Source organism: Methylocapsa aurea (assembly GCF_000746085.1).
Taxonomy (GTDB): Bacteria; Pseudomonadota; Alphaproteobacteria; order Rhizobiales; family Beijerinckiaceae; genus Methylocapsa; species Methylocapsa aurea.
Map to the genome: position 1 here is coordinate 1 of NZ_JQKO01000005.1, position 56,175 is coordinate 56,175.

The 56,175-nt window shown below is 62.2% G+C and carries 55 protein-coding genes and 1 pseudogene (1 of these 56 only partly in view); 32 read left to right on the forward strand and 24 right to left on the reverse strand.

The features are described from left to right. Positions 1–110: 110 nt before the first annotated feature. Positions 111–638, forward strand: coding sequence for a DUF1269 domain-containing protein (locus DL86_RS04445; protein ID WP_036258713.1), 528 nt, complete (start codon positions 111–113; stop codon positions 636–638). A gap of 60 nt (positions 639–698) precedes the next feature. Here DL86_RS04445 and DL86_RS19650 read toward each other — a convergent pair. Continuing rightward, positions 699–845 (reverse strand): annotated as a pseudogene (locus DL86_RS19650) (IS481 family transposase); the annotation flags it as partial. 101 nt (positions 846–946) lie between these two features. Between DL86_RS19650 and ku (DL86_RS04450) the strand changes: the two are divergent. Both ku (DL86_RS04450) and ligD read left to right on the forward strand, forming a co-directional pair. Continuing rightward, a complete protein-coding gene (gene ku / locus DL86_RS04450) occupies positions 947–1,813 on the forward strand; it encodes a non-homologous end joining protein Ku (protein ID WP_036258716.1) in 867 nt (288 codons plus the stop codon). Between the two features lie 3 nt (positions 1,814–1,816). Then, entirely contained in the window at positions 1,817–4,372 is a 2,556-nt protein-coding gene (gene ligD, locus DL86_RS04455; RefSeq protein WP_036258719.1) for a DNA ligase D, read from the forward strand. A 111-nt stretch (positions 4,373–4,483) separates the two neighbouring features. Here the strand turns inward: ligD and ku (DL86_RS04460) are convergent, their stop codons facing one another. Then, positions 4,484–5,293: a non-homologous end joining protein Ku gene (gene ku, locus DL86_RS04460; protein ID WP_036258722.1), complete on the reverse strand. Its 810-nt coding sequence runs from the start codon at positions 5,291–5,293 to the stop codon at positions 4,484–4,486. Between the two features lie 98 nt (positions 5,294–5,391). After that, positions 5,392–5,703 carry a hypothetical protein gene (locus DL86_RS04465; protein WP_036258723.1) on the reverse strand — a complete coding sequence of 104 codons (312 nt, stop codon included), beginning with the start codon at positions 5,701–5,703 and terminating at the stop codon, positions 5,392–5,394. 422 nt (positions 5,704–6,125) lie between these two features. On the opposite strand from DL86_RS04465, the gene DL86_RS04470 reads away from it, so the two are divergent. Together DL86_RS04470 and DL86_RS19125 are read left to right on the forward strand one after the other, a co-directional pair. After that, positions 6,126–6,692: a putative 2OG-Fe(II) oxygenase gene (locus DL86_RS04470; protein ID WP_245276238.1), complete on the forward strand. Its 567-nt coding sequence runs from the start codon at positions 6,126–6,128 to the stop codon at positions 6,690–6,692. A gap of 66 nt (positions 6,693–6,758) precedes the next feature. Then, a complete protein-coding gene (locus tag DL86_RS19125; RefSeq protein ID WP_036258728.1) occupies positions 6,759–7,253 on the forward strand; it encodes a copper resistance CopC family protein in 495 nt (164 codons plus the stop codon). Here the strand turns inward: DL86_RS19125 and DL86_RS04480 are convergent. Both DL86_RS04480 and DL86_RS20085 read right to left on the reverse strand, forming a co-directional pair. Continuing rightward, positions 7,150–9,774, reverse strand: a complete 2,625-nt coding sequence (locus tag DL86_RS04480) for a spermine/spermidine synthase domain-containing protein (protein WP_051952693.1) — start codon at positions 9,772–9,774, stop codon at positions 7,150–7,152. The two genes, DL86_RS19125 and DL86_RS04480, sit on opposite strands and share 104 nt — an antisense overlap. Before the next feature lie 107 nt (positions 9,775–9,881). Then, a complete protein-coding gene (locus tag DL86_RS20085; RefSeq protein ID WP_036259049.1) occupies positions 9,882–11,795 on the reverse strand; it encodes a hypothetical protein in 1,914 nt (637 codons plus the stop codon). Between the two features lie 272 nt (positions 11,796–12,067). Between DL86_RS20085 and DL86_RS04490 the strand changes: the two genes are divergently transcribed. The 5 genes from DL86_RS04490 (at position 12,068) to DL86_RS04515 (ending at position 16,021) form a co-directional block, all read left to right on the forward strand. Next, the gene (locus DL86_RS04490; RefSeq protein WP_084572699.1) at positions 12,068–12,943 is read left to right on the forward strand and encodes a peptidyl-prolyl cis-trans isomerase; all 876 of its coding nucleotides are present in this window, start codon (positions 12,068–12,070) and stop codon (positions 12,941–12,943) included. After that, a complete protein-coding gene (locus tag DL86_RS04495; RefSeq protein WP_245276240.1) occupies positions 12,940–13,926 on the forward strand; it encodes a HupE/UreJ family protein in 987 nt (328 codons plus the stop codon). Before DL86_RS04490 ends, DL86_RS04495 begins: the two co-directional genes overlap by 4 nt. Positions 13,927–13,955: 29 nt before the next feature. After that, the gene (locus tag DL86_RS04500) at positions 13,956–14,561 is read left to right on the forward strand and encodes a HupE/UreJ family protein (protein WP_084572725.1); all 606 of its coding nucleotides are present in this window, start codon (positions 13,956–13,958) and stop codon (positions 14,559–14,561) included. Continuing rightward, positions 14,558–15,175, forward strand: a complete 618-nt coding sequence (locus DL86_RS04505) for a HupE/UreJ family protein (RefSeq protein WP_036258731.1) — start codon at positions 14,558–14,560, stop codon at positions 15,173–15,175. The genes DL86_RS04500 and DL86_RS04505 overlap by 4 nt, the downstream gene beginning before the upstream one ends. 297 nt (positions 15,176–15,472) lie before the next feature. After that, positions 15,473–16,021, forward strand: coding sequence for a hypothetical protein (locus tag DL86_RS04515; RefSeq protein ID WP_036258735.1), 549 nt, complete (start codon positions 15,473–15,475; stop codon positions 16,019–16,021). A gap of 22 nt (positions 16,022–16,043) precedes the next feature. Here the strand turns inward: DL86_RS04515 and DL86_RS04520 are convergent, their stop codons facing one another. The 3 genes from DL86_RS04520 to DL86_RS04530 form a co-directional block, all read right to left on the reverse strand. Then, positions 16,044–17,645, reverse strand: coding sequence for a DUF1254 domain-containing protein (locus tag DL86_RS04520; protein ID WP_084572700.1), 1,602 nt, complete (start codon positions 17,643–17,645; stop codon positions 16,044–16,046). 294 nt (positions 17,646–17,939) lie between these two features. Continuing rightward, a complete protein-coding gene (locus DL86_RS04525; RefSeq protein WP_036258737.1) occupies positions 17,940–18,833 on the reverse strand; it encodes a SphA family protein in 894 nt (297 codons plus the stop codon). A gap of 458 nt (positions 18,834–19,291) precedes the next feature. Beyond that, positions 19,292–19,648, reverse strand: coding sequence for an HdeA/HdeB family chaperone (locus DL86_RS04530; RefSeq protein ID WP_036258739.1), 357 nt, complete (start codon positions 19,646–19,648; stop codon positions 19,292–19,294). 383 nt (positions 19,649–20,031) lie between these two features. On the opposite strand from DL86_RS04530, the gene gshB reads away from it, so the two are divergent. From gshB to grpE, 3 genes are all read left to right on the forward strand, one after another. Continuing rightward, the gene (gene gshB, locus DL86_RS04535) at positions 20,032–21,075 is read left to right on the forward strand and encodes a glutathione synthase (protein ID WP_084572702.1); all 1,044 of its coding nucleotides are present in this window, start codon (positions 20,032–20,034) and stop codon (positions 21,073–21,075) included. Between the two features lie 5 nt (positions 21,076–21,080). Next, complete coding sequence (locus DL86_RS04540; protein WP_036259058.1) at positions 21,081–23,891, forward strand: [protein-PII] uridylyltransferase; 2,811 nt, start codon at positions 21,081–21,083, stop codon at positions 23,889–23,891. Between the two features lie 234 nt (positions 23,892–24,125). Further along, the gene (grpE, locus tag DL86_RS04545; RefSeq protein ID WP_036258741.1) at positions 24,126–24,725 is read left to right on the forward strand and encodes a nucleotide exchange factor GrpE; all 600 of its coding nucleotides are present in this window, start codon (positions 24,126–24,128) and stop codon (positions 24,723–24,725) included. A 201-nt stretch (positions 24,726–24,926) separates the two neighbouring features. On the opposite strand, the gene DL86_RS04550 is transcribed toward grpE, so the two are convergent. Continuing rightward, the gene (locus DL86_RS04550) at positions 24,927–25,649 is read right to left on the reverse strand and encodes an OmpW/AlkL family protein (protein ID WP_084572703.1); all 723 of its coding nucleotides are present in this window, start codon (positions 25,647–25,649) and stop codon (positions 24,927–24,929) included. A gap of 331 nt (positions 25,650–25,980) precedes the next feature. Between DL86_RS04550 and DL86_RS04555 the strand changes: the two genes are divergently transcribed. Next, entirely contained in the window at positions 25,981–26,454 is a 474-nt protein-coding gene (locus tag DL86_RS04555) for a copper resistance CopC family protein (protein ID WP_162180392.1), read from the forward strand. Positions 26,455–26,466: 12 nt separating this feature from the next. Then, positions 26,467–28,530 (forward strand): CopD family protein, encoded by a 2,064-nt coding sequence (locus DL86_RS04560; protein ID WP_036258742.1) that lies wholly within the window; start codon positions 26,467–26,469, stop codon positions 28,528–28,530. 355 nt (positions 28,531–28,885) lie between these two features. On the opposite strand, the gene DL86_RS04565 is transcribed toward DL86_RS04560, so the two are convergent. Next, positions 28,886–29,326, reverse strand: a complete 441-nt coding sequence (locus tag DL86_RS04565; protein ID WP_084572705.1) for an AprI/Inh family metalloprotease inhibitor — start codon at positions 29,324–29,326, stop codon at positions 28,886–28,888. A 580-nt stretch (positions 29,327–29,906) separates the two neighbouring features. Between DL86_RS04565 and DL86_RS04575 the strand changes: the two genes are divergently transcribed. Further along, positions 29,907–30,755, forward strand: coding sequence for a DUF3108 domain-containing protein (locus tag DL86_RS04575; RefSeq protein WP_245276241.1), 849 nt, complete (start codon positions 29,907–29,909; stop codon positions 30,753–30,755). Positions 30,756–30,885: 130 nt separating this feature from the next. Beyond that, positions 30,886–31,590, forward strand: coding sequence for a glutathione S-transferase family protein (locus DL86_RS04580; RefSeq protein ID WP_036258744.1), 705 nt, complete (start codon positions 30,886–30,888; stop codon positions 31,588–31,590). 31 nt (positions 31,591–31,621) lie between these two features. Here DL86_RS04580 and DL86_RS04585 read toward each other — a convergent pair whose 3' ends face one another. Beyond that, complete coding sequence (locus tag DL86_RS04585) at positions 31,622–32,332, reverse strand: GyrI-like domain-containing protein (RefSeq protein WP_036259072.1); 711 nt, start codon at positions 32,330–32,332, stop codon at positions 31,622–31,624. Positions 32,333–32,557: 225 nt separating this feature from the next. Between DL86_RS04585 and dapF the strand changes: the two genes are divergently transcribed. From dapF to DL86_RS04605, 4 genes are all read left to right on the forward strand, one after another. Then, complete coding sequence (gene dapF, locus DL86_RS04590; protein ID WP_036258745.1) at positions 32,558–33,430, forward strand: diaminopimelate epimerase; 873 nt, start codon at positions 32,558–32,560, stop codon at positions 33,428–33,430. Beyond that, on the forward strand, positions 33,427–34,689 hold the full coding sequence (gene mtaB / locus DL86_RS04595) for a tRNA (N(6)-L-threonylcarbamoyladenosine(37)-C(2))-methylthiotransferase MtaB (RefSeq protein WP_036258747.1): 1,263 nt from the start codon (positions 33,427–33,429) through the stop codon (positions 34,687–34,689). The genes dapF and mtaB overlap by 4 nt, the downstream gene beginning before the upstream one ends. 290 nt (positions 34,690–34,979) lie before the next feature. Beyond that, positions 34,980–35,123 (forward strand): hypothetical protein, encoded by a 144-nt coding sequence (locus DL86_RS04600; protein ID WP_036258748.1) that lies wholly within the window; start codon positions 34,980–34,982, stop codon positions 35,121–35,123. An 8-nt stretch (positions 35,124–35,131) separates the two neighbouring features. Continuing rightward, positions 35,132–36,076: a site-specific tyrosine recombinase XerD gene (locus DL86_RS04605; RefSeq protein WP_036258750.1), complete on the forward strand. Its 945-nt coding sequence runs from the start codon at positions 35,132–35,134 to the stop codon at positions 36,074–36,076. A gap of 44 nt (positions 36,077–36,120) precedes the next feature. On the opposite strand, the gene DL86_RS04610 is transcribed toward DL86_RS04605, so the two are convergent. The 7 genes from DL86_RS04610 to DL86_RS04640 form a co-directional block, all read right to left on the reverse strand. Then, positions 36,121–37,272 carry a helix-turn-helix transcriptional regulator gene (locus tag DL86_RS04610; protein ID WP_036258752.1) on the reverse strand — a complete coding sequence of 384 codons (1,152 nt, stop codon included), beginning with the start codon at positions 37,270–37,272 and terminating at the stop codon, positions 36,121–36,123. Between the two features lie 51 nt (positions 37,273–37,323). Continuing rightward, complete coding sequence (locus tag DL86_RS19655; RefSeq protein ID WP_156964474.1) at positions 37,324–37,500, reverse strand: hypothetical protein; 177 nt, start codon at positions 37,498–37,500, stop codon at positions 37,324–37,326. 239 nt (positions 37,501–37,739) lie between these two features. Then, the gene (locus DL86_RS04620) at positions 37,740–38,507 is read right to left on the reverse strand and encodes a glutamine amidotransferase (RefSeq protein ID WP_036258755.1); all 768 of its coding nucleotides are present in this window, start codon (positions 38,505–38,507) and stop codon (positions 37,740–37,742) included. Positions 38,508–38,541: 34 nt separating this feature from the next. After that, the gene (locus DL86_RS04625) at positions 38,542–39,351 is read right to left on the reverse strand and encodes an SDR family NAD(P)-dependent oxidoreductase (protein ID WP_084572706.1); all 810 of its coding nucleotides are present in this window, start codon (positions 39,349–39,351) and stop codon (positions 38,542–38,544) included. After that, entirely contained in the window at positions 39,348–39,869 is a 522-nt protein-coding gene (locus tag DL86_RS04630; protein ID WP_036259076.1) for a tellurite resistance TerB family protein, read from the reverse strand. Before DL86_RS04630 ends, DL86_RS04625 begins: the two co-directional genes overlap by 4 nt. A 68-nt stretch (positions 39,870–39,937) precedes the next feature. Then, positions 39,938–40,351, reverse strand: coding sequence for a hypothetical protein (locus DL86_RS04635; RefSeq protein WP_036258757.1), 414 nt, complete (start codon positions 40,349–40,351; stop codon positions 39,938–39,940). Positions 40,352–40,522: 171 nt separating this feature from the next. Further along, positions 40,523–41,113 carry an NAD(P)H-dependent oxidoreductase gene (locus DL86_RS04640; protein WP_036258760.1) on the reverse strand — a complete coding sequence of 197 codons (591 nt, stop codon included), beginning with the start codon at positions 41,111–41,113 and terminating at the stop codon, positions 40,523–40,525. Between the two features lie 293 nt (positions 41,114–41,406). Here DL86_RS04640 and pheT point away from each other — a divergent pair, with 293 nt between their 5' ends. Together pheT and DL86_RS04650 are read left to right on the forward strand one after the other, a co-directional pair. Beyond that, complete coding sequence (pheT, locus tag DL86_RS04645) at positions 41,407–43,839, forward strand: phenylalanine--tRNA ligase subunit beta (RefSeq protein WP_036258762.1); 2,433 nt, start codon at positions 41,407–41,409, stop codon at positions 43,837–43,839. A 4-nt stretch (positions 43,840–43,843) separates the two neighbouring features. Next, positions 43,844–44,290 carry a hypothetical protein gene (locus tag DL86_RS04650; protein WP_156964475.1) on the forward strand — a complete coding sequence of 149 codons (447 nt, stop codon included), beginning with the start codon at positions 43,844–43,846 and terminating at the stop codon, positions 44,288–44,290. Between the two features lie 64 nt (positions 44,291–44,354). On the opposite strand, the gene rplT is transcribed toward DL86_RS04650, so the two are convergent. Further along, a complete protein-coding gene (gene rplT / locus DL86_RS04655; protein ID WP_036258767.1) occupies positions 44,355–44,720 on the reverse strand; it encodes a 50S ribosomal protein L20 in 366 nt (121 codons plus the stop codon). A 51-nt stretch (positions 44,721–44,771) separates the two neighbouring features. Continuing rightward, positions 44,772–44,972 carry a 50S ribosomal protein L35 gene (gene rpmI / locus DL86_RS04660; RefSeq protein WP_036258770.1) on the reverse strand — a complete coding sequence of 67 codons (201 nt, stop codon included), beginning with the start codon at positions 44,970–44,972 and terminating at the stop codon, positions 44,772–44,774. A gap of 282 nt (positions 44,973–45,254) precedes the next feature. Between rpmI and DL86_RS04665 the strand changes: the two genes are divergently transcribed. The 4 genes from DL86_RS04665 to DL86_RS04680 all read left to right on the forward strand — a co-directional run bounded on the left by DL86_RS04665 (position 45,255) and on the right by DL86_RS04680 (position 48,336). Next, positions 45,255–45,629 (forward strand): hypothetical protein, encoded by a 375-nt coding sequence (locus DL86_RS04665; RefSeq protein WP_036258773.1) that lies wholly within the window; start codon positions 45,255–45,257, stop codon positions 45,627–45,629. Between the two features lie 88 nt (positions 45,630–45,717). After that, on the forward strand, positions 45,718–47,097 hold the full coding sequence (locus tag DL86_RS04670; RefSeq protein ID WP_036258775.1) for an ethanolamine ammonia-lyase subunit EutB: 1,380 nt from the start codon (positions 45,718–45,720) through the stop codon (positions 47,095–47,097). Beyond that, entirely contained in the window at positions 47,097–47,867 is a 771-nt protein-coding gene (gene eutC / locus DL86_RS04675) for an ethanolamine ammonia-lyase subunit EutC (protein ID WP_051952706.1), read from the forward strand. The genes DL86_RS04670 and eutC overlap by 1 nt, the downstream gene beginning before the upstream one ends. 193 nt (positions 47,868–48,060) lie before the next feature. Beyond that, positions 48,061–48,336, forward strand: coding sequence for a DUF3253 domain-containing protein (locus DL86_RS04680; RefSeq protein WP_036258778.1), 276 nt, complete (start codon positions 48,061–48,063; stop codon positions 48,334–48,336). A 12-nt stretch (positions 48,337–48,348) separates the two neighbouring features. Here the strand turns inward: DL86_RS04680 and DL86_RS04685 are convergent, their stop codons facing one another. From DL86_RS04685 to DL86_RS04710, 4 genes are all read right to left on the reverse strand, one after another. Then, positions 48,349–49,296 carry an aldo/keto reductase family protein gene (locus tag DL86_RS04685; RefSeq protein WP_036258781.1) on the reverse strand — a complete coding sequence of 316 codons (948 nt, stop codon included), beginning with the start codon at positions 49,294–49,296 and terminating at the stop codon, positions 48,349–48,351. Between the two features lie 64 nt (positions 49,297–49,360). Continuing rightward, entirely contained in the window at positions 49,361–49,930 is a 570-nt protein-coding gene (locus DL86_RS18585) for a hypothetical protein (protein ID WP_156964476.1), read from the reverse strand. 225 nt (positions 49,931–50,155) lie between these two features. Then, on the reverse strand, positions 50,156–50,506 hold the full coding sequence (locus tag DL86_RS04695; RefSeq protein ID WP_036259085.1) for an SWIB/MDM2 domain-containing protein: 351 nt from the start codon (positions 50,504–50,506) through the stop codon (positions 50,156–50,158). Positions 50,507–51,187: 681 nt separating this feature from the next. Continuing rightward, a complete protein-coding gene (locus DL86_RS04710) occupies positions 51,188–52,063 on the reverse strand; it encodes an RNA polymerase factor sigma-32 (protein WP_036259088.1) in 876 nt (291 codons plus the stop codon). A 434-nt stretch (positions 52,064–52,497) separates the two neighbouring features. Between DL86_RS04710 and DL86_RS04715 the strand changes: the two genes are divergently transcribed. The 5 genes from DL86_RS04715 to DL86_RS04735 form a co-directional block, all read left to right on the forward strand. Beyond that, entirely contained in the window at positions 52,498–53,061 is a 564-nt protein-coding gene (locus tag DL86_RS04715; RefSeq protein WP_036258788.1) for a NifU family protein, read from the forward strand. Positions 53,062–53,225: 164 nt separating this feature from the next. Next, positions 53,226–53,915, forward strand: a complete 690-nt coding sequence (gene tsaB, locus DL86_RS04720) for a tRNA (adenosine(37)-N6)-threonylcarbamoyltransferase complex dimerization subunit type 1 TsaB (protein ID WP_036259091.1) — start codon at positions 53,226–53,228, stop codon at positions 53,913–53,915. Between the two features lie 7 nt (positions 53,916–53,922). Continuing rightward, complete coding sequence (gene rimI, locus DL86_RS04725; protein WP_036258791.1) at positions 53,923–54,405, forward strand: ribosomal protein S18-alanine N-acetyltransferase; 483 nt, start codon at positions 53,923–53,925, stop codon at positions 54,403–54,405. A gap of 261 nt (positions 54,406–54,666) precedes the next feature. After that, entirely contained in the window at positions 54,667–56,013 is a 1,347-nt protein-coding gene (miaB, locus tag DL86_RS04730; protein ID WP_036259093.1) for a tRNA (N6-isopentenyl adenosine(37)-C2)-methylthiotransferase MiaB, read from the forward strand. Positions 56,014–56,036: 23 nt separating this feature from the next. Beyond that, positions 56,037–56,175: the start of a PhoH family protein gene (locus DL86_RS04735; RefSeq protein ID WP_051952756.1), read on the forward strand. Its footprint extends 890 nt past the window's final position; only the first 139 of its 1,029 coding nucleotides appear in the window; its start codon is at positions 56,037–56,039; its stop codon lies off the right edge, out of view.

Consider the following 56,175-nt stretch of genomic DNA (forward strand, 5'->3'; position numbering starts at 1 on the left):
ATATTGCTTGCCTTTCGGACCCGCTGCGCTGATCGGCGGCTTGAAAAAGCGCGGCGGGCAGCGCATTCTACATTGCCGATAAGGCTCATTTGCAAGCGGGGTAACCTACAATGTCCGATCTCATCGTCATTGTCTATCCGTCCCAGGAAAAAGCAGAGGAGGTGCGAAACCGCCTGTTTGATTTGCAGAAGGAATATCTGATCAAACTCTCGGACGCTGTCGTCGCCACCAAATCAGCAGATGACCGGATCCAACTGCACCAGGTCGTCAACACAACGGCGGCCGGCGCCGCCTCGGGCAGTTTCTGGGGCTTGTTGGTCGGCGTGATTTTCCTCAATCCGATTCTCGGCGTGGCTTTAGGGGCGGCGGGCGGCGCATTGGGCGGCGCGCTGACGGACTTCGGCATCAATGACAAGTTCATGAAAGACATCGCCGAAAGCATCCAGCCCGGCAATGCCGCCTTGTTCGTGCTCATCAAGGAAATGACGGCGGATAAGGTGCTCGATCAGATCAAGGACTATGGCGGCGTCGTGCTCAAGACGTCCCTCGACGACGCCAAGGAACAAGCGCTTCGCAATGCTCTCGCCGGCGCCGTGGCCGCCAATGCGCCGCAGCCCCCGCCCGCAGCCAGCGCCTGATCCCACCAAAGGGAGCGTCAAGAGGTCAAGGCGGAGCGTTGGGTGGCGCCGCCCTACCGCCTAGGTGTTTGGTCCCGGAATGAGGTGACGCGGGCTAATCTTGAAGATAGTCGGGTTGGGTGTCCCGGCATGAGCGATTGCCTCGAATGGCGTTTTCCATCTCAAGGCCTTCAGATGCTTGGCAAAATTGTAGGTCTTCACGAAGGCGGAACAAAGCCGGCTGCGACGCGTTGGTTTTCCTCGATCTCCTGCTGCGACACGCCCGGCGCTGTTCCTTTCGCGACGGGCACTGAGAGCGAGGCTGTGCATTGGCGCCGAGAGCGAATTGGAAGGGGTTCCTAAAGATCGCCGAGGCGGCCTGTCCGGTGGCGCTCTATGCGGCCGCTTCGACATCCGAGCGCATCGCGTTTCATACGATCAATCGGGCGACGGGACATCGCGTCCGCCGCCAGTTCATCGACAGCGAGACGGGAAAAGCGGTCGAAAAAGACGATCAGGTCAAGGGCTACGAAGTCGACAAAGGCGATTATGTCGTGCTCGAGCCCGATGAAGTCGCCGCGGCGGCTCCCCAGAGCGACAAGACGCTTTCCGTCTCGGCATTCATCAGCTGCGCCGACATCGACGACGTCTATTTCGACAAGCCCTATTACCTCGCCCCATCGGACAAATCCGCCGAGGAGGCGTTCGCCCTCATCCGGGAGGGCATGCGCAAGAAGCAGGTCGCGGCGATCGCGCGGACGGTGCTGTTCCGGCACATTCGCACATTGCTCATCCGCGTTTACGGCCAGGGCCTCGTCGCCACGACGCTCAATTTTGATTATCAGGTTCGCCCCGCGAGGGAGGCCTTCGACGCCGTTCCCTCGATAAAAATTAAGGGTGAGATGCTTGAGCTCGCCGAGCACATCATCAAGACCAAGACCGGCGCGTTCGACCCATCCAAATTCGAGGACCGCTATGAGGCGGCGGTTGCGGAACTGGTCAAGACCAAGCTCGCGGGCAATAAGATCGAAGTCCGAAAGGAGCCACGGCGCGAGAAGGTCGTCGACCTTATGGGCGCATTGCGCGCGAGCGCCGGCATCAGCGGGAAAAAAGCCGCCGCGAAGGCGCCGACGAAATCTAGGGCGGCGCGCGCTGTGAAGGCGACGACAGCCGCGCCGCGCCGGAAGGCCGGGTGAGCGATGGCGCTCGAGGCCTATCGCAAGAAGCGTAATTTTTCTGCGACTGCGGAGCCGAGGGGCGACCGAACGCCCAAGACCAGCGACAGCTTCGTGATCCAGAAGCACGACGCGAGGCGGCTGCATTATGATTTCCGGCTGGAGATGGACGGCGTCCTGAAGAGCTGGGCTGTCGCCAAGGGGCCAAGTCTTGTCCCCGGCGAGAAGCGGCTCGCGGTCCATGTCGAGGATCATCCCCTCGAATATCGCGACTTCGAAGGCGCGATCCCGAAAGGCGAGTATGGCGGCGGCGCCGTGATCATTTGGGACCGCGGAACATGGTCGCCGATCGGCGACGCTCATAAAGGCTATGCCAAAGGCCATCTCGACTTCGAACTGCGCGGCGAGAAGCTCGGCGGCCGCTGGCATCTTGTGAGGATGCAGGGCAAGCCGCGCGAGAAGCGCGAGAATTGGCTGCTGATCAAGGGCGATGACCAATACGCCCGGCCCGAAGGCGGACCCGACATTCTGGACGAACATCCAGAATCGGCGAAGACCGGCCGCGTGATCGCCGACGTCGCCGGCGAGGCGCCTAGCTGGTCCTCAAGGACGGGAAAGAGCGAGGAGAAGCGCAAGGCGCGCCCAAGCGCCACGCCGGCCTCTCCTTCGGGAGAGTGCCGAGCTCGTTGGATTCCAGACCCGGCGGCGATCAAAGGCGTCAAAAAGGCGCCGCTGCCGGATTTTGTCGAGCCGACGCTGGCCACGCTCGTCTCATGCCCGCCAGACGGCGAGCGCTGGCTTCACGAGATCAAATTCGACGGCTACCGCCTGCAGGCCCGCATCGAGGCGGGCCGCGTAAAGCTGTTGACGCGGAGCGGCCTCGACTGGACCGAGACATTCGGCGGGGAGGTCGTCGCGGCGCTGCGGGCCCTGCCCATCGGCGCGGCTTTGATCGACGGCGAGCTCGTAGTCGAATCCCACTCGGGCGCGTCCGATTTCGCTGCTTTGCAGGCCGATCTCAGCGTCGGGCGCAACGACCGTTTCATCTTCTACGTTTTCGACCTTCTCTACCTCAACGGTTATGATCTGCGCCGCCTATCACTGATCGCCCGCAAGGATCTGCTCGAAAAAGTTGTCGGCGACAGTTCCGGACTCATCCGCTACAGCAGCCATTTCGAGGAGAATGGCGCTTTGGTGCTGCGCCATGCCTGCCGACTGAGCCTCGAGGGCGTGGTCTCCAAGCTGCGCGATGCGCCCTATCGATCTGGTCGCAACAAGAGCTGGGTCAAAGCCAAATGCTCGGCGCGACAGGAATTCGTCATCGGTGGCTATGCGCGCTCAACGACCTCCCGTCGGGCGATCGGGTCTTTGGTCCTCGGCGTGTATGAAGGCGATGCGCTGCGCCATGTCGGGCGCGTCGGAACCGGCTTTACGGCGGCGGTCGCGGAGGATCTGTTTAAGAAGCTCGACAAGATGAGGGTCCAGGCGAGTCCTTTCGCAGAGCGACTGACCGCGGAGGAGGCGCGCGGGGTGCGCTATGTGCGGCCGGAACTCGCGGCGGAGGTCGAGTTCCGAGCCTGGACCGCCGATGGCAACCTGCGTCACGCGTCTTTCCGCGGCCTGCGCGAGGACAAATTGCCGCGCGAGATCGTCCGCGAGACCCCGCCATCGGCCGCGCCGGCGACAAAGCCGCAACGCCGAACTGTGAAGCTCACCCATCCCGATCGCCTATACTGGCCCGACGATGGCGTGACCAAGGAAGGGCTCGCCGACTATTATGCCGAGGTCTGGCGTTTCATTGCCCCCTTCATCGTCGGACGCCCCCTGGCGCTGCTGCGCTGCCCCAGCGGCATCGCCGGCGAAAAATTCTTCCAAAAGCACGCCTGGAAAGGGCTCAGCCCCAACATCGTCCTGGTGAAGGATCCCAAGGAGCCGTCCGCGGAGCCGCTGATCAGCATCGGCAATCTCGACGGACTGATTGGGCTCGTGCAGTCGGCGGCGCTCGAGATTCATCCTTGGGGATCGACGGCGGCCGATTGGGAGCATCCGGACATGATCATCATGGATCTCGATCCGGGCGAAGATGCGCCATGGGAAGCGGTGATCGCGGCGGCTGAGGAAACCCGGCAAAGACTGAAGGATGCTGGTCTCGCCGCCTTCGTGAAGACGTCTGGCGGCAAGGGACTCCACGTCGCATCGCCGCTCAAGGCCAAGGCCGAATGGCCGACGGTGAAGGCGTTCACAAAGGCGATCGCCGACGCGATGGCCGCCGATAGTCCGGGCCGCTTCGTGTCGAAGATCACAAAGGCGAAGCGGCGCGGCAAGATTTTTGTCGACTATCTGCGCAACCAGCGCGGGGCGACCGCCGTCGCCCCCTTTTCGACGCGCGCCCGGCCGGGAGCGGCGGTCTCCATGCCGCTTGCCTGGGACGAGCTGACTTCGGGGATAGGGCCGGCCTATTTCACGGTAGGAAACACGCCGACGCGGCTCGCCGCCTTGTCGGCGGATCCTTGGGAGGGCTTCCGCGCGGCGGCCGCGCCACTCGAAGAGCGGAAGCCGCGCAGAAAAAAGGTCGCCTAGGGCATATTCCGAACAGATTGATTCAATCTGTTCAACGAGAATATGCTTAGATTCTTTAACACGGGAGCGATTTCTGATTGATCGAATGATTCCGTCTGATCGAGAAGCGCTCTAGCCGCCTTTCGCCGGTTTGCCATCGGATGAAATGCTCTTGCGCAGCGCCTCCATGATGTTGATGACATTGCTCGGCGCCGCCTCAAGTTCGGTCTTTGCTTTCGCTGGTCGCTTCCCGCCTTTCTTCTTTGCGGCGATGATCTCGAGAAGACGCGCCTGCACGGGATCGCTGACCATGTTCGGGCTCCACCGCTTGCTGCGCTCATCAATCAAAGCGGCGATAAGGCTCATCAGCTTCGGATCGATCTCGCCCTCTCCAATCTTTCCGAAATAATGGTTCGGATCGCGCACCTCATCGCCGTAGCGCAGGGTCCAAAGCACGATCCCCTTATCGCGCGGCTCCAGCATCACCGCGCGCTCGCGGCGGTAGAGCACGAGGCGAGACACGCCAACCATGCCGGTCGATTCCATCGCGTCGCGGATGACCGAGAAAGCCTCCTCGCCGACGGGATCGTCGGGGGTCAGATAATGGGGCTTGTCGCACCAGATCCAATCGATGCTGCCGACGGGAACGAACATCTCGATGTCGATCGTGCGGGCGCTTTCGAGCGCCACCGCATCAAGCTCATCCTCCTCCAAAAGAACGTAATCATCCTCGCCGCGAGGATAGCCCTTCGCCTCATCGTCCTTGTCGACAGGCTTGCCGCTCGCTGCATCGACAAATTGACTGACGACCCGGCGCCCGGTCTTCCGGTTGAGGGTAAGGAAGCGCACCTTTTCAGCGTCAGTGGTCGCGGGCGCCATCGCGACCGGGCAGGTCACAAGGGAAAGCTTCAGGTAGCCTTTCCAAAATGCGCGCGACGCCATGTAACGCTCCAAAAGATGCGATTTGAGCTTGCCTGTCCCCCAGCAGAGCTCGACGGATACTCAGGCGCAATGCCGCCGCTCGACCGGCGCGCTTGAGATTACTCCCGCACGAGGCGGTTCGTGTAATTCGGAATCCTGATCGACAAGTCCTGCGGAAGCGTTTCGATGACGCGGGTCCGCTTGCTCGGCCGCTCGCCTTCAAAAGCGATGACATAAAGCGGCGCGCTGATCTCGCGCCCTGTCGCGGGGTCGCGCGCGTAAAGCAGGTCCGACGCCGCCACAAGGAAAGACTCGGCCTCGCCATGACAGGAAACGACAAGATCGAAGAACCGCAGGTTCCGCTTTGCTGGCCGCAGGCTCCACTCCGCCGCAATGGCGCAATGATCGCAAAAGCAAATAAGTTTCCGCATGCGCAAACGCTCCCTGTGCTCACGCCTGATCGCGTCCCCTGTGAACGCCCCCGCCGTAGAGGCGTTCCACCATGAGCCATGCATGAGCCATGGACCTCGCCGACGTCCAATGATCAGGAACAGCGCCCCAAGCCCGAGCGTCACTGTCATCTATAATTCATGTGCAACCTGCAAGATCGGCGGCGAATGAGTCTCTCCCATCTCCCAGTCGCGGCTCAGGCCGGGACGCTAGAGCATTTTCAAGCGAAGTGGAAACCGGTTCGCGTTAAGAAAATGCGACAAAACAAAGAGCTAGAGCTGCTTTCTGATTCCATCGGATCTGAAAGCACTCTAGAATTGGGAAATGAAGGGGCAATGGCGGATCATTTATGAATCAAGTTGTGGGACTATTTCCGACCCCGATAATGCGCGTAGAGCGCCTGTTGGGGGAAGATTTAATCCGCCATTTGGTCCCTGAGGTCACCGCCTCCCGCACCATCGCCAACGCAAAATCCGACAGGCTTTCCCATACCGAGATCATGAGCCCGCGGTCGAAAGCCTCGTTTGTCGAAGCGAGCGCGTTGATCAATCCCAAGCTCGTTGAATTCGGGGCGCTGCTCTTCGGCGAGAACCTCGACTGGTCGATCAAGGAGATCTGGGTCAACTTTCTGGAGACCGGCGGGAGCCAGTCGATCCACAACCACGCCAATAGTTTCGTCTCGGGCGTGCTCTACCTGACGCCGTCACACCCCTCGGCGAACATTGTCTTCCACAAGAGCCTCGGCGGCGCAGATTTCGCCTTTAAGAACCAGAACGAGAATGTGCGGTTCGGGCCGTATAATGGCGGCAAATGGGCGATGCCGACGATCGCTGCGGGCGATCTTGTCCTCTTTCCCAGCTACCTGTTGCACGAGGTCCCGACAAATCGCGGCAATCAGCGCATCTCGGTCGCCTTCAATGCAATTCCCGCTCGGCTTGATTCGTTCGGCTACGCCATCAACCTTTCCTGAAAGCGCGATCGCGACGGACCAGCGCCAACCGTCGGCTGTCCCGCTCAACGAAGATACGAGGAAAAAATGAAGACGAGGAAGCAAGCATCGGCGGCTGTCCTGCTGCTCGGCGGGGTGCTGCTCGGCGCGCCGCAAGCGCTGGCGCAGGAAATGTATGACACATCCGTTCCGTTCCAGGGAGACGTCTTGAAAGAGGCGCCCGCGCCGATGGTCATCAGCTTCGCTGAGGCGATCTATCTAACGAATCTTCGCCTTGTCGGCGCGGATGGCGAGGCGTGGCCGCTCGACTGGCGGAAGACCGAGGACGACGTCTTCAAAGTCGAATTTCACGTTGCGAAGCCGCTGCCGCCGGGCAGCTACCAGATCGAGTGGACAGCTTATGTCCGCCAGCACTACCACCCTGACGGCGGCGTGATCGCCTTCACCATCGATCCGCAGGCCGCCCCTGGAGGCGCTCTCACGCCGGCGGCAACGCAGCCAACAGTCTCCGCGCCTCAGGCCGCGCCGGATTCGCCCGATCCAGCGCTTCGAGCAGTCTCCGCGCCGCCGACGGATCGCTGAGACCGAGCTGCCGGGCCATAGCGAGCACCGGGAGATAGGCCGCATCGAAATTGGCGCTCATCCGCACCACCTCGACGAGCTGCGGCCCGACGTCAGCGATGAAGCCCTGTGCATTGCCTGCAATCCGGGTCCGCACGCCGATCTCGAGGAAGCGGTCGCGGGCGCGCCAGTAGTCAGCGAGCCTTCGGAACGCGCCGGCATCCTCGCCCCGCAAGAGGGCGCTGGGTTGTGGATGAAAGGCGTCAAGCAGCGCCATCAGGCGGGCGCCGGGCGTGTCGCTTGCGACATAGGCGGCGCGCGGCGCCTGGGTCGTAACAAGCGGCCGGTCATCGCTGTTGAGCGGACCTGGCCCGGCGAACAAGCGCAATTCATCCGCGCTCGCGAGGTAGAGTCCAAATAGAGCCGTGTCGTCCCTCAAATCAAGCGCCGCCAGCCGGGCGCCCAGCGAACCGTCCTGGACGCGGCGGCTGAGCCAATCGACCGGGTAGGATTTCGGCGAGAGGCGGCCAACCAAAGCAACGAGCGGCGTCTCGATGCTGAATTGCGCGAGATATGCGCTAGAGTTGGGGAAGACCGCGAGGAAGGTTCGCAGGATGACGCGCAGCGTGTCAAGATCGAGCTGGTGGAGCGGGAGCCACTGACAAAACAGCCCATCTTCCGCGAGCCGATCGCGGATCGCCGCGAAATGCTCTTGCGTGTAGAGCGCGCCTGAGCCATCGAGCGACGGATGGAAAAGGTCGGCCACGACGACGTCGTAGCGATCGCCGGCGGCGCGAACGAAGCGGCGCGCATCGGCGACATGGACGCGCAGGTTCGCGTCGCGACCGAGATTGGGAGCCGACTGTCTGAACCACGGGAAGGACTCAACGACCTCAGGCACAAGCTCGACGCCATCCGCAATCACCCCAGGATGATCCCCCACAGCCGACAAAGTCGTGCCGGTGCCAAGCCCGAGGAAAAGCGCCCGCTTTGGGTTGGGATGGAGAAGCAGCGGAATGTGAGCCTCGCGAGCGTCGGACCGGATCGATGCGTCGCCGCCCATGCGGAAGTGGTTGTTGACCTGGAGATGATTCGCTCCGGCCTGATCCCGCACGACGCTGACGGCCGCCATCACGCCGTCGCGATGCCATAGGAGCGCGCCGCCCGGCGGCGTCTGGATAAAGCGCAGCGAGAGGGGCGAGAGCTGCAGCGCGATCGCCGCCGCAGCCGCTAAGGCGGCCAAAGCGCGCGTCCGCCCGCGGAAATTCGGCAGCGCCAGAAGATAGAACAGGGCGACCAAGGTGAAGCCGAATTTGGCGCCGATCAAGGGGAGCAGGAGCGGGCCAAAGAGGATTGGCGCGAGCGCGGCGCCTAATGTGTTGACCGCGAGCGCAGCGCCGAGCGCGCCAGCGCGATCGCGGACGCCTTGCGCCAGCTGGGCGAAGAGCGCGCCCATCGCAATGGTGGGCAGCAGGAAGGCGGCGCCAGCGACGCCGAATTCAGCGCCGAGCCGGCTGGCCATCGTCGGTGGCGCAAATCCCTGAAGCGCGGTCAGGATCGTCTCAGAGGAGGCGAGCGCCACGGCGCCGCCGACGCAGCAAAGCGAAGTCAGAAGGACCAAGCGAACCGTCAGCGCGTCACGATCATAGCGCTTGGCGAGCCGGCTCTGGAGCGCGCCGCCGCACGCCGTCCCGAGGAGGTAGACAGCTAACAGGATGGCGAAGGTGTAGATCGTGTTCTCAAGGATTTGGCTGACAACGCGAATCGTCAATACTTCGTAGCCGATGCCAAGGAGCCCCGTGAGGAAAAGCGGCGCCAACTGAGCCCGACCGGCAGCGGACCGCGGGTCTGCGGGGCGAGCCGCCGCCGACCCGCTGTGCGCCTGTCCCCCGCAAAGCCACATGGTTATGGCGCAGACCAGGTTGACGGCCGCGCACGCCATCAGCGTCGCTGTGAGCCCCAGGGCGGGAATGAGCAGAAAGATCGTTGCGAGCGCGCCAGCGACGGCGCCGAGCGTATTGGCGGCATAGACGATGCCGACCGCGCCGCCTCCGCACAGACGCGGGGCCAACACCGCCTCCAGCGTCGGCAAGGTCCCGCCCATCGCCAATGTGGCCGGCAACAGCAAAGCAAATGGCAAAGCGAAGGCGACAAGCCATTGCCGCGCCGGCGAAGCGTCGACCGGCGCGAGCGCGAGGGCAAGGTCGCCAGCAAGCGGCGCGAGGGGAATGAGGAGAACGGCCCAGGCGCCGATTGCGAGTTCCAGCCCAGCATACCAATACGCGGGCCGCGCCTTCATGTTGAACCACGGGGCGCCCAACGCCAGAGCGCCCAGCGCGAGCCCGGCGAAAAGGGCGGTCATGACGCCAAGCGCGGCGACGATCTCGTGTCCGAGCGAGACCGCAAGCAACCGAGTCCAGATGATCTCATACGCCAATCCGGCGAAACCAGACAGACCCGCGATGCCCATGATCGATAGCGCGCCAAAGCGGTGCGCTTTTCGATCGACTCTGGCCATCGGCTCCGCAGCGACTTCAGTCATAATTGCGTCAAACAGTTTTTGCAGCCCATAACTGGAGGCGCATTCGCTTCCGGGGTGCGGAGAAAGAACAGGGGTGGGACCGCAATCGGCGCGGTCCCACCCATCGACTATTTGGTGGCAAGTTGGTTGGCGAGGTCCTTGTTGGTCTCCACCAGCAGCTTCGGCTGATCGGACACCCGAATAAAGATCGGGTTGGTGTAGAACCACAGGTCCGCCCAAGCGGCGACGTCGAAGCTCGAAAGCTTGGCGCCCCCACCCGTCGTCTGCATGTGCGCCGGGCAAGCAGGGTCCGTGCAGAGAATGACCGACGTCGCAGGATCGCTCAACGGATTCCCCAATGCATCCGTCTCGTTGGGCGTCGCCACCGGAAGATTGGTGCCACGCGCGCGGATGTACTGGTTGCCCTGGATATTGGGGATAACGAAGCTCATCGTCCGCTTGTTGCCCGAAACCGTCCATTTCGCCGCGTTGAACGTCGCGTAGATCAAGGCCGACGGATTGGTTCCGTTGGTGTAGTTCGCGTTGTTCGGCGAAATGACGCCCGTGATATTACCGCGGATGAAGTCGACGTGGTCGAGCACCGGCTTGTTGAGCGGCTGCTGGATGCCGAGCTGCAACAGCGACGGGTTGTTGAACGCGTAGGGCGAGTTGTTCGGCTTGGACGGCGTCGTGACGGTGAGCGTGATCCGAACCGACTTCCCACGCGGCACCACCAGCGTCTCGCCCATGCGGACCTGAGCGGTCTGTCCTTCGATCGCGGCAGTGAAGCCGAGGTCGCCCGTGATCAGATCGCCGGAGACCGAGAACGAGTTGCCGCTGCGGACCGCGTTGACGATCACCTGCGGCCGAAATAGCCCGTTCGTCGGCCGCAGTATGTACAGCTTTTGATATTCGCCCGGATAGAAGTCTTGAGTCGATTCGCGGACATAGGGGCTGAATGCGCCGCGGTTATGCCAATCCGAGCTAGCAAAGAAGAACCAATTGCGGCCTTCGCCGAGCAACGCATCCCATACCCCGCCGATCTTCGCGCCATAGATGCCCGTGCCGCCATAGGTCGTCACCCCGACCGAGTCAATGCCGGGTCCGCCAAAGTCCTTTCGGTACTCGCCGCGGTTGTTGCTTGCCTGATGGCCCGGCATCGTTTCGAATCCGACGGCGACAGTCGGACCTGCGTTGTTGAAGTCGCGGAAATGCTCGACGTTGAAGCCTCTATTGGCGTTAGGATCGAAAACGCCGGCGCGTTCGACATGCGCTGGCACATAATAGCTCTGCAAAGGGTAGTTCGCCTGCATCCAGGCGACGCTTGGCACCGCTTTGTTCTGGTGGTTCGCAAGGCCCAAGCCGGGCCCGGTCGCATTCGCAACCTTGCCCTTCCAGATGCCGCTATTAGCAACGCCTGGCGTGCCGCCGCTGCCGCTCGTGTCGGTATCGCTGCGGTCAAAGCGGAATTCGAATTGAGCGAGAGCGTCGTTATTGCCTATGTCGCCACGCAAGTAGTTCCATGGCCGCTGGGCTCCAAGGACCGTGGTGCTGGTGTGCTCATGGCCAGGCACGTTTGTCTCGAGCCCGACATAAAGCATTGGGTTTTGGAGTTGCTTAACCAGCGACGCCACCTCGGGATAGACAAATTCCTGAAGCATTTGCCAGCGCCACATCGCCCGATGCGGCAGCCCGTCCGGCGAGAACGATGTCGACGTGACGACGTCTCCCTTAAGGGCCGCGGCGCCGATCGTCTGTTCCCATAGCTTGCCGGAGCCGGTCTTCGAGCTGTCGCCCTCTGGATCGTCGAACCGGCAATCGCGCGTGCCGGTGCCGCCGTGGCCCGCCTGCGCCATCCACTCCAGGCCAAACGTATTGATCGACTTCGTAATCAAGGTCGAGACCGACACGGTGCCATCGGTGCAGGTCGTGTGGTTGTGGAAGTCGCCTGCCATGTAGCGGTCTGTGGCGTCGAGCGCCTTCGCCGGCGTCAACATCCCGATCGTCAATGCCAAAGTCGACGCATAGGTCAACAATCGCATGGATAAAGCCGTGTTTGGCATTACTTTAGTCTCCCCTCCTGTAGAACCGAGGCCGCGACCTTAGTTGCCAATCGTGACAGGAAATACAACCACAGGTGATAGTTTAGCGACCCTTTTATGACATTCAGGCGCGACTGACGTTTGATTTTGCTTCCATGAATGACATGCGCTGTCATGAATGTGACATCGTCAATCTATTACTAGGTGCGCAACCGAGACGTGCGGGCTGCATGATCGCGTCGACGCTTAGTAAAGTTGGCTAGGAATTTTTGATGTCGCTGGGAGAAATGATCTCGTTTGCGGAAGGGGGGAGGACAGCGTCGATGCTGGCCGGAGCGCGCGGGCTGCTGCGGGCCGGGCTTCTAAAAGAGCCGCTGCTTCACTTCCTTTTGCTTGGATCGCTGATTTTCGCAATCCATGCGGCCGTATCTCCGTCTGTGAGCAAGGACAAGCTCATCGAGGTCCCACCGGAGGTCCGCCAGTCGACCATCGAGCTTTTCGAGAGCACAAATCAGCGTAAGCCGACGTCGGAGGAACTGGCCCGCCTGCTTGATGTTTGGATCCTCAACGAGATCACTTACCGCGAGGCGCTCGCCCAGGGGCTGGACAAAGGCGACGAAATGATTCGGGAGCGCATCATGCAGAAGATGCGCCTTCTGGTCTTCGGCAACGTCACCGTGAACGAGCCCACCGAGGCCGAGCTCCGGCAATGGTTCGAGGCGCGGCGCGAAGGCTATGACATTCCCGATATCTTGAGCTTTTTTGAGCTTCCCATCGGCGGTCCAGAGGGCGAAGCCGAGGCAAAATCGATCCTGCGACAGATCGAGGCCGGCGACGAGCCGGAGGAGGTTCGGCTTCGGGCACATATCTTTGCAAATCGACCCCGCAAGAGTCTCGAAGCGGCTTTTGGCAAGCCTTTCGTCGAGCAGCTCACGGCTTTGCCAATTGGGCGTTGGCATATGCTGCAATCTCCAGCCGGCTGGCACATCGTTCGCTTCGATTCAATCGTGCCTGGACGAGCGGTCCCATTGCATGAAGTCGAGACGCAGGTCATCAGCGATTGGAAGGACGATCGTGGGCGCGCCCTCGGCACGGCCATCATTCGCGATATGGGAAAATCCTACGTGATCCGGCGCAACGAATCATGATCGGGTTCCTTCAAGGCCTCGGCGGGGGCCGCCGGCGGTTCATGCTGTTCGCCATGGCGGCGCTATCGGCCGCCTTCCTCGTCCCGGCGCGGCCGACATCGGCGCATGAGGCGAGTATGGCCGTGATGGTCCTGCGGGAAGTAGGTCCCGGCCGCTATCTCGGACAGTGGTCGATGCCGCCGATCGACGAGCGGCTGCGTCCGATCTTTCCCGAGCACTGCGCATGGGACCCGCCCGAACTCGATTGCGGCGAACGCGGATTCGTCGGAACCCTCAGTTTCATGGGGCTCGGCAGCAAGCAGTCGGTCGCGATGTTTCGCGTGTTTCCCCTGGAGGGGCCCGCCCAGGCCTATACGGTCAGCGCCGCCAATCCCATCGTGACGGCGGCGCGCGACCCCGGTCGCGACATCGGGGCCTGGCTCAATCTTGCCGATACCTATGTCAATCTCGGCATCGACCACATCCTGCGCGGGATCGACCATTTGCTTTTCGTGCTCGGCCTTATTTGGCTGGTGCGCGACCGGTGGATGCTGGTGCGCACCATCACCGCGTTCACCGTCGCGCACAGCCTGTCGCTCGCGGCGGCGACATTCGGCTGGGTCGGCGTTCCGGAAAGGCCGCTCAATGCTACAATTGCGCTCAGCATCGTCTTTGTCGGCGTTGAGATCGTGAAGTTGCAGCGCGGCCAGGTCGGTCTCGCGGCGCGCTACCCATGGGTGGTCGCATTCGCTTTCGGCCTTCTGCACGGTTTAGGCTTTGCGACCGCGCTGACCACTCTCGGGATCCCACAAACGACGCTGCCCTTCGCTTTGCTGTTCTTCAATATCGGGGTCGAGATCGGGCAACTCGCCTTCGTGTTCGTGGTGCTCGCGCTGATCTGGGCGCATCATCGGGTTGAGGCGACGCTGCCGCGCTGGGGCGCTGTGCTGCCGGCCTATGCGATCGGCAGCATCGCGGCCTTCTGGTTCCTGGTGCGGGTTTGAGACTTAGGGTCCGATTGGTGGGAGATATGATGAAGGACGCTCGGTTGAAGGCGACCGCCGCGCTTGGCGCGTTGCTCGCTCTGTTGACGCCGGCGCCAGCGCTCGCACATATTGGCGTGGCGCTTGGCCTGCAAAGCGGCATCCTCCACCCGATTACCGGGCTCGATCATGTCGCGGCCATGGTGGCGGTCGGCCTCTGGGGCGCCCAACTCGGCAATCCGGCGATCTGGGTGCTGCCTATTGCGTTTCCGCTGGTGATGGCGCTGGGCGGGCTCTTGGGCATGAGCGGCGTTGTTCTGGCGTTGCCTGAGGAGGCAGTCGCCCTCTCGGGCATCGTCCTCGGCGTCCTCGTCGCGTTGCACGCCCGGCCACAGCTCTGGATCGCCGCGGTGATTGTCAGCGTCTTTGCAGTTTTTCACGGCTATGCCCATGGCCGCGAATTGCCCTATGCCGCCGATCCGCTCGCCTTCGGCGTAGGCTTCGTTGTCGCCACAGGGCTTCTTCATCTCTGCGGCATTCTCATTGGCCTCCTGGTGCGCATGCCGCTCGGCGAGCGCGTTATTCGCGCCTGCGGCGCCGCGGTCGGCTGCGTTGGCGCCTATTTCCTTCTCGCCGCGTTGGGAGCAATCGGATGAGAGCCATCGTCCGTCGCCTCGCGGCGACGTTCGCGCTCGTCGGCGCCCCGGCAAATGCGCATGCGCATCTCGTCAATACCCGGCTCGGTGATTTCTATGGCGGCATGCTCCATCCGCTCACCGGGTTCCAGGACCCCCTGCCCTGGCTGGCCCTCGCGATCCTTGCGGCCCTCCAAGGCCCGCGACGGGCGCGATGGCTGCTCGTGGCCTTCCCGGTCGGCCTGCTCGTCGGCGGCGGACTGTCGCTCATCGCTCCGGGCGTTTCTTTCATTCCTCTCCTCGACGTGGCGCTCATCGCACTCATCGGCATGGCCGTTGCCGCCGCCGTTGTCATGCCCCTGCCAGCGGTGATTGGTCTTGGCGTCGTCATCGGGCTGGCGCACGGATACCAGAACGGACAGGCGATGACGGAATCGACGGATCACCTGCTGTTCATTTCCGGGGTGACCGCAATCGGATATGCGTCGATAACTATGGCGACCGCATGCGCCACCGCATTCCTACAGGGCAGCGGAAGCTGGCGCCTCTTGGCGTTGCGCGCGAGCGGCAGCTGGGTGGCGGCGGTGGGAATCATGGCGTTCGGACTGCAGTTCGTCGCGCCAGCAACGCATTAGAGCATGATGCCGAAAAGTGGAAACTGGTTTTCGGCATCATGCTCTAACTCTTCGATGAGAGGCGAATTTAAGACTTTGGACGAGATCGCGTTGCGATTCCGTCCAAAGTCATCCGGCTCTAGACAATTCGTTCGCGGAAGCCTCTCCCCCCATGCGCGGCGCCCGCCGACGCAAGACGCGGGATCATTGTTTCCGAGCGGCGCCTGCGGCCGAACCGCCAACTCGGCGAGATAAAGCGGAGCTGTGAAGCGACCGCGTCCTCTTGACGTTGGCGCTCCGATTTCCTTAAGCTCCGCCATGCCGAGCAACGAAAAGGCCCTCGCCGCCCTCGCCGCTAACCCGTTTCCGCCGAGCCCCTGGGTGCAGGTTACCGATGACGGCGTCGTCATCAGAGCCGGCTTCAGCGATCAACTCCTGGCGCTGCTCCGCTGGGTGCCGAAAGTGCGTTGGCGGCCTGAAAAGCGCGACTGGATCGTTCCCTTGTCAGGCGCCGAAGCGGTCCGCGCGCTTCTGCCTGAGATTTTGCGGCTGGCTGAGGCGACCCAGCCGGGCGCGCGCGGAGCCTCCCCGCCAAATCCGAACTCGGAACCATCGCCGGCCGATCTCTTCCGGACATCCGCGCGGTTGATTTTCGGGGGAGACTGGCAGCGCGACACGGCGCGCGCCTTGAACCTGGACGAAACCGCGCTCGTCCGCTGGCTCGCCGGGGAGAGCGGCCTCGAAGATCCCGAGGCGCTCCTCGACGAGATGCTGGCCCTGATGCGCCGGCGCGCCGCCGATATTGCGACCGAGGCGGACCGGCTCGCCGCCGCGATCGAGAAGGCGCGGCGGCGCGACCGCCCCTGACGGGTTTCGATCGGGCGGCCTCTTACTGGTCCGAAGGACGTTCAGCCTCCGGCTCTTTTGCCGGCTCCGAAGGGCTCCCCCCCTCCGAGTCTATTGCCGGTTCGGATGGCCTCAAAAGGTCGGGCTCCTTTGTCGGCTCCGGCTGGCTCGCGGCCTCTGGCGTTTTCGCCGCCTCGGGCGCCTTGGCGATGTCCTGCATCACCGGCGGCGGATTCCAGGCCCCAGTCAGCGCATCGCCCTTAGGGGCATAGAGCCGCATGGTCAGGTTGAACGGCCCTTTCGGCGCAGGCAGCCAGTTGGCCTCCTTGTCGGCGCCCGGACTTTCGTTCTGGAAATAAAGATCGAGCGATCCGTCGAGATTGGCCTTGAACGGCATCCAGCTGCTGAGGGCAAAGCGGTTGAGCGCATTTTCAACCTGGAAGCCCGCCTCATCATAGAGCGTGATCGACCAGAAGGCCTCCGCCGGCGGCGTCGCTCCCTTATCGAAATGGAGCGTGTATTTATGGGCGCCGTCGAGCGGTTTGCCGGTCTGGTCCGCCAGATTGATCGGGTAGATCGCATCCTCCGGCACATTCGCGCCGAGGCCCATCTGGGAGACGATCGCGCGCTTCAAATAGTAATTGCCGTAGACCCCCATCGTATCGGTGTTCATCGACCAGCCATTCGCAACCCTGGCAAGGGTCGCCATTTTCCACGCCATCAGTTTTTGCGCGTCCTGCGGCGCGCGGTCGAGGGCCTCGCGGATCGCAGGATCGAGCTTGCCGATGTCGAAGCTCTTGCCAGGCTCGATTCCGATGCGCTTCATCCGAGCGATGATCGGCTCATCCGTGATATGTGGCGGCTGCAGCTTCAGGAGTTCCGCCGCATAGGCGAAATACCGGCCAGCCGGCATCACATCGACCTGCAGCTTGGGCGGGGTCTTCATGTCGACGTTCGGATCGATTTTGACGACGGAGGGCAGCGGAGCCTTGCCCCAGCGCGACAGCGGCGTGACCTTGAATCCGGCCTGGATCTTGTGGACCGCGTCATAATCCTGCGGCCCATCCGTCTTGGTGCGGCCGATGATCCAAACATAGGGCGTCGGCGCATCGATGCGTTGCGTCTCTTTCGGAAGCTTGAACCTCTCGATCAGCTTGTCGCGGAGATCCGGACGCCAGCCCGGCGGCGTAATGATGAAGTGGCCGGCCTGGGTTCCCGTCGTGCGCCAGCCCGGCGAAGCAAAGACGTCCGTCCACATGTCGAGCATGGGCAAAAGATAATAGCGACCGCCGGTGTCCGGGACTGAGACGATCAAAGGCTCCTTGGTCAAGTCGAGCCAGGCGATGGAATAGAGCGTATCGAAATTGGGCCGCACCACCGATCTGAACTCGGCAGGCGGAAACTCGGGGACATTCACGAATGAATTCATCGGTCCGCGGCCCATTTCCTTGCCCGGCTCGATATTGGTGAGCTGCTTGCGGGTCAGATCCATCGTCACCAATGGATAGAAATAGACATAGGCCTCGACGCCGATGGCGCGCGCCTCCTCTGCCGTCACAGGCGCCGCCAGCGGCGCCTCCGCCCTTGCGGCAGGCGCAAGGCTCAGGAGCAGGGTCATTGTCACCGCAATTGCTTTATAGGTCATCGCAGACTCCAGAAGTCCAATGCATCGGATGAATCGCCGAGTTCATATCCAAAATTGCGGCGCATTTGTCGAATGCAAAGCGCCGGCGCCGCTCAGTTGCTGTCCCGACTTGAGATCAAGCAACGCCCGCCGCCCAGCTTAAGCGCCATTTTTGAAAATTGGTCGCTGGCTTCAGAAGAAAAGTCTCGCGCCGCTCGGGGCTTCCGGGGAAAATCGTTGGGCGACCGTCCCTTCCGTGCTGCATTAGAGGGACGACGAGCATGGTCCCCCAAACATCGCGGCGAGATCAAAGATTTAGAGCCGAAAACTGAGAGACGCGAAGATCGCGTCCCCTTGCACCCGCTTTTCGGCGGCGAACTCATGAAACCACCGGCCGCTCAGCGTAAGTTCTTGGGCGTCCGCCTTGAAGGTATAGGAGAGCAATGGACCGATGGCCGCCACGCGCCCCCTATAAGGGCCGAGTGTGGCGGTGGGGCCGCCATCGTCGGTCACTTGCTGATAAAAATAACCGCCGACGCCAGCAGCGAGGCCAAATGGGAAGTGCTGATTGAGAGCCCACTCGAAGTGCAGCTCAGCGCCGCTCTGATAGTTCGTCGCCGCGTTGACCGTGTTGATCGTCAAGCCGAGCGCGGCGGAGGCCTCGAAGCCGGTCTGGAGGCTGAGGAAGGTATATGCCCCTTTGATGTCGATCGCGGGCCGATTCAAGCTCGTGAACGCGATTCTGTTGGGGTCATACGCGCCGCTCGGAATGAAGCCTATCAGGACCGCATTCCAATGATGCTCGCGCTCTTGCCAACCAATATAGGTGGCGACTTCGACATTTCCGATTGCGTTGACGGAGTCCGCCAAGGCCTGTTGGCGGAAACCCGATGGCCCCACGGTCGGAACCAAAGCTGTATTTCTAACCCCGCCAAAGGGCACGTTCACTCCGAACCCAAGCGAACCGCCCAGCACATCGAGGTCCGTAACCCAATTGACGATAGCGCCGTTCGCGACAAAGTTGTAATTGACTTTCGTGGTGTCCTTATACCAGACGCCCGAGTATAGATAGAATATATCAGTGAAATAGACGCCGGGCGGCGGCGTATACCCAGCCATCGGAATCGCGAGACCGAGAACATATTCGCTGAGCCCATACTCCACCGCCTGCGCGGGTTGGACGGCGGCGGCGCTCGCAAGCCATAGCATGGCGGCTGCGCTCCGGGACTTACGCCAAACCGACTTGCGCCAATGCCCCATGGCCTCACCTCAGAAGCGAAAACTAGGCTCTAGGCATGACCACAACAGCTGCCTATCGAATGAACAAATATCATAATTCTTTCCGGCCAGCCTTCCTTTGAGCGACTTTCCAGCATCAGCGAGCAGATTGCTCCCGCGCGTTACAATTTCGCTACACAATGCCTCAAAACGGCAGACGGATCGGCGAAAGCCGCGCCGATTTGCAGCGAAATCCGATTGTCGTGGATCTTAGGATGGGCGGCGCGGCATACGCCGCCTACGGGCGAAGCCGCGCCGCCTTCTCCTAGAACTCTTTTAAGTCCATAGAAAATCGGAAAGCAGCTCCGACACTTTGCGTTATCGTATTTTTAACGCGAAACGGCGTCCGCTTTATTCGAAAAATGCCGCTGTCAGCAAACCAATTTTGATTACTTGCTGAGTTCGATGCCGCGCTTGGCTCTCATTTCGTCGAAGACGAGGCCGATCGCTTCGATCACCTTTTTCTCGGGATGCGCCTTGCAATAAACAATCGTTTCGTGCTCGGCTTCCTTCGAGCGCGGCACATTGATGTAATGTTTCTTCGCCAATCCATTGTACCAGCCGCTGTACCATGTGGTCAGCATGTCCGCGTCTTCCTGGAAAGTGTTGGCCAGCTCCGCGCAGGTCAGAGCCTGGACATTGAGATAGCCCTCTTTGTCCGCATAGGTTTGCAGTTCAACTTGAGCGTTCGCGCTGGACGCAAGGCACGCCATGATGGCCGCGGTGGCAAGCAATATCTGTCGCATTCTTCGTTCTCCCTGCTTGGGTCTTACGCCGGCATCCGGAGCCCAGTGTTGCATCACCGGCGAATCGCCGCCGCGTCAGCGCTAACCTTGTACTGTGACGGACGAAGGACAAACAAGCCGCGCCCGGAGTTTGCGCCGCCCGTTGAGCCCTGGGCCAGGGGCCTGGGCCACGCGCGAGGCGCGGCGCTATCGCTCCACCGCCGGGTGGGGTAAAGAGCAACTCGAACGAAACCGACCATCGTCGCGCCATTGGCGCGGGCCGGAGGGGCCTTGGGCCGGAAAAACGCCAAAAACCCCTCAGCGGCGGGCCTGGACGAAGCTCCAGCCCCCTCCATCTGGGGCGGCGGCTCAACCGGGGCGCGCCGAGCTAAGGAAAGAATTCCATGTCGCTGACAGTCGCTGTCCAGATGGACCCGATCGAGAAAGTCAATATCGCCGGCGATTCAACCTTCGCCCTCATGCTCGAGGCCGCCCGGCGCGGGCATCGCCTCTTTTACTATACGCCCGACAAGCTGTCCCTCTGGGAAGGCCGCGTCGTCGCACAGGCGGCGCCGATCGAGGTGCGCGACGTGGAGGGCGATCATTTCACCTTGGGCGAGCCAAAGCTGCTCGGTCTCGCAGGCGTCGACGTCGTTCTGCTTCGCCAGGATCCGCCTTTCGACCTCGCCTACATCACCTCGACGCATCTCCTGGAATTGCTGCCGCCAGAGACGCTCGTCGTCAACGATCCGGCGAATGTGCGCAACGCGCCGGAAAAGCTGTTCGTGATGCGATTTCCACAGTTAATGCCGCCGACGCTGATCACCCGCGACAAAGCCCTGATCGAGGGATTCCGCGAAGCGCATGGCGAGGTGGTGATGAAGCCCCTGCACGGGCATGGCGGCGCGGCCGTTTTCAAGCTCGCCCGCAAGGACCCCAATTTCGGCTCGCTCTTCGATCTGTTCGCGACGACATTTCGTGAACCCTGGGTTGTGCAACGCTTCCTCCCGCAAGTCAGCGAAGGCGACAAGCGCATCATCCTCATCGACGGCGTCGCCGCCGGAGCGGTGAACCGAGTGCCGGCGGAAAACGACATCCGCTCCAACATGGTGCGAGGCGGCGCCGCCGCTGCAACGCAATTCACCGAGCGCGAACAGGAAATTTGCCGCACGATCGGCCCGGAATTGAAACGGCGCGGCCTCCTTCTCGTCGGCATTGACGTCATCGACGGACATCTGACCGAAATCAATGTCACCTCGCCAACTGGGATCAGGGCGATCAAGCGGCTCGGCGGTCCCGATCTGGCGGTCGCCGCCTGGGATGCGATCGAGGCGAAAAGAATGGCCCCCGACGCCTTGCCATCGGTCAATGCCGAGCCCAAATCCAATTGGATCTTGCGGAGGATGCGCGGCGTTCGGCGTCCAGCCCACAACGGTCGGAACCCATGAGCGCCATGCTCGACACACTTTCACCGGCGCGGCGCCGGCGCAGCGGGGTGGTTTTGCCCCATGCGGCCTTGTTCGATCGGGCCGGACTTCGCGCCAGGATCGCGGCGTTGCACGCCAGCGATAAGCCTAGCCTCGACGTGCGCCGGGAGGTGATCGCGCTTTTTAACGCCGCCCTCGGCCATGGCCGGGCCATGGCCCGCAAGACGCTTGAAGCCAACGGCGGCGGTCTCGCCTGCGCCGGTCAGCTCGCGCATATCGAAGACGAATTGATCCAGGCGATTCATCATTATGTCGTCAATCATGTCATCGTTGGCGGTTGGCCGGAGGATGGCGACGCGGAGGCCAATCCCTGTACGATCGCCGCGGTGGGCGGATATGGCCGCGCCACCCTGGCTCCAGGGTCCGACATCGATCTCCTGTTTCTGCTTCCCGCCGCCAAGCGCGAGCGCGGCGAACGCGTCGTCGAAGCCATCCTCTATGTCCTCTGGGACCTCGGCCAGAAGGTCGGGCATTCGACCCGCACGATCGAGGAATGCCTGATCGAGGCGCGCGCGGACATGACCGTTCGCACTGCGCTGCTCGAGGCGCGCTTTCTTCTCGGCGACAAGGCGCTTTTCAAAACCATGCGGAGCCGGTTCGAGCGGGAGATCGTGCATGGCGAGGCGGCCGAATTCGTCGCAGCGAAGCTGGCCGAACGCGACGCAAGGGTCGCTCGAACCGGCCGTTCGCGCTATCTCGTCGAGCCCAATGTCAAAGAAGGAAAAGGCGGGCTGCGCGATCTCAATACGTTGTTTTGGATCGCCAAATATGTCTACCGGGTGCGTGAGGCCGCCGATCTCGTCGGAGCCGGACTGTTTTCGCGCTCCGAATATCAACTCTTTCGCCGTTGCGAGGAATTCCTCTGGCGGGTGCGCTGCCATCTCCATTTCCTGACCGGCAGGGCGGAGGAGCGGCTGACCTTCGATCATCAGCGCCAGATCGCGAGCCGGCTCGGCTATTCGACCCGCGGCGGCCTCGCCAGCGTCGAGCGTTTCATGAAACATTACTTCCTGATCGCGAAGGATGTCGGCGATCTGACCGCTATCGTCTGCGCCGCGATGGAGGAAAAACAAGCCAAGCCCTATGCCGCGCTGGATCGATTCTTCGGGCCGCTGCTCTATGACAGGACCCTCGTCGCCACCGGCGACTTCGCCATCGGAAGCGGCCGCGTCACGGTCGCCGCCGCGGATGTTTTCGCCCGCGATCCGGTCAATCTCATCCGCCTGTTCTGGGTCGCCGATCGCAACGGCCTCGCCATCCATCCCGATGCAACGCGGCTCGTCACCTTGTCGCTGAAGCGCATCGACGCGAAATTGCGCGCCAATGCCGAGGCGAACCGGCTGTTTCTCGACATTCTGACATCGCGCAACACCCCGGAGATCGTGCTGCGGCTGATGAACGAAGCCGGCGTTCTCGGACGCTTCATTCCAGACTTCGGCCGCATCGTCGCGCTGATGCAATTCAACATGTACCATCATTACACGGTGGACGAGCATCTTTTGCGCGCGGTCGGCAATCTCACCGACCTTGAAAAGCACAGGCTCTCCGGCGAGCACCCGTTGGCGAGCGAGATCCTGCCCTCGATCGGCAATCGGACCGCCGTCATTCTCGCGCTGTTTCTGCATGACATCGCCAAGGGACGGATGGAGGATCACTCCCTGGCTGGAACGCAGGTCGCCCGCGCCATCTGTCCGCGCCTGGGGCTGTCGGACGCCGAGACCGAGACGGTCGCCTGGCTGGTCGAAAACCATTTGATCATGTCCGACACGGCGCAGCGGCGCGATCTCGGCGATCGCAAAACCATCGCGACCTTCGCGAACCGGGTGCAGACGCTCGAGCGGCTCAAAATGCTCTTCATCGTGACAATTTGCGACATCCGCGCGGTTGGGCCCGGGGTCTGGAACAATTGGAAAGGCGAGTTGCTGCGCACGCTCTATTGGGAGACCGAGGTGGTGCTCGCCGGCGGCCACTCGACGATCGACCGCAAACGGCGCGTCGCCGAAGCGCGGGCGGAGTTGCGGCGCGCCTTGCCCAACTGGTCGGACCTCGATTTCGAAGCCTACGCGGCGCGCCACCCGCAAGCCTATTGGCTGAAGGCCGATCTCGACCAGAAGATCCTGCACGCCAAGCTTTTGAACATGACTGAAGTCGAAATGCCCGCGCCGGTGACCAATATCGTCGCCGATTCCGCCCGCGGCGTCACCGAGCTCACCGTGATCCCGCCGGACCATCCGCGGCTCTTGTCGATCATCGCCGGCGCCTGCGCCGCGTCCGCAGCGAATATCGTCGACGCCCAAGCCTTCACGACGACGGATGGAATGGCGCTCGACACGATTTTCATTTCGCGCGCCTTCGACTATGATGAAGATGAATTGCGGCGCGCCGGCAGGATCACTTTCGCCATCGAGCGCGCCCTGAAGGGCGAAATCGAGCTGCGCGAAATGGTCGCCGCGAGGACCAGCCAGGCAGGCGCGATCCACAATACATTCCGGCTGCATCCTGAAGTATCAATCGACAATTCGCTTTCCAATCGTTTCACCGTGGTCGAGGTTTCCGGCCTCGATCGTCCGGGCCTGCTTTACGATTTGACGACCTGCCTCTCCCGGCTTGGCCTCAACATCGGGTCGGCGCATATCGCGACATTTGGCGAGAAAGCGGCGGACGTGTTCTACGTGACCGATCTGGACGGCGGCAAAATCACATCGACGGAGCAGGGGGAATCGATCCGGCGCATGCTTTTGAAAACCTTCGCCCAATCAGCGGAGGCCGAGCGCTGACGGACATTGAGGCCAAAATAGCCCGGAGCGCCGCCTCCCAAGAGCATTTTTGAGCGAAGGGGATACCGGTTCGCGCTAAGAAAATGCGACAAAACAAAGACCTAGAGCGCTTTCTGATTCCGCCGAAACTGAAAGCGCTCTAGCGAGCCATTCGCTTGGCCTCAGAGGAAGAGCTTGATTTTTGCCGCTGAAAAACTGATATCCCGACACAGCGCGTCTTTCAGCGGATTGATCATGAACGATACAAAAAAGCCGACGAATGAGACTTCCGATGCCCCCGCCGACGCTCTCGCTTCGGCATATGCCGATCTCGCGGGGCAAGGCGCCGCCGGTCAACCTGACCCATTCGCGGTGCTCGAAAATCTTCAGCTCGAAAACGCCGGCTTGAAAGACAAGTTGTTGCGCACGCTGGCGGATATGGAAAATCTGCGTCGGCGCACGGAGCGCGAGGTGGCCGACGCAAAAGCCTATGGCGTCTCCTCCTTCGCGCGCGACATGCTGACTTTCGCCGACAATCTGCGCCGCGCCGTCGAAAGCGTCCCCGCCGAAGTTCGCCAGCAGGCCGACGGGCCGGTGCGAACATTGATCGACGGGCTCGAACTGACCGAGCGCGACTTCGCCTCGCGGCTTGAAAAATACGGCGTCAAGAAGCTCGAGCCGCTCGGCGCCAAGTTCGATCCAAATATGCAGGAGGCCTTGTTCGAGGTCCCCGACGACGCCGTGCCGAACGGGACAGTCGTTCAGGTCGTCGAGTCTGGCTATGCGATTGGCGATCGCGTCCTTCGCCCAGCGAAGGTTGGAGTCTCGCGAGGCGGCGCCAAGCCCGCCAATTAGCGCCCATATGTTCGAGCCAAGCGAAGCAGAACAACCAGCGCACTGAAGCTTCGAGCGTGTCCTTTCGGCCTAAAGCATGATCTGAGCGCGGTTTTCGATCAGATCATGCTTCCGACCCTGTCCATCTGAGCGATCCTTCGCTCAGATGGCGCCCTCGATGGGATCGCTCGAGAGCTTGTAAACCAAGAACTTCCAAATACTTTAGAACTTCAAGGTGACGCCCGTGCTCACGACCCAGGGGTCAAGCGCGACATGGGTGCGAATTGGGATTGCGGTGCCCAATACCGTCCCTTGCGCGTTGGTGGACAAGAAGAGCTTCTTGACGTCGGCGAAGACGCCGAGATTGGGAGTGAGCATGAAATCGGCGCCGCCCTGCAGGACGAAACCCCAGCTCTGATCGACCCCGAAATTATTGACCAGGATGCCATCGGCGATATTGCCGAAGTTAAGAAGATAGACGGCGCCTATGCCGGCATAGGGCTGAAACGGACCCAATTGCGTGACATGGTATTGGAGCAGCGCCATGGCGGGGCCCCAGCGCATGCTGCCAAGGAGATTGGTGCCAAAGGCGTTGGTCAGCGAGAATCCCGTGGCCTTCAAATGGGCGACGGGAGGAATGCCCGCGCTCAGCGCAATCGCGATATTGGGCGTAACGAAATATCCGAGCTCGAGAGCGACGGTATAGTTCGGCCGTATATCGATATTCGAAATACTTGCTATTCCGGCGACATTGTTGAAATAGCCGCCACCGGTCGATTGAGCATTGGTCTCCATGAAAGCGCCCAGGGCGCCGACGTGAAGGTAAAAGCTCGGCGACGGGGGCGGCGGCGGCGGAGCCGGCGGCGCCAAGTCCGCCGCTTCAACACGGCTTACTGCAAGCGCGGCAAACATCGCCACGGCGCAAAATCGAATTGCAGGCATCATCGACTTCCCTCCACTCTGTTTATTGAGAAAGGGTTCCCGCTTTCACGATTTTTTGTCAATCGATACAAAGCAACGACAATCGATCGGCTGACGTCTATGACTTATTTACCACAGATTCGGAAGCCCCAGCCGCAAGGCATTCGGACGGCCAGGCACGGAAAACTCCCAATTGATTGCGCGCGCACTGGCTGCGACAAAATCCCTCTTTTGCCGGTGCGCGCCATCTCGACTTTGCCAATGACAGATTTCAGATAAGGTGATAGCGCTTTGGCAAATAAAACAAGTTTTCGCCTCGGCGGGGCGTTTTGAATGGCGAGGGAGGAGGGCGAAAGTGACTTTTCAGCGACGTTTCCTTGACGGCATTTTCGGGCGCCGGGATTTTGGATTGGCGCAGCGGGCCGCCGAGCCTTTGAGCTTGGCCCGGCGGGCTTTGGCGCTGTGCCTTGTCGCGGCGCTGGGATTGGGGGCCGGCGCGTTGGACGCCGCGGCGCATTCGCGGCTGGTCAAGTCCGATCCCGCCGCGCGGGCGGTGCTGTCCGCCGCGCCCAAGGAAGTGCGGCTCTGGTTCAACGAGGCGATCGAGCCGGCCTTCGCGAAAATCTGGATCATCCCGGCGGAAGGTCCCCAGATTCCGCTCGCCAACCACCGCGACGACGCTGATCCGCGCCTGCTCGTCGCGACGCTTCCGGACAACTTGCCCAAGGGACCCGTCGCAATCGGCTACCGGGTCTTATCCGTCGACGGCCATGTCGTCGAATCGACGCTGACCTTCACCGTGCAGACCACCACCCAAAATCCAACCTAGGCCGCTTCGAACATGTTCGACCCGCTTGCGCTTGTGCGCGGCGCCGCAATGCTTAGCGGCGCCATTGTCGTTGGCTCCGGGTTCTTGCTGTGGCTGTTGCGCGGCTCCCTAACCATTGAGGTTGAGGGCGGCGCAACATGGCGCCGCCGCGTCGCTCTCATGCTCGCCGCCGCCGCCGCCGCAGGGCTCGTCGCAACCATCTTGTTCACGATCGGAACCGCCGCGGGCGCCGCCGACATCAGCGCTTTCGCAGTCGATTCTGCGGTGCTGAACACCTTTCTCACCAAGACATGGGCCGGCGGGGTCACGCTCGTCCAGCTCGGCTTCGCTCTCGCCGCAGGCGTTCTTTGCGGCCTTGCCTGGTTCACGCTGGAGAAAAAGCCGACCTCCGACCTCTTCCTGTTGCTGGCCGCGGTCACTGCGGGCCTTGGCCTTTGCGCCGGCGCTTTCGCCAGCCATCCGACCTCGATCGAACCGGCGGCGGCGGGGATCGGCGCCGCGATCGCCCATCGCGTCGCGATGAGCCTTTGGCTCGGCGGCCTCCCCGCCCTGATTTTGCTGATCGGCCTCACGCCTGTCGCGGACAACGCCCGCCGCCTCTCGCCGCTGGTCTTGCGCCGCTTCTCGGTTCTCGCCACCGCCGCCATGCTCGTCATCGCCGTCAGCGGAACCGTGTTGACCTGGTATCTCGTCGGCTATGTCTCCCGCGCGATCGGAACCGCCTATGGCCACCTGCTGATCGTCAAACTGCTGCTCCTTGGTGGCGTTCTCCTCATCGCCAGCAGCCTGCAGCGGCGCCTGTTGCCGGCGCTGGAGATGAAGCCAAGCGATTCGATCCTTCTAAGCTACGCCAAGCGGGTCAAGATCGAGACCGTTCTGGCGGTCCTCATCGTCGCCGCCGCCGCCGGTCTGGCGCAGCAAAATCCGCCCGAGCACGAAGACATCTACTGGCCGTTGCCATTTCGCTTCTCGATCGCCGCGACCTGGGGCGTTCCATGGGTTCCGACCATGGTCCTTGGCGGCGCGGCCCTGACAGCGCTCGGACTGGCCCTGATCGCCTTCGTGCTGCGGCCCTCGCTGCGGCCGGTCCAACTAACCCTTACGCCGCGGCATACCCTCATCGCCGGAGTCGCGGCCGGCTTGATCGGGCTCGCCCTGGGGCTGCCGGCCATCTCAGTTCAGGCCTATCCCGACAGCTATCTCACCACTGATATCCCCTACGGAGCTCAATCGATCGCCGACGGGTTGCGCCATGTCGAGGCCAATTGCACGCAATGCCACGGCGTCAGCGGACTCGGCAATGGACCGCTCGCGAAGAGCTTGCCGAAGCCGCCCGCCGATTTCTCGGCGCCCCATACCGCCCTCCACACCGGCGGCGATCTTTACTGGTGGGTGACCCATGGCATCCAGCCCTCGGGCATGCCGGGCTTCGCCGACGCGCTAAGCAATGACCAGCGCTGGAACATCATCAATTTCCTGCGCGCCTTCTCGGTCGGCTATCAGGCCAGGGTGATCAGCCCGAAGGTCTTCCCCGGCCAATCCTGGCTGGGGCCGCCGGATTTCCCGGTGACCGACCAGCAAGGCGTCACCCGCTCGATGCGCGACTATCGCGGCAAATCCGCGCTTCTGCTCGTCGTCGGTCCAGGCGATGCGCAGGATAAGGCGCGGCTCGAGCAGCTTCTGGCCGCCAAGGACCGCCTCGGCGAACTCGGCGCGCAAATCGTCCTCTTGTCGCCCAGCCCGGCGACGGCGGGCGCGGTGGGAAGCCTGCCGATCGAGCCGCTGCGCGACTTCGCCGCCGGCAAGATCCTGACCGTCGATCAGGACCAAGCCGATGCGCTCGCGACCTTTGGCCTGTTCACCCGCACCTTCGCCGACGCCAAGGTCGACGTCGCCAGAGCCCCGATCGAACATGCGGAGTTCCTGATCGATCCCTCCGGCTATATTCGCGCCCGCTGGATCCCCAACCAGGAAACCGGACCAGAAAGCTGGAGCGACATCGCCGTCCTTGAACAACAGCTCAAGACAATCAATAAAGAGCCAATCATCGCGCCCCCAATAGACGAACACCATTGAGGCTTTCTTTCCAATCAGATGAGTTCATCTGATTGGAAAGCGCTCCAGAGCATGGTGCCGAAAAGTGGAACCCGGTCTTCGGACGACATCATGCTCTACCTCTTTGGTGAGAGGCGGATTTAAGACTTTGGACGAGATCGCCTTGCGATTTCAGTCCAAAGTCATCCGGCTCTAGAGCGCCCTATTCGTGGAGATGACGCCTGCCGTCCGATCGGGGATGTCCCGTTAAGCCGTTTCCAGCCGATCTAAAGCTTTGTTTCTTATCGCATTTTCTTAGCGCGAAAGGGTTCGCTCGAAAATGCTTCACGCATCAACCTCGACACGCGGCAAGGGGCCAATTTAGCCGGCCGCCCCCTCATTGCTTTTTCAGGCTGAGGCTTTTGCCTTCCTTGGGATCCTTCAGCCAAACGCCGTCCGGCTGCTGATCGAGATGCGTGCTGTGGCCCTTGCGCGCGGTGAGCACGAGGCGGCCATTGACGATCTGCCAGGCGACCGGATCGAAGATCACAATTCCCTGATCGCGGCACCCTGGGGCGAGGGACGCCTTGTCGCCGCCCTTCGCCTTGGCCTTGTCATCCAAGGTCAGCATGCAGCCGGTGTCCTTGCCGCCATCGCGCAGAATCGAGTAGCGGCCAGCGGCTTCGCTCGCTTTTCCCGCCGCCCGGGGGGGACTGGCTTTTGCCGGCGCCGCCCAGCCCTGCGCCTCGGCGCAAATGAGAAGGCCCGCGGCGCAGACCAAACGGGGCCAAGCGCGGCGGAAATGCGCAATGATGGACGCCTCTAATGTCTTCTGCATTTTTCCTCATAATCCCGGAGCCGCTCAAAGGCCATGGGCTGCCTTTTATGACCGCAAGCGTGGCATCGCGAAGAGTTTACATCCGAGATCGTAAAAAAAGCTACTCTCGCCGGAGGGCAAGCGCCAAGGCGCCGCCGCTCCGTCGATTTGTGGGTCCGGCCAAAATGAGATATCCCATGCGACAGCGAGCGGATCGCGGCGATGCGCTCCGGCGCTTCAAACCGTCCAACTTTCGGCCATTTTCCCTAAGAGGTTCAGTTTGCAACGCCGCTTGCAGCCAAGCGCGAGAACGCCGGCCCCGGGCGAGAGACATGGCTTCCCTGATCGCAAAAGACGTTCGAAGGAAAGCGGCCGCGCCGGGGAGGCCTATCGGCGCCATGGCCATTGAGCTTGCCGGCGGATCGAGGATAATGCCAACCTGCGACGGGCCGATTCGGCATCGCCAGAACGGCGAAGGCCGCCGGTCTTCAGGCTTGAGAGATCTCGAACGAGCTATGGCATGTCTCCTCATCCAAGGCGGCCAATGCTCGCGCGGTGGCCGCCGGCACCCATGTAGGGCATCCCTTGGGAGGACCAACCCTTGTTTCGCCTAATCGGCCTTGCGCTTCGTCCTTTTCGCCTGACCTGCGGCCTGTGTCTTGGCCTCTCTATTGGGCTTGGTTTGGCTTCGGCGCGCGCCGACACCGTGCGGGCGCGCTATTCCGTGACCCTGATCGGGCTTCATATCGGAGAGGCCGCCGCGGTCGGATCGATCGATCCGGCAAGATACCGAATAGATCTCAACGCCAAATTGACCGGCCTTGCGGCAATGGTGTCGAATGTCAAAATGGCGCTGACCTCCACCGGCTCCGTTCACAAAGGGATCGTCGCACCCGCGAGCTTCGCCACGACGGCGGCGAGTTCTCAAGAGACCCGGACGGTGCGGATGTCGCTGAACGCGGGCAATGTGAAGAACGTGGAAATCACTCCACCCCTCGAAGACAAGGAGAGTCGGGTTCCGGTCACCGCGGCGAACAAGCGCAATATTCTCGACCCGACGAGCGCTTTCATCATGACTGTGCCCGAAGGCCAATCCCTGGTTGGGCCGGCGGCCTGCAACCGGACGATTCCTGTCTATGACGGCTATATCCGGTTTGATATCACGCTGTCCTATGTGGGCTCCAGGGACGTGGCGGTGAAAGGCTACTCCGGTCCGGTCTCGGTCTGCGCCGCGCGCTACACGCCCATCGCCGGGCACAGGTATGATTCAAGGTCGGCGCGATTCATGGCTCAGAACAGGGAGATCGAGACTTGGCTCGCGCCGGTCCCGCACGCCCATGTGGTGGTGCCTATTCATGTCGCGTTGACGACCCTGGCCGGCTCCGCCGTAATTGACGCCGTCGAATTTTCGGTCGAATCCGGCGGCGTTGCGGCCGCCACGACGAATTAGAGCGCTTTCATTTCCGCCGGAATCAGGCGGAATCGCCGCCGCACTCCAACACTTTGTTTTAATGCGTGGTTTTAATGCATGGCTCTGTCCAGCGAGAGCTGCATCTTTTGGAAAAGCCAAGGCAAACCCCATGATCACGCTCTACACGTTCGGGCCTTATTTCGGTCTTCCCGACGGAAGTCCCTTCGTCACCAAGGCCATGCTGCTCTTGAAGCTCGCCGGCCTCGCCTACGCGGAAGATCGCGGCGGCTATGGCCGGGCGCCGAAAGGCAAGCTACCCTATATCAATGACGACGGCGTCCTAATCGCGGATTCGACCTTCATCCGCTTTCATATCGAGAAAAAATACGGATTCGATTTCGACGCCGGGCTGGATCCCGCGCAAAAGGCCACCGGCTGGGCGGTCGAGAGAATGTGCGAAGATCATCTGAATTGGGCCATGATCGCCGCCCGCTGGGTCGACGAGGCCAATTTCGCCAAAGGTCCCGCCCATTTCTTCGACGCCGTCCCGCTGCCGATCCGACCCATCGTGCGCAGCCTCGTTCGCCGCAAGGTCAGGAGCAGTCTCATCGCGCATGGATTTGGGCGTCATGCGGAAGCCGAAGCCTTTGTGCTGGCCAAACGCGACATCGATGCACTCGCCACGCTCCTCGGCGACAAAGCCTTTCTGATGGGCAAGACGCCCTGCGCGGCGGATGCAACCGCCTTCGCCTTCATCGCGCATCTCCTGAGTCCGACGTTTAATGCGCCGATCCGAACCGCCGCCGAGCGCCACGCGAACCTCGTCGCCTATCGCGACAAGATCATGCGGCTCTATTTTCCTGCTTTCGCCTGAGGCGCGACAAAGGCCCTCGATTCTTGGCGGATCACTTGAGAAATACGTAGATATCGGCTTCGAGACTCGCGTCATCGCTCTCTTTAGTGTCCGAAAGATATTCCTCGATGAAGAGGTTTTTCGCCTCAAGACCCTTTTCATCAAGGAAAGCGGTAATGAGATCATAGGTCGAATCGATATCCTCATAAGCGCCGCGATGGAGGAATTTGATCGCCTTGCCGGAGGGAGAACTGCCGAGCTTCACCCCATCGGTCAGTTCGGTCTTCCCCTCGGGCTTCTCGGAAAGAGGGACCATCGCCTCGAAATGAAAGTTGGCGTCGTCGGTTGACAGGAACACCGCGAAAGGGCGCCCCGCCGGCGTCAATCCAGCGGTTTTGACCGCCGCGTCGACCTTAGCGATTGCGCCCGTGATGGACTTGAAGCCATTCTCCCAATCCGAATCGCCGCTGAGGAAAGCGACCGGCCTGGCGGGAACCTCCAGCGTCACGGTCGTGGCGTCGGTCGGGATGCCCGGCGCCGCCTTTGGCTGTTCGGCCTCGGTTGGCGCGGCAGGGGATGCCGAAGGGGACGCGGACGGATCGGAAGGAGCGGCCGCATCGGGAACAACCGGAGCGGATTCGGCGGCCGCCACGATCATGGCTTGGCGCGCCTGCGATTGCGCCGGGAGGCTCGATGCTATGAACATCACTGCGCCAATAGCCAGCGCGGCATTCGCCAATCGCTTGATGTCGCCGGTTCTCATTTGCCGCTCCAAAACTGTCACTGACGCTTGTCTAGCCGAATCCTCGGCTTGATTGTAGCGGTTGGCTGGGCGAAGCCAAGCGAACAGGATGCATAAGAACACGCGGCTTCGACAAAACAATGGCCGTTCCCCAATGTTTTTCTTACATTGCGAACAGAATCTGGCGAACAGAATCTGGCGAACAGAATCTGGCGAACGGAAACCCGATAGAATGAACGTAGGCTCATGAGTCCTCTCGGCAACAGGCGCGTCACCAAGATGAATGGTCTCGGCAACGAGATTTTGGTGCTCGACCTACGCGGCGGCGCCACTGCGGTCAGTGGGGCGGAAGCGCGCGCGATCGCGCAAGGCGAGGGCCTTGCGTTCGATCAGCTCATGGTGCTGCGCGAGCCGCGGTCGACAGATGCCGATGCTTTCATGACAATCTTTAACGCCGATGGCTCGGAAGCCGGCGCCTGCGGCAATGGCACGCGGTGCGTCGCTTGGACATTGATGCGCGGAAGCCAACGCAAGACGCTCGTGCTCGAGACCGCCGCCGCGCGGCTCGAATGCCGGCGTATCGACGAATGGACCTTCTCCGTCGACATGGGCCGGCCGCGCCTCGCCTGGAGCGAAATCCCTTTGGCCGAACCCTGCGCCGATACGAGCGCCGTCACTCTGCGGTTCGGCCCGGAAAGCGCGCCGCTGCTCGAGAACCCCTCGGTCGTCAACATGGGCAACCCGCACGCGATTTTTTGGGTCGCCGACATCGCGGCCTATGATCTGGCGGCCATCGGCCCGCTGCTCGAAAACGATCCAATGTTCCCCGAGCGCGCCAATATCTCCCTGGCCCAGGTTCTGTCGCGCGAACATATCGCGCTGAAGGTTTGGGAGCGCGGCGCCGGCTTGACGCGGGCCTGCGGTTCGGCTGCTTGCGCCGCTCTCGTCGGCGCGGCGCGCAAAAACCTCACCGGCCGCCGCGCTACGGTCAGTCTGCCGGGCGGCGATCTCGAAATCGAATGGCGTTCTGTGGATGACTGCGTCGTGATGACCGGTTTGGTCGAACTCGAATTCGAGACGACCCTCGACCCCGCCCTGTTCGAGGATCTCGCCGCGTGACAGGCTCCGGGCAGAGGCCGCAAGGCGTCGAGGTTGTGACCTTCGGTTGCCGGCTCAATCTCGTCGAATCCGAGGCTATGCGGCGCGCGGCGGCGGCGCAGGGTCGCCAGGATCTCGTCATCGTCAACACATGCGCGGTGACCGCGGAAGCGACCCGCCAGGCGCGCCAAGCCATCCGCCGGATCAAGCGCGAAAAGCCGAACTCCGAAATCATCGTCACAGGCTGCGCCGCCCAGATCGACCCCGATCAATTCATCCGCATGGCGGAAGTCGCGCAGGTTATCGGCAATGCGGAAAAAGCCGACCCGGACATCTGGGCCGGCAGCGACGGCGCGCGGGTAAAAATCTCCAACATCATGTCTGGGGACGCGCGGCCAGGCGTCCTCAGCGAAGGCGTCGAGGATCATACGCGCGCCTTTCTCGCGGTCCAGACCGGCTGCGATCACCGCTGCAGCTTTTGCATCATTCCGTTCGGGCGCGGCCCGTCCCGCTCAGCTCCGCTGGAAACGATCCTGGACGCCGCCCGCGATCTTGCCTCGAAAGGCTTCCGCGAGATCGTCCTGACCGGCGTCGATCTGACATCCTATGGGCATGACCTTGCCGGCGCGCCGAGGCTCGGAGGTCTGGTCAAGGCAATTTTGCGCGCGGCGCCCGGTCTCGAGCGGCTGCGGCTGTCCTCGATCGATTGCATCGAGGCGGATGCCGATCTCATTGACGCTTTCGCCGCCGAACCCCGGCTGATGCCCCATCTCCATCTTTCGCTTCAGTCCGGCGATGATCTCATCCTGAAGCGCATGAAGCGCCGGCACAGCCGCGCCGAAGCCGTGCGACTTTGCGCTAAGATCAAAAAACTGCGGCCGGAAATCGTGTTCGGCGCCGATCTCATCGCTGGGTTTCCGACCGAAACGGACGCCAGTTTTGAAAATACGCTGGCGCTGGTCGAAGATTGCGGCCTGACCCATTTGCACGTCTTTCCGTTTTCGGCGCGGCCGGGAACGCCGGCGGCGAGAATGCCTTTCGTCGCCGCCTCTATCGTGAAGGAACGGGCGCGGCGCCTGCGCGAGGCCGGGGCGGCGGCGCTTCGCTCCCATCACGAGGCCCAGATCGGAAAGACCCTACGCGTCTTGACCGAGCGCGGGGGCATCGGCCGCAGCGCGGATTTCACCTGCATCAGGACCCTCGATGCGCCGCCCTCCCGCATGATCGACGTCAAAATCACCGGAAACGGCGGCAAGGCGCTCGAAGGGGCGATTTGTTGACCTGACCTTAATTCGAAGCGCCGAACAATCGCTTTCATTGATTTATCGGATCATGGGGCGCCCACTCCGACCTGTTCGCCGGCAGGTCATGCAAAAATACTAATGAACGGAACGCATTCTTAAATTCCAATTTTCATGAAAGCGGCCTAGAGCATGACGGCTTCAAGTTGCATCGGCCATACTCTTAATCGCCTCGTTTTAACGCATGATCTTGTCCAAGAAGTCTGCAACTTTTTCAGAACACTAGAGCCGAGGCTTGGCGTCAAGCCGAGCCAATTGCGGAGATTCGCGTGCCATCCCTGATCCGTTTTCTTCTGGTTATCGGCGTTCTGGCGGGGATCGTCTTCGCCGGCATGATCGCTCTCGTGACCTTCGTCGAGCCGCAGCCGCGCGAAATGAGCCAATCGATTCCTCCAGCACGGCTGAACAAATAGGCGCCGCAATGCAAGCCAGGAACGGCTCCCATCGCCTGATCGAAGCCTTTCTCGACATGATCGCGGCCGAACGCGGCGCCTCGAAAAACACAATTCTGGCTTATTCCCGCGACCTTGCCGATTATGTCGCGGCTCTGGGGCGCGCCGGCAAGACGCCGCTCGAGGCGGAAAGCGGCGATATTCGCGCCTATCTCGGCCAGCTCCAAGCCCATGGCCTGAAACCCGCTTCAAGCGGTCGAAAACTCTCTTCGATTCGCCAGCTCCACCGGTTTCTCGTTGCCGACGGACGCCGCGCCGACGATCCGGCGGCCATTCTCGAAGGGCCGCGCCGCGGCCGGGGCCTGCCCAAAATCTTGTCGATCGCCGAGGTCGATCATCTCTTGGCGGTCGCCCGCGAAGGCCTTCAGGATTCCTCGCGCCCAGACGGGGAGCGCCTGCGGGCGCTGCGCGTCGCCGGCCTCCTCGAACTCCTCTACGCCACGGGCCTGCGCGTTTCGGAACTTGTGTCGCTGCCCAAAAGCGTGACGCGCTGCAAGGACCCGCTCATCACCATTCGGGGCAAGGGCGGGCGCGAGAGGCTGGCGCCCTTATCGGCCCTGGCGCGCCAGGCGCTCATCGCCTATCGCGCCTTTCTAGAGCAAAGATATCCCGGCGCGGCGCAAGGCCCCTGGCTGTTTCCGGCGGACAGCGAAACCGGCCATCTTACCCGGCAGGCTTTCGCCCGCGATCTGAAAACCTGCGGTGCCGCCGCCGGAATCGCCTCGGCCCGGATCAGTCCGCATGTGCTGCGCCACGCTTTCGCGAGTCATCTTCTGCAAAACGGCGCCGATCTGCGCGTTGTGCAGGAATTGCTGGGCCATGCGGATATTTCAACGACGCAAATCTACACCCATGTGCTCGACGAGCGGATGAAAGCCATGGTGCGCGATCTTCATCCCCTGAATGACGAATGATCCGCGCGGCGCGCCAACCCGCTCTTTCAGCGAGGGACTGCGTATCAAGCCGGACCCTCATTTTCGTCGCCTTTTCCATCGGCGGCGGCGAGCACGAGCCGGATGAGTTCCGCCTGTCGATGCGTTCCGGTCTTGGCGAAGATGCTGGAGAGCTGGGTGCGGGCCGTCGCATCCGAAATCCCGCGCCGGGCCGCCGCCGCCTTGCGGCCATCGCCCTTTACGATCTCGGCGGCTAATCTCGACTCCGCGATTGTCAGGCCATAATCGCGGCGGAGGTTTCGCTCCAGGCGGCGCCGGTCAAGGTCTGGATCGGTCGCCATGACGAGGACGACCGGCGCCTTTGAGGCGAGCCAGGGAACCTCCACGGCGGTGCGCTGGGCCCTGAGAGGCGTCACGCTCACGCGCAGCGGCGAACGCTGGGAGCCGCGCCGAATTTCAACCTCTCCGCCAAGACCAGGTCGCCCGCCGGCCGAAGGAGCACAAGAGGCGATCGCGATTTGCAGGCCGCGCGACCCATCGCTAGCGGCGAGGCGATCGTCTCGAAGAACAAGCGCGTCTCCGGCGTCGAGCATCGTCTTGGCCGCGGCGTTCGCGAAGAGCACCCTGGCGGCGGCGTCGACGAGAAAGGCGCCATGCCTCAAGCCTTCAAGCCGCTCCGGCGCAGCGTCCGGGTTGACCTCCTGCGATTTGAGCTGGCGATGGATGCGCACGGCGCGGTCGAGATGACGCAACACCGTCTTGAAGACGAGCGTCTGCTCATCGGTGACGAAATCTTTTCCAGGCGCATTGACCACGCAGATCAACGACGGAACCCGATCCTCGCTCAACGGATGAGCGTCCGCCTTTCCAAGATCGGCTTCGGCCGGGCGCCACCATTCGTTGAAGGTGGGCGTCGCGAGATAGCCCTTGCCCGGCATAAAACTGCCTGGCGAGAAAATCGCGCCCGCGGGGAGGGTCGTCGTTTGGATCCAGAGCGGATCGCGAAACTCCAGAGGGTTCTCCCTGCCGGCGAAATCCAATCCCTCCTCTACGGCCGACGGCGCTGCGTTGACCCGCCAATCGGTAGTAGCGACAATTGTTTGCGTCCCGCCCATGGCGTCGGCAAGTTTTCCCAGCACCGATGGCCAGAGATTGTTGTCGAGCACCGCCTCGTAAATAAAGTCGATCAAACCGAAGAGTTTGTCGTCCCCGTTCATTGCATCGCCCTCTACCCGTGCGGAACAGGTCTCGAAAAACGCGCCGGTGTTTCAACAAGATCCAATTTCATCGCCATGACTTTTGGCGCTTCCATTGGAAGCGATCTTGTTCATTTCAATTTTAGCAAACCCAAAAAACGCGCGACGGCGTTGTTCTATGTCAAATGGCTCGCCCGCCGTTTTCATTTCACGGCTAAGAGCGATTGCCGAAACAGGAGCGCGCCGCATGCGCTGAGATCCTTTTGCTCCATCCTTCCAGGGAAGCATGTGAGAAAGAACACACCCGTGCCCAGCGCCAGGAACAAAACATGAAACCAGCTTGCGAACATGACGATATAGCGATTTAGGATAAACGATTTAGGACAAACGTTCGATGCAATCTGAGGCCAGTCTGGCACATTGGCGAAGCCACAGGACGTTGGAGCTCCCAGCAACGTCCTACAAATTTAAGCACCTAAAAATTTTTCTTATTCTTTCGAATGCCCCCCCTTCATAAGAAGGTGGCGCGCCGGGCCTCGGTTTGGTCCCGCGGCGAGCCAGGCTCGGAGAAAAGCATCGGACCAGCGCGCCACAGCGGCGTCATGCCGGAACCAGCCTTGCAGATGTCGATGGCTGGGATGGGCCCCCGGCTGCGCCATGCGCCCCGCCGACCGGATCGACCAAAGGCACATCATGGCCAAAGTCACCTCCGGGTGAAATTGGAAGCCATAGGCGGACGCGCCAAGGCGAAAGGCCTGCGCTTCGAAGTCTTTTCCTTTCGCCAGAAGAGTCGTCCCGCGCGGAAGATCAAATCCCTCCCGATGCCATTGGTAGACGCGATTGGGGAAACGGCAGTCGCAGACGCGATGCCCGTGTTCGGTCGGATCGATCGGATAATAGCCGACCTCCACGCGGCCTTGCGGATGCGGGCGAACGCGATGGCCGAGATGGCGCGCCAGCATCTGAGCGCCGAGGCAAATCCCGAGAAATGGCTTTTCTTCCTTGAGCGGAACGCCGATCCAGTCAATTTCACGGCGCAACCAGGCGTCTTCGTCATTGACGCTCATCGGGCCGCCGAAAACAATCACGCCGGCATGATCCCTCAGCGTTTCCGGCAACGGGTCGCCGAAACGGGGACGGCGGATGTCAAGCTCATGCCCCCTGGCCTGCAAAAGCCGTCCGAACCGCCCGGGCGTCGAATGTTCCTGATGCAGGATCATGAGAACCCTGCCGGAAGAAGTGAGTCGCATCGGCATGATCAATAATTTTGGCGACCAAACTCGGCCGCCGTCAAGCGTTGCCGCGCCGTTTTTGCTGCAAGCGCGAAAGAACCGGCAGGACCAGGGCTTTTGGCGAAAACGGCAGGAGCCATGCGGTGATTTTATTGACGAGACCAGGCACGACCTCGCGGCGTCCGGCGATCAGGCCGGCAAACCCCGCTTCCGCGACCTCCATCGCGCTTTGGCCCGGAAGAAAGGCTAAGGTTTCGGCTTCGAAACCGGCGCGGGACTGGAATCCGGTGCGCGTGTAGCCGGGACACAGCACCGTGACCGCGACGCCCCGTCCGCGCATCTCCTGGCCGAGCGCGAGCGTGAACGAACGCACGAAGGCCTTCGACGCGTAATAAATCGCCAAGCCAGGCCCGCCCGGGAAGAAGGAGACGATCGAGGCGACGTTCAGGATCTTGCCGCGCGCCGCCACGATCTGCGGCAGAAAACGCAGGGTGATTTCGACCAGGGCCCGGACATTGAGGTCGACGATCGCGAGCTGCTCGGCGGGATCAAGGGCGACGCATTCGCCCATGAGGCCAAATCCTGCATTGTTCACAAGGACATCAGGCGACGCGCCAGCTTTTTGCAGCGCCGCCGCGAGTTGCTCTACGGCGCCCCGCTCCGCGAGGTCGGCTGCAAAAACCAGCGGGCGCGGGCGCCCCAAAGCAGCGATTTCATCGGCGAGCGCATCGAGCCTATCGCGGCTGCGCGCCACGAGCGCGAGGTCATGGCCATGCCGGGAGAAAACCCGGGCGAGATCGGCGCCTATGCCGCCCGAGGCGCCGGTGATTAAGGCGACTCGGCGCATTCCGTCCGGCTCCCCGCTCATGCGCCCCCCTTCGGCGGCGGGGACCAAGGTCCTGGCGGCAGCGGCTCCACTGAGGTCTCCGGCGGGGCATCGCGCGCAACGCGCTGGCGCGACAGTACCCGGTCCCTGGTCGAAACGCCGAGAAGCTCGGCGACCCGCCAGATGGTGTTTTCCTCGAATTCATGGATCTCGCCGTCGGCAAAGGCGATATCCCACATCATGTCCACGATTTTCAGTCTGCCGTCGTCGTCGAGCGTGCGCTTAAGGACGCTGGTGAACTGGTAGAAATCGACGGCGTCGCGATCGCTCTGCTCGGCCTTTTCGACCAATTCCGCGGTCGCGCTCGGATCGAGGCCAAAGCGCTCCTCGATGATCGCGCTCAGCCGCGCCCGCTCGGCCGGATCGGTCGCGCCGTCGACGCTGGCGACATGAATAAGCAGGGCCGCCGCCGCGAGACGATAATCATCCTCGTCAAAGCGCTTTCCGGCCTGCTCCGACCGGCTCACCTCGGCGATGAAGGATTTCAGCGCGTCGAACATCAAATCTCTCCAGATCCCGATCTTGTCCGAAAAATGGGACGCGCCGGTCCATTCGCCTCCTGCGCCAATCAACGCAGCAGCAGACAGGTCCAATAGCCTTCGGGGCGATGATAGGCTCGGCGCAACTCATGGATCCAGGCCCGACATGACGCCCTTGTGGGGAAGCAGACTTTTTCGTCGCGCCAATCGACCAGGGCTTGGCCATAAGGGCCGGCAAAGGGGCGTCCGCCGGAAAAATGGCCGAACCAGACCGAACGCCAGGGCAAGGTTTCCGCTGTGATTGGAGGAGCCCAGGGCGGCGCTCCGATCGAGCAGGCGACGCCAAAGTCGGCCAATTCGGCACCGCTCGCTGCGTCAGCGCGGCTGGCCAAAGAAAGACTTGCGAAGGAAAGGATTGCGGCGGAAAGGCCCGCGGCCACAACGAGAGCCAAGACTCTGGTCTCGCCGCGGGCGCGTTCGACCGCTGCGCTATGTTGGATCATGCCTCGCGTCCGATAATTCCGGTGATGGTCCGCCCGAATCGAGCACTGTCAAGCAATGGGGAGCGACGTGAAAGACGCCCTGACCTTCGCCCACAATCCGCCATATCGCAAGCGCGAATGCGCCTTATCAACTCTTGTCTGTCCGGCCGCCCGGAAGGGGATCGCTGGCGATCACGTCCCCGCCCGGCCAAGATCGGCCATCTTTTTGAGCCATTCTTGCCGTTTGAGGTCGTTCGCCGCTTCGATCAGCCCGAACAGGCTCTCCTTGATCGGACCGATGCCGCAAAATCCCAATATATTGCGCTCCAAGCTTTTCAGGCCATGGGCGCCGAAATACCAGCGATAAATCAGCGCGGGCATGCCCATTGTGACAATGATGCGCGCGCTTTTGCCCTTGAGAAGCTGCGTCCACTTGCCATTCGACGAATTGAGCGCGTCAAAGGCGAAGCCTGGGCGGAATGCCTGTTCGAAAAATGCCTTCAAGAGAGCGGGCATCGACCCTAGCCACAGCGGATAAATGATGACGAGATGATCGGCGGCGCCGATCGCTTCCTGGGCGGGCTTTAACGCGCCGGGCAAGACGCCGTCATAAAACTCCTGCTTGGTGCGAAGCAAAGGGAAATCGAGCTGGGCGACTTCGATGCGGGCAACCTCATGTCCGGCGGCTTCCGCGCCCTTTGCGTAAGCATCGGCGAGCGCATGGCAAAGATGATGTCCGGCGGGATCCGGGTGTCCTTGGATGATGACGATCCGTCGCGCCATGCGACGAGCCTTTACTGGAGGCGCGAGTCGCGCCGCCCGAGAACAAAGGCATGGAATAGGGCGCGCGGAGGCGGTCTTCACTGATGTGAATCAAGAGCCGCGCCAGCGCGGGGCCCGCTAATTTTGGGTGGACCTGGGTCGGCGGCCTAATCGGGCAATCATTCGAAGACATTTCCCCTCGACAAGGATAGGCGCTAGAGAAGGAAAGGCCGTCGCGAAAACATGCCAAACGAATGCGTTTGGCGCCGCCTGCGGCCGACGCTTTCCCCTCGCGCTATCTTTCTGGGACCGCAATGAAGTTCACTCTTTCCTGGCTTAAGGACCATATCGAGACCGATGCCGGCCTCGACGAAATCGTCGAAACGCTGACCAAGATCGGCCTCGAGGTCGAACAGGTCGACGATCCAGCCGCGGCTTTGAAGGATTTCGTCATCGCTTCCGTGATCGAGGCGAAGCCGCATCCCAACGCCGACCGGCTGCAGGTCTGTCTTGTCGACGCCGGCGGCGGCGCCTTGGTGCAGGTCGTTTGCGGCGCGCCGAACGCGCGAGCGGGCTTGAGATCGGTCTTTGCGCCGCCCGGCAGCTTCATTCCAGGAAAGAAGGTCACGCTCGGCAAAGGCGTCATCCGAGGCGTCGAATCGAACGGCATGCTTTGTTCTGGAGCGGAATTGGGCCTATCCGACGATCATGACGGCATTCTCGACCTGCCCGACAGCGCGCCGGTCGGCGCTCCCTATGCGCCCTGGGCCTGGCTCGCCGAGCCGGTCATCGAGATCAATCTCTTGCCCAATCGCCCCGACGCCATGGGCGTGCATGGCATCGCCCGCGATCTCGCGGCGGCGGGGCTCGGCCGGCATAAGGATCGGAAAATCGCGCCGATCGCCGGCGGCTTCCCTTGCTCGCTTGAGGCGAAACTCGATTTCTCCGCCGAGGACAGTCATCTCGCGCCTGCTTTCGCGCTGCGGCTCGTCACCGGCGTCCGCAATGGGCCAAGTCCGGGCTGGATGCAAAACCGGCTCAAGGCGATCGGGCTCCGGCCGATCAACGCGCTGGTGGACATCACCAATTATCTCGCCTTCGACCGCGCCCGGCCACTGCATGTGTTCGACGCCGACAAGGTGCGCGGCAATATCGCCGTGCGGCGCGCCAGGCCTGGAGAGGAGCTGCTCGCGCTGGATGGCCGGACTTACGCGCTCGACAGCGACAATGTCGTCATCGCCGACGACGCGGGCGTTGAATCCCTGGCCGGGATCATGGGCGGGCAGGCCTCGGGCTGCGATGAGGCGACGACCTCCGTGCTGATCGAGTCCGCGCTGTGGGACCCGGTGAATATCGCGCGGAGCGGGCGCAGGCTAGGCTTGAACTCGGACGCGCGCTACCGGTTCGAGCGCGGCGTCGATCCGGCGTTCTGCCTCCCCGGCCTCGAACTCGCCACCCATCTTGTGCTTGAGCTTTGCGGCGGCGCCGCTTCGCAGATCTCGCTCGCAGGAAAAATACCGCAGCCAGACCGGCGCATCGTGTTTCCCTGGAGCGAGGTCAGGCGCCTCACCGGCCTCGAACTCGACGCCTCGGAAATGAGCGGAATTCTCGAGCATCTGGGTTTCGAGCTCGCCGGTTCTCCAGGCAATGGCGACCGCGTCGTCGTCAAGGCGCCGTCCTGGCGCCCCGACATCGAGGGGAAAGCCGATCTCGTCGAGGAAATCGTGCGGATCGCCGGGCTCGATCGCGTGGCTTCGCAGCCATTCTCGCGCGAGAATGCGCATGTCGCCGCGCCAGTGCTGACCCAATTGCAGAGGCGGATCGGCTCCGCCCGGCGCGCGCTCGCCGCCGGCGGCCTCGTCGAGGCGGTGACCTGGTCCTTCGTCTCGCATGCCCGCGCGCTGGCCTTTGGCGGCGGTGCCCCTGCTCTCGCCCTCGCCAATCCGATCGCGCCCGACCTTTCCGACATGCGGCCGAGCCTGCTGCCCGGCTTGATCGCGGCGGCGCAGCGCAATGCGGACCGCGGCCAGGGCGACGTCGCGCTCTTCGAAGTCGGCCAGATCTTCTTGGGCGACGGCGAAGCCGATCAGAGGATCGCGGCCTCGGGCCTCAGGCGCGGCGCGGCCAAACAGACGGGAACCGGCCGAAATTGGTCGGCGGCCCCCGCTCCCGTCGATATTTTCGACGCCAAAGCGGATGCCTTGGCGCTGCTTTCAGCGCTCGGCGCGCCCGTCAGCGGCTTGCAGATCGTCCCCGGCGGACCAGCCTGGCTGCACCCCGGCCGCTCCGCCACTTTGCAATTTGGCCCAAAGAACATCATTGGCGTTTTTGGCGAGATTCATCCGCGCTGCCTCGAGGCTCTCGACGCCGAGGGCCCTGTGGTCGCCTTCGAATTAATCTTAAATGACATACCCTCGCCAAAATCTCGGCCGACAAAAGCCAAACCGAAGCTCGAACTTTCGGAATTCATGCCTGTGCAACGCGATTTTGCGTTCCTCGTCGAACGCTCGGTCAACGCAAGCGACATTTTGAAGGCTGCGCTGGCCGGGGAGCGCCTGCTTGTGACCGATGCCGGCGTTTTCGACGTCTATGAGGGCAAGGGCATTCCCGAAGGCAAGAAGTCGGTGGCCATATCCGTCACCTTGCAACCGCGCGAAAAGACCCTGACTGAAGCCGAGATCGACGCCGTTGCGGCCAAGATCATTGCCGAGGTGGAAAAGAAGACCGGCGCGACCTTAAGAGGATGAAGCCTTGCGATATTTCCCCACGATGATGTTCGCGGCGGCGCTGATCGCGCTGCCAGCCGTCACGAGCGCCGCGCCGCGCACAATCGACGATTGCGAAAAAATCCAGGCGGCCGATGCTTACAACCAATGCCTGGCGCTGTTCGGCCCGGTCGCCCATTCGCATGCTCTTGCGCATGACTCAGGCGGAAAGCTCAAGAGCGCCGAAAATGACGCGGACATCGCCCCCGCGACGGGACGGGCGGCCGCCGCTGCGCCGCCGCGACATGGGCGCTACGCGCATGCCCATTCCCGCCGCCATGCAAGCCGACATGGCTGGACCAGGCATAGCTGGACCAAGAATGGGTCTGCAGGGCATCATAGCCAAGCGCGCCGGACCGGAGCGGCGCAGCATCACGCTGGAGCAAAAAGGCTCCAATTCAGCGTGGTTTCAGGTCATACAAAGGTGCGTTGATCGGGCGGCTTGCGCCTCCGGTCAACGCCAGATGTGCCGGCCAGATAGGCCTGCGCGATTCGACTCAGGCTGAAGCGGGCAGAGCGCTCTTGGCTTTTTCAACGATCGCCTTGAAAGACTCCGGCTCGCTGATCGCGAGTTCCGAAAGCACCTTGCGATCAATCTCGATCCCCGCCTTGGCGAGACCGTCGATGAAGCGCGAATAGGTGATCCCAAGTTCGCGGACCGCTGCGTTCAGGCGCTGAATCCATAAGGCGCGGAAAACCCGCTTCTTGGCGCGACGATCGCGCGTCGCATATTGCATCGAACGATCGACAGCCGCCTTCGCGGTGCGGATCGTATTCTTGCGGCGGCCATAAAAGCCCTTAGCCGCATTTAGCGTCTTCTTGTGCTTAGCGTGCGAGGTGACCCCGCGTTTGACGCGCGCCATGAAAAAACTCCGGACTGCTTCGAGAAACTGAACAAGACGAATGGAAGGCTTTCAGCCGTTGGGCAGAAAGTACTTGATGATGTTGTCGCCATCGCTCTTGAACAGAACATTGGTGCCGCGCAGATTCCGGATCTGCTTGTTGGTGCGCTTGATCATGCCATGGCGCTTACCGGCTTGCGCATACAAGACCTTGCCGGTCCCGGTGATTTTGAAGCGCTTCTTCGCGCCCGATTTAGTCTTCAGCTTGGGCATTTTGCTCGTCTCCGTCGGACGTCAAGCGTCCGCAATTGTTGATCGAGTGAGGCGCAAGACCCCACTCCCGTTCGTTTCCGAACGAGCGAACGAACCGCCACGGCAGCCCTACAGCCGGTCGGTTCGAAGCGGCGGTTTATAATGAAAGAATTACGAAAAGCAATGGCTTCATCCAAACGCCGGCGAAAACTTAGAGGCGCGTTGGACATCGGGGCGGCAAAGCGCTAGCCTAAATGATCCCTGCGGCATTTTCCGTCCGGATAGGACGGAGCCGCAGCTTTCATGGCCCAATTTCAGACCGGCGCCGACCGGATCGTTCAGCTCAACGCCGACAAGACTCTTCTCTATTACAACCAGTGCCGCGCCTCGTCGCACCGCTTGGCCGACGATCTTCTCTCGCATGGACATGCTGCGCAGGTCCTGCGCTGCTCCGGCTTGAAGACGCGCGCCCCCGACGCCGACCAGCGCTGGCGGGCAGCCGGCGCGCAAACATTCTGGATCCACTACGTGGTGCAATTCGACGCGCATATCGTCGATCTCACCCGGCGGCAGTTTTTTCCTGGCTGCGACAACCCCTTTCATCAATCCTCGGTGAACTTCGCCGCCGAATGGGACAGTTTTGGTCCGGAAAGCGAAAACCCGCGATTTCATGGCTAGGTTCTAGCTCCAGATCGCTGTCCCGTTTCCGCCGCGCCCCAAATTGCTCTAAACTAAAAAATCGATGTCCTGATCGTCAGGAACCCTCATGCCCTATGCCTGCAATCTTGGGGCGACGCATTATGTCTTCGACGATTTGCGCGCGCTTCTGGCCCGCGCCTCCCCTGGCCGCGCCGGTGATCGGCTTGCGGGACTAGCCGCCGCCAATGATCAGGAGCGCGTCGCCGCCCGGATCGCCCTCGCCGATGTCCCGCTGACGCGCTTCCTCGAAGAAGCCCTGATCCCTTATGAGGCCGACGAAGTGACCCGGCTCATTCTCGATGGGCATGACGGGGAGGCCTTTGCGCCGCTCAAAGCCATGACGGTCGGGGATTTCCGCGACTTTTTGCTCTCGGACGAGGCGACGACGCAAGCGCTGGCCGGAATTGCGCCGGGGCTCACGCCGGAAATGGCGGCCGCCGTCTCGAAACTCATGCGCAATCAGGATTTGATCGCGGCCGCGAAAAAGATCTCCGTCGTCACGCGGTTTCGCACCACGATCGGCCTGCCTGGACGCCTCTCGGTGCGGATCCAGCCCAATCACCCAAGCGACGACCTTGCCGGCATCGGCGCCTCCATTCTCGACGGCCTGATGTATGGCTGCGGCGACGCCTGCATCGGGATCAATCCGGCGACCGACAGCCGCGCCAAGGCCCTCCTCCTCTGGGAGCGGATCGAGGAGCTGCGGCTGCGCTTCGAGATCCCGGTTCAATCCTGCGTGCTCTGCCATGTCACGACAACGCTTCAGGTTATAGAACGGGGCGGTCCGGTCGATCTGGTGTTTCAATCGATCGCAGGGTCGCAGGCGGCCAATCGCTCCTTTGGCGTCGACCTCGCAATGCTTGAAGAAGCCCATTGCGCGGTCCGCGCGCTGAACCGGGCGCCGGCGGGCGCAAACCTGATGTATTTCGAGACCGGGCAAGGCGCGGCGCTTTCGGCCGGGGCGCATCATGGCGTCGATCAGCAGACCATGGAGGCGCGCGCCTATGCGGTTGCGCGCCGCTATGCGCCTTTGCTGGTCAATACGGTCGTCGGCTTCATCGGTCCGGAATATCTCTACGATGGCAAGGAAATCATCCGGGCCGGACTGGAGGACCATTTCTGCGGCAAGCTCCTGGGCCTGCCGATGGGAGTCGACGTCTGTTACACCAACCACGCCGAAGCGGATCAGGACGATATGGACGCGCTGCTGACCCTGCTGGGCGTCGCCGGCTGCACCTATATCATGGGCGTTCCAGGCGCCGACGACATCATGCTCGGCTATCAGTCGACCTCCTATCACGATGCGCTTTATCTTCGCTCGGCGCTGGGCCTGCTGCCGGCGCCGGAGTTCGAGGCCTGGCTCAAGACCGTCGGCGTGATGGACGCCAAGGCGCGGGTGCGGCCAAGTCCGGCCAGCGCCGCGCGGCTCCTCGCCGGGGCGCTCTGATGCCTCGCGCGCCAAGCGATTTTTGGGACTATCTGCGCGACGCAACGCCCGCCCGGATCGCGCTTGGCCGCGTCGGCGACGCCCTGCCGACGCGCCGCGTGCTGGAATTCCAGCTCGCTCACGCCAAAGCGCGCGACGCGGTCGAGACGGCTCTCGATCCCGCCCCGCTTCTCGCCGAACTTGCGCACTGGCGCCCGATTCTCGTGCGCAGCCAGGCGGACGATCGGCGGACCTTTCTGCAACGCCCGGATCTTGGCCGCAGGCTCGCGCCGCCCTCAGCCGAGGCGCTGGCGCCTGAACGGCCGGGCGCTTACGACGCAACGATCGTCATCGCCGATGGGCTGTCCGCCGCCGCCGCGCAGACCCAAGGCCCGCCTCTGTGCAAGATGCTTTTGGCGACGCAGGGCCTTTCCTTCGCGCCTCCGGTGGTGGCGTTGCAGGCGCGCGTAGCCCTGGGCGACGAGATCGCAGCGCGGCAGGGCGCCCGCATGGCCCTCGTCCTCATCGGCGAGCGGCCGGGCCTTTCGGCCTGCGACAGCCTCGGCGCCTATCTCACGATCGATCCAGCTCCGGGCGCGACTTCCGATGCGCGTCGCAATTGCGTTTCTAATATTCGACCGGACGGGCTGAGCCTTGAGGACGCAAGCCGCCGCATCCTCGCCCTCATGTTCGCAGCGCGCGCTCTGGGGCTGACGGGAACCGAGCTCAAGGAGGATGACGCCTTGGCGCTAGAGCATATTCCGAACGGATTGGTTCAATCTGTTCGATGAGAATATGGTCAGACTTTTTGGCGCTGGAGCGATTTCTGGTCGATCGAATGATTCCATTCGATCGGAAAGCGCTCTAATGGCGCCGAAGGAGAAATAATAGCTGTCCAAAGCACTCCTGGAAAAACACTTCAGGAACAAACGGCACATCTTTTGTATACTGTCTCTTAAGCGAAAATAAATTGGAGGTTTCTCGATGGATGCGACGCCAAAACTAGCCGATGTGATCTTGGAGCTTTGCAAGACCGTTGCGCCGCCGGAAACGATCGATCCGGTCGACGCCGCGAAAGCTTTCGCGCAAGTGAGCGGAAGAGGAAGAAGCGCTCCCTGGGAAGGCTATCTGCAGCCGGTGCGGGACAATGCAGTGCGGCTGGCGCGCGAAGGCAAGATCATCATTTACCGCAAGGGCGTCCCGGCCGATCCCGATACGTTCAAGGGGCCCTATCGGCTCGGGCTCGCAACCAACGCATAGACCTCCCGCGTTTCAGCGGAAGGGCGCGACAATGTCTTCCGCCCTGGCGAAAAGCTCCTGACCAAATCTCAGTTCCGCCGCCTTGGCGTTTTCGACGACTTGCTCGGGCCGGGTCGCCCCGATAATCGCCGAGGAGACGTTCTCCTTGCGCAGAACCCAGGCCAGCGCGAATTGCGCCAGGCTCACGCCGGCTTCTTCCTCCGCCAGGCGCCGCAGCTTGTCGACGGCCTCCAGCATGGGCGCCTCCAGCCAGCGTTTGGGCACCATGGAGCCCATCGACTCGCTGCTCGCCCGCGAGTCCTGAGGCGGCGGTGCGCCGGGCTTGTACTTGCCGGTCAGCACCCCTTGGGCGAGCGGCGACCAGACGATCTGGGTGACGCCGTAATCAGCGCAGCGAGGGAAGATTTCGGCCTGCGGATAGGGCCAAAGCAATGAATATTGCGGCTGGCTCGAAACGAAGGGCGCGACGCCCTCCATTTCCGCCGCCCGCTCGATCTTGTCGAGCGGCCACTCGCTAAAGCCGATATAGCGCGTCTTGCCTTGAGCCACCGCCCGGGTCAGAGCCTCCATCGTTTCGTCGAGCGGCGTATCCTCGTCATAGCGATGGCATTGATAGAGATCGACATAATCGGTCTTGAGCCGCTTCAACGACGCATCGAGCTGCTTCTCGATCTGAGCGCGCGACAGCCCTCGATCAGCGTCGCTCATGGCGCCATAGACTTTGGTCGCCAGAATATACGAGGTGCGGTCGATGCCTTGGAGCGCCTCCCCAAGCAAGCTTTCCGCCGCGCCGCGGCCATAGACATTCGCGGTGTCCAGAAGATTGATCCCCATGTCGAACGCCTTATGGACGCAGGCGATCGCCTGGGCTTTTTCGACGCCGCCGGAGTAGGTCAACCAAGAGCCGAGTGAGATGGTCGAAACCTGTAGATCGCTGTCGCCGAGCTGACGATATTTCAAGACAAAGCTCCCCTGGAAGACGGCTCGCCCATGCACGCCGCATGCCGCCGCCAGCCCTGCTTGATCAATAGTCCGGCGAGGGCTCCGCCAGTGACGAGGCCTCGTCAATCAATCCGCGGCTGAAAATGATCGTCCGCATCGCCTGAACGCCAATCACCCGGGTAATGTCTTTGAACGCGAAGAAAGGGATCAGCGCGACGAATATGACCGCGCCCGCAGAAAGGATCGCTTTCAGGCTGCCGCCGCCCATCTCCGGATACCATTCGGACATGGGCTTGCCATGCAAGACTCCAACAAGTCCCTTTTCAGCGAGGTGGAAGCAAATAAACAATATTGTAAATATAAGCGACTGGTAAAGCACCAGGAACAGCAGCGACCTGCCTTTGATCTGGCGGCCAAGATGCAGCTCCTCCCCTAGAAGCATCACCTTCGCCAACATCAAGGCGTTGATCGCGGCGAAACCCTGAGCCTGATAGTTGACGTGGCTCTCGGCCAAGATCATCGATCTATAAACTTCGAAGACCCCGAACAAGACCCAAAGATAGAGGAACATCGCCATGAACCGCCGGAGTTCATGCAGCGCCTTCCTCTTCAGATTGGATTCGCCTCGACCCGAACCGACGCTTTCGACCACGTGAAGCCTCCCTAGGCCCGCACGGGCCTTGCCGCAGCCGCGCCGGCGCAAGTTGCGATGGCGAAAAGACAGCGGCGGGAAGACGGCGAATGTCAAGCCGCGGGAAGGCGGCCCGCCCACCTCGGGGCTTGATCCCCTCGCCTCCGGCGGCGCGATCCGCGCCAGATGGTTTTGCGAATTCTTGTCGCCGGACCGAATGACCCCGCCGCCCGCCGCTGATCGCCTTTATTTAAGATGCTGGGCGAGGAACTTGTTCATTTCGAACATCGTCACTTTGTCCTTGCCAAACACCGCAGTCAGCTTCTCATCGGCGAGAATCTCGCGCTTGTTCGCCTCGTTCTGCAGCTTATGCTTCTTGATATATTCCCACATCTTGCTGACGACTTCGGTGCGCGGCAAAGGGGCCGATCCGACGACGGCGGCGAGTTCCTTGGAGGGCTGCAATGGCTTGGTGAAGGCGCTGGTCGCAGGCTTCGCCTTTTTTGCCTCGGCGGTTTTTGCTGGCGCCTTGGCCGGGGCCGCCGCGGATGCGGCCTTGGCCGGCGTGGTCTGAGACTTTTTGCTTGAACCCGTCATCCCGTCTGCCTCCATCTGAATTTTACGGTGATCTTAGCGCGAAAGCGATGCTGCTTCCGACTCGTTCCTTGAACGCGCTTGGCATGACGGAACCCCAACCATCGCCCTCCGTCAAGCGAAGGACCTCATTTTTGTCGAGACGGGTGCGGCGGATGCTGGCGCGTTCGGTGACCAATTTCTCCCCTATCGGACGTCCGCGCGGCGCCTTCGGTCCGCAGCTGCTTCCGCTTCATCCGCGCTCCTAGCAGTAGCGTTGTGGACGGCCAGATCTGGACGAGGCGGATCTTCGTGAGCAAAAATATGCGTTAAAACAACGACATGCCGAGCACCCCCCAAGAAGGTCGACACAAAGGCGGTCGCGAAAGCGGAGCCTCGCGCGCCGCATCCCAGCAGGCGCAAGGCGAATCAACCTGGCGACCGACCGGACGCACCCAAAAGTCATGGGGAAAACTGCATTTTTGCGCCAAAATCGGTCGGAACAAGCGCCCTCGTCGAGCGCTTTCAGATTCGGCGGAATTGGAAGGCAACGCTAGCTCTTTGCTTTATCGCATTTTCTTAACGCGAACGGCCTCCGCTTCGCTCAAAGATGCTCTGGCGCCATTCCCGCCGACACCGCTGGATTTTGAGAGGAAATGACGCGGAGTCAAAGAAACCGAGCAAGATTGCGAGGCTTCGCCTTCGTCAAATCATCGCTTCGGCCGCGCTCTCCATGTGACGTTTGGTCAGAGCCAGGCGAAGCTTCTCCATGGCCCGGCATTCGATCTGGCGAACGCGCTCTTTCGAAATCCCGAGGCGGTCGCCCAAGGTTTCAAGCGTCGCGGCTTCATCGACGAGCCGCCGTTCGCTCAGAATGCGCCGTTCGCGCTCGGAAAGGCTGGTCAGCGCCTCCTTGAGCCAATCGGCGCGGCGGCCGGAATCGATCGCAAGGCTCGCCAATTCATCGGGCAGCGGCTTGTCATCGACCAGAAACTCGACCCGGTCCGCCCCGGAGGAGCGATCCGCATCCCCGGGCGGCGCATTCAACGAAAGGTCGGGCGCCGACAGGCGCGCATCCATCGTCTCGACATCCGACCGGGAGACTCCGATCGCCGAGGCGATCTGGCTGAAAAGCTCCCTATTGCCCTGCGCGCCGCCGCCGCGAGAAAGCTTCGCCCGAATGCGGCGGAAATTGAAAAACAAGGCTTTCTGCGCCGAACTCGTCCCGCCGCGAACGATCGACCAATTATGCAAAATGTAATCTTGCATCGAAGCCCGGATCCACCAGGTCGCATAGGTCGAAAAGCGAACCTCGCGCTCCGGCTCGAACCGCGCCGCCGCCTCCATCAAGCCGATATGGCCTTCCTGGATAAGATCGGGCACGGACAGACCATAATGCCGGAACCGGACCGCGAGGGCGATCACCAGCCGCATATGCGCGCGCGCGAGCTCATGCATGGCTTTTTCGTCGCGCTCGTTTTTCCAGCGCAAGGCGAGAGCCCGCTCTTCCTCCAATTGAAGAAAGGGCGCCTTCATCGCCGCCTCCGAGAGCTGCCGCCCGATCCCAGGAAATTGCGCCATGGCATTGCCCATCGACTTTGGCGGCGCCGGCTCCGCCACTGTTTTACTTTTCCGGCAATCCCTCGCTTGCCATTTCTGCTTGCAAGCGTTAGCTTTACAATATCGCCGCCTGCGCCGGCCCCTCGATCAAGGCGCCCTCCCTAAACGATTGCCCAGCGCGGCTGGTTCCGCGACCGCCGCAATCAAGAGCGTCGCAGCCTGCCGCCCTCCAGAGCCAGCGTGAACTTGACGAGAGATCTTGGCGCCAGCCCCTCGTTATGCTCCAGGCGGAGCCGAGGCCTAGATCGACGGCGCCTTGGCCCGCGCATTGCTGGCGCCCCTCGCCTGCGATCGCCTTATTGCTTGCTCATTGGCGCGGGCGGGATCATATTTTAGAAGGATTCCGATCCTGTGCATCCAGCTCCGGCCTTGAACCGGACGTTTGGGAGAGTTCAATGTTCATTCAGACCGAAGCCACGCCCAATCCAGCCACCTTGAAGTTCCTTCCCGGCCGCCCCGTCATGAAGCTCGGGACGCTTGACATCAGAGGCGAGGAGGGCGCGACGCAGTCGCCGCTCGCCCAGGCCCTTTTCGCGATCGACGGCGTATCCGGCGTCTTTTTCGGCTCCGATTTCATTTCGGTCACTAAGTCCTCGGGCGACTGGCAGGAGATCAAGCCGACCGTGCTTGGCGCGATCATGGAGCATTTTCTCTCCGGCGAGCCCTTGCTGGCCGACGACTCAGGGCTTGCGCCGCAAGGCGAAGGCGACGAGTTCTTCGCTCCGAACGACGCAGAGACGGTCGCGACGATCAAGAAACTCATCGAAACCCATGTCCGCCCGGCGGTCGCCAAGGACGGCGGCGACATCAAGTTTCGCGGGTTCCGGGACGGGACCGTCTACCTTGGCATGAAGGGCTCTTGCTCCGGCTGCCCGTCATCAAGCGCGACGCTAAAGCACGGAATTCAGAATTTGCTCAAACATTATGTTCCGGATGTGCGCGCGGTCGAACAAATTTGACCGCCAATCCGCCGCAGACCCTCCACAATTGAATCCGGCGCTGCTGCTACAGAAAGGGGCGCTTGCGCGTTCGCAGGGTTGGAGCCATTGTCAACCTTTGGCTCGGGCGGCGCTTGGCGAGCGCCGCGCTCTGGCGAGTCTTCTCACATGGATTTTGGCGCCGCATGAAAATCCTGGCGATCGATACAGCGCTCCCTGCGGTCTCCGCCTGCGTCATCGACGATGAAGCCGAGGCCGCGGAGGTGCGCGAGACCATTGCGATGGAGCGCGGCCACGCCGAGGCGCTGATGCCCTTGATCGACCGCGTCATGGCCCGGGTGGAGGGCGGATTTTCCGCGCTCGACAGGGTTGCGGTGACGGTTGGTCCTGGCTCGTTCACGGGCCTGCGCGTCGGCATCGCCGCCGCCCGCGCCATCGGCGTCGCCTGCGAAATTCCCGTCGTCGGCGTCTCAACCCTCGCCGCGCTCGCCGCGCCCCTGATTCTCGAGGAGAAGCCGGGCCTTGTCGGCGTCGCGATCGACGCCCGCCACGGCAATGTTTACTTTGCCGCATTTGGACCTGATGGGAGGGCCATATTGGCGCCCCGGATCACGACGATCCACGACGCCGCCCGTTCGCTGGGCGAGGGTCCCGTCCGGCTCGCCGGCTCGGGCGCGCCGTTGCTCGCCATCGAGGCCGCCTCCGGGGGAATGATCGTCGAGGTCGTCGATGACGCCGTCGCGCCGGACATTGTCATCGTCGCCAAACTCGGGCTGCTGGCCGATCCTATCCTGGCCCCGCCCAGGCCGCTTTATTTGAAGGCCCCCGACGCCAAGCCGCAGGACGCGGCGCGGATTCCTCTGGCCGCGCCGTGAGCGGGGCATGTTCAACCTATTCGCCAAAGCCTCCGTCCCCTCCCCGCGTCCGATCGGAGGAGAGTGGAGCGCCGAATGCGCCCGCATCCACGCCTCGAGCTTCGCCTATCCCTGGCGGGAGGCCGACATCGAGCAGCTTTTGCTCGCCCCCGAGATTGTCGCCGCAGGCGCCATCGAGGCGAAGGATCAAACGCTCGCCGGATTCATCATGTCCCGCACGGCCCTGGACGAAGCCGAAATCCTGACGCTTGCCGTCACGCCGGAGCGCCGCCGCTGCGGGATCGGCCAAAGTCTTCTATCGGCCCATCTGGCCGGCCTCGCCAGTCTGGGCGTCAACCGGGTCTTTCTCGAAGTCGATATCGACAACGCCGCCGCGCGCGCACTCTATGAGCGCTTTGGCTTTCGCCAGGTGGGGGAGCGCAAGGCCTATTACCGCACCGAAGGCGGCAAGCCGGCCAGCGCGCTCGTCATGCGGCTCGACCTGACTTAGAACCGAGCTTGAAGAATTGGATGGCGGCGCCGCAAAGTCCGCGCGTTTGCCTGTTTCCTTGAATGTCATAAGGCTTTAGAACAAGCATGAGAGGCTAAGGCCTCGAAGATCGCGGGGACGATGTCAGGTTTCGATCATTTGCATGCCGGCGACGGAGATGCCGGTCAAGCGCATGCCGGCCAAGGCATTTCCGCCGAACCGGAGGCTTGCGCTGAAAGGCCGCGGCGCCGCAGCGTTTTCGTGCAGTCTTTCGGCTGCCAGATGAATGTCTATGACGCCCAACGCATGACCGATCTCTTGGCGCCCGAAGGCTACGCCGAGACGGCGCGGGCGGAAAACGCCGACCTCGTGATCCTGAACACCTGCCATATCCGCGAACGCGCCTCTGAAAAGATTTTTTCCGAATTGGGCAAGCTGCGCGCGCTCAAGGCGGAGCGCGCCAAGTCCGGCAGGCACACGAAGATCATCGTCGCCGGCTGCGTGGCGCAGGCGGAAGGGAGCGAGATTTTCCGCCGCCAGAAAGCCGTTGATATCGTCGTCGGCCCACAGAGCTATCATCGGCTGCCCGAGCTCTTGCGCCGCTCGCAAACCCAGCCGGGACTGGTTGAGACTGATTTCCCGCCCGAGCCCAAGTTCGATTTTCTGGTCGCCCCTTCCCTGCAGCAGATCCGCAAGCGCGGGGTCAGCGCTTTCGTCACGGTGCAGGAAGGCTGCGACAAGTTCTGCAGTTTCTGCGTCGTGCCCTATACGCGGGGCGCCGAGAGCTCTCGCCCCGTCGCCGACATTCTCGCCGAGGTCGAGACGCTCGCCGCCGGTGGTGTGCGCGAGGTGACCCTCCTCGGCCAGAACGTCAACGCCTATCACGGTCAAGCGGATCTTGCGGAGTCTGACGCCGGAGGGACGGCTTCGCTGGCGCGCCTCTGCGGGTTGATCGCCAAGACGCCCGGAATCGCGCGCATCCGCTATGCCACGAGCCATCCTCGCGACATGGACGACGACCTCATCGCAGCGCATCGCGACGAAGCGGCTTTGATGCCGTTCCTGCATCTGCCGGTGCAATCGGGTTCGGACAAGATCTTAGCCGCGATGAACCGTAGGCATGACAGCGCCAGCTACCGCGATCTCGTCGCCGACATCCGGCGGGCGCGGCCGGACATCGCGCTTTCGTCGGATTTCATCGTCGGATTTCCGGGCGAGACCGACGCGGATTTTTCCGCGACGCTCGATCTGATCGAAAAGACCGGCTTCGCCAGCGCCTTCTCGTTCAAATATTCGCAGCGCCCCGGGACGCCCGGCGCCGATTGGCCGGACCAGATCGAGGAAAGCGTCAAATCGGCGCGGCTCGCCACGCTTCAAAACCTGCTCGAGCGGCAACGCCAGGCTTTCAATCGAAGCATGGTCGGGCGAACGCTCGACGTCCTGATCGAAAAACGCGGCCGCCATGCCGGCCAGATCGCCGGGAAAACGCCCTATCTTCAAGCGGTTCAGCTTGAGGGCGCGGCCGAGCGCATCGGTGAAATTCTGGCCGTCGAGATCGTCGCGGCGGGCGCCAATTCCCTGTTTGGACGCCTTGCGCCGGATCAAGCCCCCCGAGGTGCGCCTCTTTGAAACCAACCGAACGCCCAGCGCCACTGCAACGGTCCGAAGTCAAGCGCGCTTCAAGCGAGACCGAGACGACCGAAATCAACCTGTCCTTCGAAGATAACCGCTACGCCTCTCTGGTCTTTGGACAATATGACCAGAACCTCGCCAAGCTCGAACGCAGGCTTG

Bases quoted from the DNA above. Each gene is read 5' to 3' on its own strand.
- DL86_RS04445 (WP_036258713.1), top strand. From the start codon at position 111: ATGTCCGATCTCATCGTCATTGTCTATCCGTCCCAGGAAAAAGCAGAG.
- ligD (WP_036258719.1), top strand. From the start codon at position 1,817: ATGGCGCTCGAGGCCTATCGCAAGAAGCGTAATTTTTCTGCGACTGCG.
- ku (WP_036258722.1), bottom strand. From the start codon at position 5,293: ATGGCGTCGCGCGCATTTTGGAAAGGCTACCTGAAGCTTTCCCTTGTG.
- DL86_RS04465 (WP_036258723.1), bottom strand. From the start codon at position 5,703: ATGCGGAAACTTATTTGCTTTTGCGATCATTGCGCCATTGCGGCGGAG.
- DL86_RS19125 (WP_036258728.1), top strand. From the start codon at position 6,759: ATGAAGACGAGGAAGCAAGCATCGGCGGCTGTCCTGCTGCTCGGCGGG.
- DL86_RS04480 (WP_051952693.1), bottom strand. From the start codon at position 9,774: ATGACTGAAGTCGCTGCGGAGCCGATGGCCAGAGTCGATCGAAAAGCG.
- DL86_RS20085 (WP_036259049.1), bottom strand. From the start codon at position 11,795: ATGCGATTGTTGACCTATGCGTCGACTTTGGCATTGACGATCGGGATG.
- DL86_RS04490 (WP_084572699.1), top strand. From the start codon at position 12,068: ATGTCGCTGGGAGAAATGATCTCGTTTGCGGAAGGGGGGAGGACAGCG.
- DL86_RS04495 (WP_245276240.1), top strand. From the start codon at position 12,940: ATGATCGGGTTCCTTCAAGGCCTCGGCGGGGGCCGCCGGCGGTTCATG.
- DL86_RS04500 (WP_084572725.1), top strand. From the start codon at position 13,956: ATGAAGGACGCTCGGTTGAAGGCGACCGCCGCGCTTGGCGCGTTGCTC.
- DL86_RS04505 (WP_036258731.1), top strand. From the start codon at position 14,558: ATGAGAGCCATCGTCCGTCGCCTCGCGGCGACGTTCGCGCTCGTCGGC.
- DL86_RS04515 (WP_036258735.1), top strand. From the start codon at position 15,473: ATGCCGAGCAACGAAAAGGCCCTCGCCGCCCTCGCCGCTAACCCGTTT.
- DL86_RS04520 (WP_084572700.1), bottom strand. From the start codon at position 17,645: ATGACCTATAAAGCAATTGCGGTGACAATGACCCTGCTCCTGAGCCTT.
- DL86_RS04525 (WP_036258737.1), bottom strand. From the start codon at position 18,833: ATGCTATGGCTTGCGAGCGCCGCCGCCGTCCAACCCGCGCAGGCGGTG.
- DL86_RS04530 (WP_036258739.1), bottom strand. From the start codon at position 19,648: ATGCGACAGATATTGCTTGCCACCGCGGCCATCATGGCGTGCCTTGCG.
- gshB (WP_084572702.1), top strand. From the start codon at position 20,032: ATGTCGCTGACAGTCGCTGTCCAGATGGACCCGATCGAGAAAGTCAAT.
- DL86_RS04540 (WP_036259058.1), top strand. From the start codon at position 21,081: ATGCTCGACACACTTTCACCGGCGCGGCGCCGGCGCAGCGGGGTGGTT.
- grpE (WP_036258741.1), top strand. From the start codon at position 24,126: ATGAACGATACAAAAAAGCCGACGAATGAGACTTCCGATGCCCCCGCC.
- DL86_RS04550 (WP_084572703.1), bottom strand. From the start codon at position 25,649: ATGATGCCTGCAATTCGATTTTGCGCCGTGGCGATGTTTGCCGCGCTT.
- DL86_RS04560 (WP_036258742.1), top strand. From the start codon at position 26,467: ATGTTCGACCCGCTTGCGCTTGTGCGCGGCGCCGCAATGCTTAGCGGC.
- DL86_RS04565 (WP_084572705.1), bottom strand. From the start codon at position 29,326: ATGCAGAAGACATTAGAGGCGTCCATCATTGCGCATTTCCGCCGCGCT.
- DL86_RS04580 (WP_036258744.1), top strand. From the start codon at position 30,886: ATGATCACGCTCTACACGTTCGGGCCTTATTTCGGTCTTCCCGACGGA.
- DL86_RS04585 (WP_036259072.1), bottom strand. From the start codon at position 32,332: ATGAGAACCGGCGACATCAAGCGATTGGCGAATGCCGCGCTGGCTATT.
- dapF (WP_036258745.1), top strand. From the start codon at position 32,558: ATGAGTCCTCTCGGCAACAGGCGCGTCACCAAGATGAATGGTCTCGGC.
- DL86_RS04605 (WP_036258750.1), top strand. From the start codon at position 35,132: ATGCAAGCCAGGAACGGCTCCCATCGCCTGATCGAAGCCTTTCTCGAC.
- DL86_RS04610 (WP_036258752.1), bottom strand. From the start codon at position 37,272: ATGAACGGGGACGACAAACTCTTCGGTTTGATCGACTTTATTTACGAG.
- DL86_RS19655 (WP_156964474.1), bottom strand. From the start codon at position 37,500: ATGCGGCGCGCTCCTGTTTCGGCAATCGCTCTTAGCCGTGAAATGAAA.
- DL86_RS04620 (WP_036258755.1), bottom strand. From the start codon at position 38,507: ATGCCGATGCGACTCACTTCTTCCGGCAGGGTTCTCATGATCCTGCAT.
- DL86_RS04625 (WP_084572706.1), bottom strand. From the start codon at position 39,351: ATGAGCGGGGAGCCGGACGGAATGCGCCGAGTCGCCTTAATCACCGGC.
- DL86_RS04630 (WP_036259076.1), bottom strand. From the start codon at position 39,869: ATGTTCGACGCGCTGAAATCCTTCATCGCCGAGGTGAGCCGGTCGGAG.
- DL86_RS04635 (WP_036258757.1), bottom strand. From the start codon at position 40,351: ATGATCCAACATAGCGCAGCGGTCGAACGCGCCCGCGGCGAGACCAGA.
- DL86_RS04640 (WP_036258760.1), bottom strand. From the start codon at position 41,113: ATGGCGCGACGGATCGTCATCATCCAAGGACACCCGGATCCCGCCGGA.
- pheT (WP_036258762.1), top strand. From the start codon at position 41,407: ATGAAGTTCACTCTTTCCTGGCTTAAGGACCATATCGAGACCGATGCC.
- rplT (WP_036258767.1), bottom strand. From the start codon at position 44,720: ATGGCGCGCGTCAAACGCGGGGTCACCTCGCACGCTAAGCACAAGAAG.
- rpmI (WP_036258770.1), bottom strand. From the start codon at position 44,972: ATGCCCAAGCTGAAGACTAAATCGGGCGCGAAGAAGCGCTTCAAAATC.
- DL86_RS04665 (WP_036258773.1), top strand. From the start codon at position 45,255: ATGGCCCAATTTCAGACCGGCGCCGACCGGATCGTTCAGCTCAACGCC.
- DL86_RS04670 (WP_036258775.1), top strand. From the start codon at position 45,718: ATGCCCTATGCCTGCAATCTTGGGGCGACGCATTATGTCTTCGACGAT.
- eutC (WP_051952706.1), top strand. From the start codon at position 47,097: ATGCCTCGCGCGCCAAGCGATTTTTGGGACTATCTGCGCGACGCAACG.
- DL86_RS04680 (WP_036258778.1), top strand. From the start codon at position 48,061: ATGGATGCGACGCCAAAACTAGCCGATGTGATCTTGGAGCTTTGCAAG.
- DL86_RS04695 (WP_036259085.1), bottom strand. From the start codon at position 50,506: ATGACGGGTTCAAGCAAAAAGTCTCAGACCACGCCGGCCAAGGCCGCA.
- DL86_RS04710 (WP_036259088.1), bottom strand. From the start codon at position 52,063: ATGGCGCAATTTCCTGGGATCGGGCGGCAGCTCTCGGAGGCGGCGATG.
- DL86_RS04715 (WP_036258788.1), top strand. From the start codon at position 52,498: ATGTTCATTCAGACCGAAGCCACGCCCAATCCAGCCACCTTGAAGTTC.
- tsaB (WP_036259091.1), top strand. From the start codon at position 53,226: ATGAAAATCCTGGCGATCGATACAGCGCTCCCTGCGGTCTCCGCCTGC.
- rimI (WP_036258791.1), top strand. From the start codon at position 53,923: ATGTTCAACCTATTCGCCAAAGCCTCCGTCCCCTCCCCGCGTCCGATC.
- miaB (WP_036259093.1), top strand. From the start codon at position 54,667: ATGAATGTCTATGACGCCCAACGCATGACCGATCTCTTGGCGCCCGAA.